General features: G+C 69.4%; 55 protein-coding genes (2 of these 55 cut by a window edge). 34 read left to right on the top strand and 21 right to left on the bottom strand.

The features are described 5' to 3' along the window. The 9 genes from VGJ96_04695 to VGJ96_04655 form a co-directional block, all read left to right on the top strand. Positions 1–46: the 3' end of a hypothetical protein gene (locus VGJ96_04695; GenBank protein HEY3286405.1), read on the top strand. Its footprint begins 236 nt before the window's first position; the window shows 46 of its 282 coding nt (coding positions 237–282); its start codon lies off the left edge, out of view; it ends in the stop codon at positions 44–46. A gap of 7 nt (positions 47–53) precedes the next feature. After that, on the top strand, positions 54–980 hold the full coding sequence (locus VGJ96_04690; protein ID HEY3286404.1) for a histone deacetylase: 927 nt from the start codon (positions 54–56) through the stop codon (positions 978–980). Between the two features lie 99 nt (positions 981–1,079). After that, a complete protein-coding gene (gene corA / locus VGJ96_04685; protein ID HEY3286403.1) occupies positions 1,080–2,126 on the top strand; it encodes a magnesium/cobalt transporter CorA in 1,047 nt (348 codons plus the stop codon). Next, positions 2,127–3,128: a serine/threonine-protein kinase gene (locus VGJ96_04680; GenBank protein HEY3286402.1), complete on the top strand. Its 1,002-nt coding sequence runs from the start codon at positions 2,127–2,129 to the stop codon at positions 3,126–3,128. It abuts the gene before it with no gap. Continuing rightward, positions 3,125–5,383 carry a primosomal protein N' gene (gene priA / locus VGJ96_04675; protein ID HEY3286401.1) on the top strand — a complete coding sequence of 753 codons (2,259 nt, stop codon included), beginning with the start codon at positions 3,125–3,127 and terminating at the stop codon, positions 5,381–5,383. Before VGJ96_04680 ends, priA begins: the two co-directional genes overlap by 4 nt. A 136-nt stretch (positions 5,384–5,519) precedes the next feature. Further along, positions 5,520–6,059 (top strand): hypothetical protein, encoded by a 540-nt coding sequence (locus tag VGJ96_04670; GenBank protein HEY3286400.1) that lies wholly within the window; start codon positions 5,520–5,522, stop codon positions 6,057–6,059. Continuing rightward, complete coding sequence (locus tag VGJ96_04665) at positions 6,041–6,505, top strand: Fur family transcriptional regulator (protein HEY3286399.1); 465 nt, start codon at positions 6,041–6,043, stop codon at positions 6,503–6,505. Before VGJ96_04670 ends, VGJ96_04665 begins: the two co-directional genes overlap by 19 nt. Beyond that, positions 6,502–7,230, top strand: coding sequence for a cytochrome c biogenesis protein CcdA (locus tag VGJ96_04660; GenBank protein ID HEY3286398.1), 729 nt, complete (start codon positions 6,502–6,504; stop codon positions 7,228–7,230). Before VGJ96_04665 ends, VGJ96_04660 begins: the two co-directional genes overlap by 4 nt. Before the next feature lie 72 nt (positions 7,231–7,302). Then, on the top strand, positions 7,303–8,541 hold the full coding sequence (locus VGJ96_04655; protein HEY3286397.1) for a HAMP domain-containing sensor histidine kinase: 1,239 nt from the start codon (positions 7,303–7,305) through the stop codon (positions 8,539–8,541). On the opposite strand, the gene VGJ96_04650 is transcribed toward VGJ96_04655, so the two are convergent. Beyond that, positions 8,538–10,310, bottom strand: coding sequence for an ABC transporter ATP-binding protein (locus VGJ96_04650; GenBank protein ID HEY3286396.1), 1,773 nt, complete (start codon positions 10,308–10,310; stop codon positions 8,538–8,540). The two genes, VGJ96_04655 and VGJ96_04650, sit on opposite strands and share 4 nt — an antisense overlap. Before the next feature lie 81 nt (positions 10,311–10,391). Here VGJ96_04650 and VGJ96_04645 point away from each other — a divergent pair, with 81 nt between their 5' ends. Further along, positions 10,392–11,180 carry a hypothetical protein gene (locus VGJ96_04645; protein HEY3286395.1) on the top strand — a complete coding sequence of 263 codons (789 nt, stop codon included), beginning with the start codon at positions 10,392–10,394 and terminating at the stop codon, positions 11,178–11,180. Between the two features lie 69 nt (positions 11,181–11,249). On the opposite strand, the gene ggt is transcribed toward VGJ96_04645, so the two are convergent. Further along, positions 11,250–12,974, bottom strand: a complete 1,725-nt coding sequence (gene ggt, locus VGJ96_04640) for a gamma-glutamyltransferase (GenBank protein HEY3286394.1) — start codon at positions 12,972–12,974, stop codon at positions 11,250–11,252. Positions 12,975–13,065: 91 nt separating this feature from the next. Between ggt and murQ the strand changes: the two genes are divergently transcribed. The 3 genes from murQ to VGJ96_04625 are packed head-to-tail and all read left to right on the top strand — an operon-like array spanning position 13,066 to position 16,585. Then, positions 13,066–13,980: an N-acetylmuramic acid 6-phosphate etherase gene (gene murQ, locus VGJ96_04635; protein HEY3286393.1), complete on the top strand. Its 915-nt coding sequence runs from the start codon at positions 13,066–13,068 to the stop codon at positions 13,978–13,980. Continuing rightward, positions 13,977–15,128 (top strand): anhydro-N-acetylmuramic acid kinase, encoded by a 1,152-nt coding sequence (locus tag VGJ96_04630; protein ID HEY3286392.1) that lies wholly within the window; start codon positions 13,977–13,979, stop codon positions 15,126–15,128. Before murQ ends, VGJ96_04630 begins: the two co-directional genes overlap by 4 nt. A gap of 8 nt (positions 15,129–15,136) precedes the next feature. Continuing rightward, positions 15,137–16,585, top strand: a complete 1,449-nt coding sequence (locus VGJ96_04625) for a glycoside hydrolase family 3 N-terminal domain-containing protein (protein HEY3286391.1) — start codon at positions 15,137–15,139, stop codon at positions 16,583–16,585. Between the two features lie 3 nt (positions 16,586–16,588). On the opposite strand, the gene VGJ96_04620 is transcribed toward VGJ96_04625, so the two are convergent. Genes VGJ96_04620 through VGJ96_04605 form a run of 4 tightly spaced genes read right to left on the bottom strand, consistent with a single transcriptional unit; the run spans position 16,589 to position 22,029 of the window. Next, entirely contained in the window at positions 16,589–18,040 is a 1,452-nt protein-coding gene (locus VGJ96_04620; GenBank protein ID HEY3286390.1) for a trypsin-like peptidase domain-containing protein, read from the bottom strand. Positions 18,041–18,047: 7 nt separating this feature from the next. After that, the gene (locus tag VGJ96_04615; GenBank protein HEY3286389.1) at positions 18,048–19,211 is read right to left on the bottom strand and encodes a protein phosphatase 2C domain-containing protein; all 1,164 of its coding nucleotides are present in this window, start codon (positions 19,209–19,211) and stop codon (positions 18,048–18,050) included. Beyond that, positions 19,208–20,911, bottom strand: a complete 1,704-nt coding sequence (locus tag VGJ96_04610) for a serine/threonine-protein kinase (protein HEY3286388.1) — start codon at positions 20,909–20,911, stop codon at positions 19,208–19,210. The genes VGJ96_04615 and VGJ96_04610 overlap by 4 nt, the downstream gene beginning before the upstream one ends. Beyond that, positions 20,908–22,029 (bottom strand): FHA domain-containing protein, encoded by a 1,122-nt coding sequence (locus VGJ96_04605; protein ID HEY3286387.1) that lies wholly within the window; start codon positions 22,027–22,029, stop codon positions 20,908–20,910. The genes VGJ96_04610 and VGJ96_04605 overlap by 4 nt, the downstream gene beginning before the upstream one ends. Positions 22,030–22,169: 140 nt before the next feature. Between VGJ96_04605 and VGJ96_04600 the strand changes: the two genes are divergently transcribed. The 3 genes from VGJ96_04600 (at position 22,170) to VGJ96_04590 (ending at position 27,323) form a co-directional block, all read left to right on the top strand. After that, the gene (locus VGJ96_04600) at positions 22,170–23,786 is read left to right on the top strand and encodes an N-acetylmuramoyl-L-alanine amidase (protein HEY3286386.1); all 1,617 of its coding nucleotides are present in this window, start codon (positions 22,170–22,172) and stop codon (positions 23,784–23,786) included. Between the two features lie 150 nt (positions 23,787–23,936). Further along, entirely contained in the window at positions 23,937–26,786 is a 2,850-nt protein-coding gene (locus tag VGJ96_04595; protein ID HEY3286385.1) for a hypothetical protein, read from the top strand. 99 nt (positions 26,787–26,885) lie between these two features. After that, entirely contained in the window at positions 26,886–27,323 is a 438-nt protein-coding gene (locus tag VGJ96_04590) for a gamma carbonic anhydrase family protein (protein HEY3286384.1), read from the top strand. 33 nt (positions 27,324–27,356) lie between these two features. On the opposite strand, the gene VGJ96_04585 is transcribed toward VGJ96_04590, so the two are convergent. Next, the gene (locus VGJ96_04585; protein HEY3286383.1) at positions 27,357–27,881 is read right to left on the bottom strand and encodes a GNAT family N-acetyltransferase; all 525 of its coding nucleotides are present in this window, start codon (positions 27,879–27,881) and stop codon (positions 27,357–27,359) included. A 479-nt stretch (positions 27,882–28,360) separates the two neighbouring features. Here VGJ96_04585 and VGJ96_04580 point away from each other — a divergent pair, with 479 nt between their 5' ends. The 6 genes from VGJ96_04580 (at position 28,361) to VGJ96_04555 (ending at position 33,907) form a co-directional block, all read left to right on the top strand. After that, positions 28,361–30,868 carry a vitamin B12-dependent ribonucleotide reductase gene (locus VGJ96_04580; protein HEY3286382.1) on the top strand — a complete coding sequence of 836 codons (2,508 nt, stop codon included), beginning with the start codon at positions 28,361–28,363 and terminating at the stop codon, positions 30,866–30,868. Between the two features lie 84 nt (positions 30,869–30,952). Beyond that, a complete protein-coding gene (locus tag VGJ96_04575; protein HEY3286381.1) occupies positions 30,953–31,324 on the top strand; it encodes a hypothetical protein in 372 nt (123 codons plus the stop codon). Positions 31,325–31,327: 3 nt separating this feature from the next. After that, a complete protein-coding gene (locus VGJ96_04570) occupies positions 31,328–32,206 on the top strand; it encodes a DUF3883 domain-containing protein (protein ID HEY3286380.1) in 879 nt (292 codons plus the stop codon). Between the two features lie 135 nt (positions 32,207–32,341). After that, on the top strand, positions 32,342–32,662 hold the full coding sequence (locus VGJ96_04565) for a hypothetical protein (protein HEY3286379.1): 321 nt from the start codon (positions 32,342–32,344) through the stop codon (positions 32,660–32,662). Beyond that, entirely contained in the window at positions 32,662–33,054 is a 393-nt protein-coding gene (locus VGJ96_04560) for a type II toxin-antitoxin system PemK/MazF family toxin (protein ID HEY3286378.1), read from the top strand. Before VGJ96_04565 ends, VGJ96_04560 begins: the two co-directional genes overlap by 1 nt. Before the next feature lie 154 nt (positions 33,055–33,208). Continuing rightward, entirely contained in the window at positions 33,209–33,907 is a 699-nt protein-coding gene (locus VGJ96_04555; protein ID HEY3286377.1) for an energy transducer TonB, read from the top strand. A 34-nt stretch (positions 33,908–33,941) separates the two neighbouring features. Here the strand turns inward: VGJ96_04555 and VGJ96_04550 are convergent, their stop codons facing one another. Further along, positions 33,942–34,550: an LOG family protein gene (locus VGJ96_04550; protein HEY3286376.1), complete on the bottom strand. Its 609-nt coding sequence runs from the start codon at positions 34,548–34,550 to the stop codon at positions 33,942–33,944. Further along, positions 34,547–35,488 carry a carbon-nitrogen hydrolase family protein gene (locus VGJ96_04545; GenBank protein ID HEY3286375.1) on the bottom strand — a complete coding sequence of 314 codons (942 nt, stop codon included), beginning with the start codon at positions 35,486–35,488 and terminating at the stop codon, positions 34,547–34,549. Before VGJ96_04545 ends, VGJ96_04550 begins: the two co-directional genes overlap by 4 nt. Positions 35,489–35,532: 44 nt before the next feature. Here VGJ96_04545 and VGJ96_04540 point away from each other — a divergent pair, with 44 nt between their 5' ends. Next, positions 35,533–35,943 (top strand): hypothetical protein, encoded by a 411-nt coding sequence (locus tag VGJ96_04540; protein HEY3286374.1) that lies wholly within the window; start codon positions 35,533–35,535, stop codon positions 35,941–35,943. On the opposite strand, the gene VGJ96_04535 is transcribed toward VGJ96_04540, so the two are convergent. Then, complete coding sequence (locus VGJ96_04535; protein ID HEY3286373.1) at positions 35,930–36,412, bottom strand: hypothetical protein; 483 nt, start codon at positions 36,410–36,412, stop codon at positions 35,930–35,932. The genes VGJ96_04540 and VGJ96_04535 overlap by 14 nt on opposite strands. 150 nt (positions 36,413–36,562) lie before the next feature. On the opposite strand from VGJ96_04535, the gene VGJ96_04530 reads away from it, so the two are divergent. After that, positions 36,563–37,327 carry a methyltransferase domain-containing protein gene (locus VGJ96_04530; GenBank protein HEY3286372.1) on the top strand — a complete coding sequence of 255 codons (765 nt, stop codon included), beginning with the start codon at positions 36,563–36,565 and terminating at the stop codon, positions 37,325–37,327. Between the two features lie 10 nt (positions 37,328–37,337). Here the strand turns inward: VGJ96_04530 and VGJ96_04525 are convergent, their stop codons facing one another. After that, positions 37,338–38,261, bottom strand: coding sequence for a CPBP family intramembrane glutamic endopeptidase (locus VGJ96_04525; GenBank protein HEY3286371.1), 924 nt, complete (start codon positions 38,259–38,261; stop codon positions 37,338–37,340). A 7-nt stretch (positions 38,262–38,268) separates the two neighbouring features. After that, positions 38,269–39,051 (bottom strand): PIG-L family deacetylase, encoded by a 783-nt coding sequence (locus tag VGJ96_04520; protein ID HEY3286370.1) that lies wholly within the window; start codon positions 39,049–39,051, stop codon positions 38,269–38,271. A 92-nt stretch (positions 39,052–39,143) separates the two neighbouring features. Here VGJ96_04520 and VGJ96_04515 point away from each other — a divergent pair, with 92 nt between their 5' ends. The 3 genes from VGJ96_04515 to VGJ96_04505 are packed head-to-tail and all read left to right on the top strand — an operon-like array spanning position 39,144 to position 41,244. Next, entirely contained in the window at positions 39,144–39,536 is a 393-nt protein-coding gene (locus VGJ96_04515; GenBank protein ID HEY3286369.1) for a VOC family protein, read from the top strand. A gap of 18 nt (positions 39,537–39,554) precedes the next feature. After that, entirely contained in the window at positions 39,555–40,070 is a 516-nt protein-coding gene (locus VGJ96_04510) for a DUF1697 domain-containing protein (protein ID HEY3286368.1), read from the top strand. Between the two features lie 40 nt (positions 40,071–40,110). Further along, complete coding sequence (locus VGJ96_04505) at positions 40,111–41,244, top strand: DUF2911 domain-containing protein (protein ID HEY3286367.1); 1,134 nt, start codon at positions 40,111–40,113, stop codon at positions 41,242–41,244. An 8-nt stretch (positions 41,245–41,252) separates the two neighbouring features. On the opposite strand, the gene VGJ96_04500 is transcribed toward VGJ96_04505, so the two are convergent. The 9 genes from VGJ96_04500 to VGJ96_04460 all read right to left on the bottom strand — a co-directional run bounded on the left by VGJ96_04500 (position 41,253) and on the right by VGJ96_04460 (position 49,947). Continuing rightward, positions 41,253–41,663: a hypothetical protein gene (locus VGJ96_04500; GenBank protein HEY3286366.1), complete on the bottom strand. Its 411-nt coding sequence runs from the start codon at positions 41,661–41,663 to the stop codon at positions 41,253–41,255. Positions 41,664–41,744: 81 nt separating this feature from the next. Next, positions 41,745–42,524: an ABC-type transport auxiliary lipoprotein family protein gene (locus VGJ96_04495; GenBank protein HEY3286365.1), complete on the bottom strand. Its 780-nt coding sequence runs from the start codon at positions 42,522–42,524 to the stop codon at positions 41,745–41,747. Beyond that, positions 42,524–43,507, bottom strand: a complete 984-nt coding sequence (locus tag VGJ96_04490) for an MlaD family protein (protein ID HEY3286364.1) — start codon at positions 43,505–43,507, stop codon at positions 42,524–42,526. Before VGJ96_04490 ends, VGJ96_04495 begins: the two co-directional genes overlap by 1 nt. Positions 43,508–43,509: 2 nt before the next feature. Then, positions 43,510–44,355: an ATP-binding cassette domain-containing protein gene (locus tag VGJ96_04485; protein ID HEY3286363.1), complete on the bottom strand. Its 846-nt coding sequence runs from the start codon at positions 44,353–44,355 to the stop codon at positions 43,510–43,512. Then, the gene (locus VGJ96_04480) at positions 44,352–45,503 is read right to left on the bottom strand and encodes an ABC transporter permease (protein HEY3286362.1); all 1,152 of its coding nucleotides are present in this window, start codon (positions 45,501–45,503) and stop codon (positions 44,352–44,354) included. Before VGJ96_04480 ends, VGJ96_04485 begins: the two co-directional genes overlap by 4 nt. A gap of 196 nt (positions 45,504–45,699) precedes the next feature. After that, a complete protein-coding gene (locus VGJ96_04475; protein HEY3286361.1) occupies positions 45,700–46,488 on the bottom strand; it encodes a hypothetical protein in 789 nt (262 codons plus the stop codon). 136 nt (positions 46,489–46,624) lie between these two features. Beyond that, on the bottom strand, positions 46,625–47,896 hold the full coding sequence (locus VGJ96_04470; protein ID HEY3286360.1) for an ABC transporter permease: 1,272 nt from the start codon (positions 47,894–47,896) through the stop codon (positions 46,625–46,627). 5 nt (positions 47,897–47,901) lie between these two features. Then, complete coding sequence (locus VGJ96_04465) at positions 47,902–49,146, bottom strand: ABC transporter permease (protein ID HEY3286359.1); 1,245 nt, start codon at positions 49,144–49,146, stop codon at positions 47,902–47,904. A gap of 63 nt (positions 49,147–49,209) precedes the next feature. Further along, positions 49,210–49,947 (bottom strand): DUF481 domain-containing protein, encoded by a 738-nt coding sequence (locus tag VGJ96_04460; protein HEY3286358.1) that lies wholly within the window; start codon positions 49,945–49,947, stop codon positions 49,210–49,212. 157 nt (positions 49,948–50,104) lie between these two features. On the opposite strand from VGJ96_04460, the gene VGJ96_04455 reads away from it, so the two are divergent. The 7 genes from VGJ96_04455 to VGJ96_04425 all read left to right on the top strand — a co-directional run. Beyond that, positions 50,105–51,226, top strand: a complete 1,122-nt coding sequence (locus VGJ96_04455; protein HEY3286357.1) for a pyridoxal phosphate-dependent aminotransferase — start codon at positions 50,105–50,107, stop codon at positions 51,224–51,226. Continuing rightward, positions 51,223–53,532, top strand: coding sequence for a PAS domain-containing protein (locus tag VGJ96_04450; GenBank protein HEY3286356.1), 2,310 nt, complete (start codon positions 51,223–51,225; stop codon positions 53,530–53,532). The genes VGJ96_04455 and VGJ96_04450 overlap by 4 nt, the downstream gene beginning before the upstream one ends. After that, entirely contained in the window at positions 53,533–54,366 is an 834-nt protein-coding gene (locus VGJ96_04445; protein HEY3286355.1) for an amidohydrolase, read from the top strand. Positions 54,367–54,480: 114 nt separating this feature from the next. Continuing rightward, a complete protein-coding gene (locus VGJ96_04440; protein ID HEY3286354.1) occupies positions 54,481–55,563 on the top strand; it encodes a cobalamin-dependent protein in 1,083 nt (360 codons plus the stop codon). Next, positions 55,563–56,240: a hypothetical protein gene (locus tag VGJ96_04435; GenBank protein HEY3286353.1), complete on the top strand. Its 678-nt coding sequence runs from the start codon at positions 55,563–55,565 to the stop codon at positions 56,238–56,240. The genes VGJ96_04440 and VGJ96_04435 overlap by 1 nt, the downstream gene beginning before the upstream one ends. Before the next feature lie 124 nt (positions 56,241–56,364). Continuing rightward, complete coding sequence (locus tag VGJ96_04430) at positions 56,365–56,535, top strand: hypothetical protein (protein HEY3286352.1); 171 nt, start codon at positions 56,365–56,367, stop codon at positions 56,533–56,535. Between the two features lie 46 nt (positions 56,536–56,581). Continuing rightward, on the top strand, positions 56,582–57,077 hold the beginning of the coding sequence (locus tag VGJ96_04425; GenBank protein HEY3286351.1) for a M1 family metallopeptidase. The gene runs 1,550 nt beyond the window's last position; 496 of the gene's 2,046 nt are visible here — the first part of the coding sequence; it begins with the start codon at positions 56,582–56,584; the stop codon falls past the right edge of the window.

Here is a 57,077-nt window from a genome sequence, read left to right as displayed (position 1 = left end):
CCAGCAGATCGCGCGGTTCTTGACGACGCTGGCGCCCGCGGCCTGAGCGTCGGGTGAGCGTCGCGTTCATCTCGCACTCCGACTGCGGGCGGCACGACACGGGGTGGTCCCACCCCGAGCACGTCGGGCGGCTGCGCGCGGTCACGCGGGCACTGCGCAACGACTGGGAGCTGATGCTCCGGATTGACCACCGCGAGGGGCGCCACGCCACCGTCGAGGAACTCGCGCTGGCGCACGACGCGGCGTACATCGAGGACGTGCGGAGTGCCGCGGCGAACGGGGGCGCGCGCTTCGACGCCGACACCGTCACGAGCGAAGGGTCGTGGGATGCGGCGGCCGCCGCGGCCGGGTGCGTGCTCGACGGCATCGACCTCGCGGTCACCGAGGGTCGGCGGTCGTTCTGCGCCGTGCGTCCGCCGGGACACCACGCGCTGCGCGCCCATGCCATGGGATTTTGCCTCTTTGGCAACGTCGCCGTGGGAGCGCACTATGCGCGCACGCGACATGGCGTGCCGCGGGTGCTCATTGCCGACTTTGACGTGCACCACGGCAACGGCACGCAGGCGCTGGTGCAGGACACGCAGGAGATCCGCTTCGTGTCGATGCACCAGTGGCCGTGGTATCCGGGGACCGGGGCCGCCGATGATCGCGGCCCGAAGGAGACCGTCTGGAACGTGCCGTTGCCGGGCGGGCTCCCCGCCGCACGCTATGTGGACGCCTTTCTGGGCGCGGTGGACGCGGCCACCGCCGCGTGGACGCCCGATCTCGTGCTCGTCTCGGCCGGCTTCGACTCGCTCAAGGGCGACCCGCTGGGCGGGTTCACGCTCGAGATGGAGGACGTCGCGACGCTCACCCGCGAACTGGTCAGCCGGGCCGCCGCCTGGTGCGGCGGACGGCTGGTGAGCGCGCTCGAAGGCGGCTATGCGCCCGATCGCGTGGGCGAGGCGTCGGTCGTGCATATGCGCGCCCTCGAGGGCTGACGCCGCCGCCGGCCGTGGCGCCGCCACCTGGCCGACGCTTGCTCGGCTGAGGGCAGGCGATACCTTTTCCCCCGGGCGCGTCGCCCCGCGGAGGATCCCTTGGCTCGTCGCCAGTCCGGCACGTATCGCATTCGCAAGTCGCAGCGGATCACGGGGACCGAATCCGCCCGCCCGCGCAGCTGGTACCGCCCGTCCGCGGGTGAGCTGCAGCGCGACGTCGATCCGCGCGAGTTCGAGCGCTACCTCGGCGACTCCGGCGGCTTCCTCTGGGTCGACATCGACACCGCGAGCATGTCGCAGGTCGCGCTCCTTGAGAAGGTCTTTCATCTCCACCCACTGCTCATCGAGGACACGCTCAGTCCCAACGGGCGCGTGAAGGTGGAGGAGTATCACGGCTACCTGTTCGTGGTGGTGCGCGCCGTACGCTTCGTGAGCGAGACGGAGGATCCCCACGACATCGAGACCTACAACCTCTGCTGCGTGCTGGGGAGCAACTACCTGATCACGGTGCACGGGTCGCACTCACCCGGCCTGGACGTGGTCTGGGAGCGGGTGCAGCGGTCGCCGGACCTGCTCGACCGCGGACCGGCGCGCACGCTGCACGCCGTGCTCGATGCCACCGTCGACGAGTACTTTCCCATCGTGGACCAGCTCGATGAGTTCATCGACACGGTCGAGGAACGGGTCTTCGCCAAGTTCGACCAGTCGGCGATGCACGACATCTTCAGCGTCAAGCGCCTCGTGTTACAGTTGCGTCGGCATCTCGCGCCGCAGCGCGAGGTCTTCAGCTTCCTCACGAACCGGCCGACCGCGCTCGTGCCGCCGGACGTGCAGGTGTACTTCCGCGACATCTACGACCATGTCATCCGGCTCAACGAATCCATCGATACTTACCGCGACCTGGTGTCGTCGGTGATGGAGTCGTATCTCACGCAGGTGTCCAACCGCCTGAACATCGCGACCAAGAGCCTGACGGTGGTCGCAACGCTAAGCGTGCCGTTCGTGGTGGTGAGCGGAATGTGGGGCATGAACTTCGCCGACATTCCGCTCTCAAACTGGCCGCACGGCTTCTGGGTGATGTTTGCGGGCCAGCTGGCGCTGGGCGGCCTGCTCATACTGGCGCTCTGGCGCCGCGGCGTGCTCTAAGTGTTCTGTCCTGAATGCGGCACCTGGAATCGCGGCGGCGCCGCCGCCTGCGTACGCTGCGCAATCGCGCTGCCGGACGTGCCGGCGCGCCCCGACGCGCCCGATGCGCTCATCACGGCGCTGCGGCAGGCGACGGGAAACCGGTATCGCGTGCTGCGGCGCATCGGCTCGGGCGGAATGGCCGACGTCTATCTGGTGGAGCAGGAGACGCTGGGCCGCCCGCTGGTGCTCAAGGTCATGCACGCGCACCTAGCCCGCGACACGGAGATGCGGGAGCGCTTTCGCCGCGAAGCCGAGGCGGCGGCGCGGCTGGTGCACCCGCTCATCTGCGTGCCGTTCGACTATGGCGAAGTGGGGGAGATGGTCTACCTCATCATGCCGTTCCTCGCCGGCGGCGGGCTGGCCGACCTGCTGGCCAAGTCGCGCACGCTGGCGCCGGCGCGGGTGGCGGAGGTCGCCGCCCAGATTGCGACGGCGCTCGATCATGCGCACCGCCACGGCGTGGTGCACCGCGACGTGAAGCCGGACAACGTGCTGTTCGACGAGGATGGCAACGCCTACCTGACCGACTTCGGCATCGCCACCGCGCAGTTCCACGCGCGGCTGACGGCGAGCGGGCGCGCGATGGGCACGCCGCACTACATGGCGCCGGAGCAGGCGATGGGGAAGACGCTCGACGGTCGCGCCGATCTCTACGCCGTGGGCGTGATGATGTATGAGAGCCTCGTCGGCTTCCCGCCGTTCGACGCGGCCGACGCGTTTGCCGTCGGCTACAAGCAGGTGCACGAGGTGCCGGTCCCCGTGACCGAGGTGAACTCCGACGTGCCGGCCGCGCTCGCGCAGATCGTGATGCGCTGCCTCGAGAAGGCGCCCGAGGCGCGATATCAGCGCGGGGCCGAGCTGGCCGCCGACCTCGAGGGCTGGCTGCACGAAGCGGGCGTGCCCCGCGATGCGGGCGTGCGCGGCCGCACGCCGACGGGCGGTTTGCCGCCGGCGCCATGACCGCCCGGCTCGTCGACGTCGCGCTCCCGCTCCCGCTCTTTCGCGCCTTCACGTACGCCGTTCCGGACGGATTGCGACACCCGGTGACGCCCGGGACCCGCGTGCTGGTCCCGTTCCGCAATCGCACGGCCATCGGCATCGTGCTCGCCGAGAGCGACGGCGCGTCGCTCGGCGGCGCGGAACCCAAGCCCATCCTCGACGCGCCCGACGCATCGCCGGCCTTCTGTCCCGACCTGCTCGCGGTCGGGCGGTGGATGGCCGACTACTACGTGTCGCCGGTCGGCCTCGTGCTGCGCGCGGCGCTGCCGGCCGCGATGGGACGCGCGCGCCGCGCCGATCCGCCGCTGCGCACGCAGCGCGTGCTCCGCATCTCGCAGCGGCTCGATTCACTGCTGCAGCGCGACGAGCTCTTCAAGCGCGCGCCGCAGCAGCGCGCGCTGTACGAACTGCTCGAGTCGCTCGGCGGGCAGTCGCCCGTGGCGCATCTCATCGAGCGGCTGGGCTGCACCGAGAGCGTGGTGCAGGGGCTCGCGAAGCGCGGCGTGGCGGTGGTGGTGCCGGAACCGGTGGACCGCGATCCGTTTCTGGCGCGCGCGGCACCGCCGCCCGCGGCGGTGACGCCGACCGCCGCGCAACGCGCGGCGGTCGCGGCGCTGTGCGCCGGCGCGCCCGGGGCGACGTTCCTCCTGCACGGCATCACCGGGAGCGGCAAGACGCTCGTCTACATCGAGTTCCTGCGCCACGTGCTCGCCGCGCCGAGCAAGAGCGCCATCGTGCTCGTGCCGGAGATCGCGCTCACGCCGCAGACCGTGGACCGCTTTCGCGCCGTCTTCGGCAACCAGGTGGCGGTGCTGCACTCCGGGCTGAGCGACGGCGAGCGCTATGACGCCTGGCGCGCGCTGCAACGCGGCGACAAGCGCATTGCCATCGGGGCGCGCTCCGCCATCTTCGCGCCGCTCGCGAACCTCGGCGCGATCGTCGTGGACGAGGAGCACGAGGCCACGTACAAGCAGGGCGAGGCGCCGCGCTATCACGCGCGCGAGGTGGCCATCGTGCGCGCCCGCGAGGCGGGGGCGGTGGTGGTGCTGGGGAGCGCCACGCCGTCGCTCGAGAGCTGGACCAACGCCCAGTCGGGGAAGTATCAGCTGCTTTCGCTGCCCGATCGCGTGGGGGGCGGGGCGCTCCCCGGGGTGCGCATCGTCGACTTGCGCGACGAAACCGGCCCCGGGGCGCCGGCCGCTTTGCAGGCGCTGCGGCGAATCCTCAGCGCACCGCTCGAGGCGGCGCTGCACGAGCGGCTCGCGCGCGGCGAGCAGAGCCTGCTGCTGCTGAACCGGCGCGGCTTCGCGAACTTCGTCACGTGCCCCGACGGCCACGTGGTCGCCTGTCCCAACTGCGCCATCTCGCTCACCTACCATCGCGCCCCGGAACGGCTCATCTGCCACTACTGCCAGCACGCCGAACCGCTGAGCGCGACGTGCGCCGAGTGCGGGGCGGAGAACATGCGCCAGCGCGGGGTCGGCACGCAGCAGGTGGAGCGCCTGCTCAACGAGCGCTTTCCCTCGGCGCGCGTGGCCCGCATGGACGTCGACACCACGACGGGAAAATGGGCGCACGCCGAGATTCTCGATCGCGTCGGGCGCGGCGAGGTGGACATCCTGCTCGGCACGCAGATGATCGCCAAGGGGCTCGACTTTCCCAACGTGACGCTCGTCGGGGTCATCGACGCCGACATCGGCATCAACCTCCCCGACTTCCGCGCCAGCGAGCGCACCTTCCAGCTGCTCAGCCAGGTGGCGGGACGGGCGGGGCGCGGCCCCAAGGGAGGCGAGGTCTTCATCCAGACGCGCACGCCGGGGCACCACGCGGTGATCTGCGCGGTCGAGCATGACTATCTGCGCTTCGTCGGCGAGGAGATTCCGGCGCGGGTGAGTCCGCCTTATCCGCCCACGCTGCGGCTGGCCAATGTCGTGATCAGCGGGCTGGACGAACTGGCGGTGGCCGCGTGCGCGCAGCAGGCGGCGGACTGGATGGCGCCGCGGCTCGAGGCGCTGGGCGGCGCCGTGTCGCTCGTTGGACCGGCGCCCTGCCCGATCGAGCGCATCAAGGGGCGCTGGCGCTGGCATCTGGTGCTGAAGGCCGCCCGTCCGGCGCCGCTGACGCAGTTGATGCGCGCCTTCCTGACGCGATTCGAGCTCCCCGCAGCGCATGAGATGCGGGTGACCTTCGACCGGGATCCGGTGGCGCTGCTGTAGCGCAACTCCCCCCTTCCGCTGGTGGAGTCATGCCCCGCACGGGGCTAGATTTCCCCAGGTGACTTGCCTCTCGATTGACGCCCCCTTTCCCTCGACGGCGCGCCCCGTGTGTGCCGCCGGCGCCGGAGCGCGCTGAATGGACGATACGCGCGCCCGTTTCCTCACCGAGATCGTCAACCGTCTTGGCGCGGATCGCGTCGTGGAACTGCACCTCTTCAGCCCCATCCGGCAGGGGAGCATGGAGACGGGGGTGGCGGTGGTGGCCGTGACGCCGGGTGCGGAGCACGTTCGCGTCGTCGATGACGCCGCGGTGCAGTCGCTCATCGACGCGGCGGTGCCGCTGGAGGCCGCCGATGCCGTGTCGCCCGAGGCCACAGACGCGGTGCTGCCGGAGGCCGCCGATGCCGCGCCGTCCGTCGCACCCGTTTCACTCGCCTTGAATGGCGAACCGCGCCTCGTCATACACACGGCGCGCTATCGCCTGGTCCGCAAGGGCCCCGATCGCGGCAAGTGGCTCGTCGAAGTGGCGGCCACGGCCGATGCGCCCCTGGCCACGGTGGACGCGGTGGCCCGCGGCGTCACGCAGCGCTCCAAGGATCTCACGGAAACCGAGAGATTCAGCGGCGACCAGCTTCGCGCCCTGTTGGAGGATCCTCTATGGCGGACTCCGACGTAATCGATCGCTTCACCGGCTTCCTGCGCGAGCGGCGTCTGCCGGTCACGCAGCAGCGGCTGGCCATTGCCGACATCCTGCTCCGCGCGAGCGGCCACCTCTCGGCCGATGACGTCGCGGCGACGCTGGTGAAGAATGGGCAGTCGGTTGGCCTCGCGACCATCTATCGGACGCTCGACCTGCTCGTGACGTGCGGGCTCGCCGAGCAGCGCGACTTCGGGGAGGGCTTCAAGCGATACGAGGCCGCGCGCAACCAGCCGAATCACTACCACCTGACGTGCACCATCTGCGGGGCGGTCACCGAGTTCTTCGACGACCGCATCCCGGACATCATTCGGCGCGCCGCCGGCAATCGCGGGTTCGTCCCGTCGCAGCACCGGCTGCTCGTGCGCGGCACCTGCCGCGCCTGCCGCAAGACGCCCACCGTCCTCGACCGGAGACCGTTGTGAACGAACCGGCCACGCTCGGCCTAGCCATCGCCTTCAGCGCGGGGCTGCTCAGCTTCCTCTCCCCCTGCGTGCTCCCGCTGGTGCCGAGCTACGTGACCTTCATCACCGGGCTCAGCCTCGAGGACCTGCAGCGGTCGCGCCGCATCGCCCTGGTGCACGCGCTGCTCTTCATCCTCGGCTTCACGCTGATCTTCCTGGCGCTCGGGGCCAGCGCGACGGTGCTGGGACGCGTGCTGCTCAGCCAGCGTGTCTGGCTCACACGCTTCGGCGGCGCGCTCGTCATCGTCTTCGGCCTCTACCTGCTCGGCGTCCTCAATCTCGGCCTGCTCGCGCGCGACACCCGGGTGCACCTGACCAACAAGCCCGTCGGCTATCTGGGCACCGTGCTCGTAGGCATCGCCTTCGGCGCCGGCTGGTCGCCCTGCATCGGACCCATCCTCGGCGCGATCCTGACCTACACGGCGAGCGAAGCCGACCTCGGGCGCGGCCTCGTGCTGCTGTTCGTCTACTCGATGGGCCTCGCCATTCCGTTCCTGATCGCGGCCGTCGCGGTGGAGCGCTTCCTCGGCTTCTTCCAGAAGATTCGCAAGCAGATGGGATGGATCAACCGGCTGGCGGGCGCGCTGCTGCTGGCCGTGGGCCTGCTGCTGATCTCCGATCAGTTCACGCGGATCGCGAGCTTCATGCAGCAGTACACGCCGGAGTTCATTCGGACGCGCATCTAGGGCGACTTGCCCCATTGTGCGACGGCGGTCCACTCGACGCATATTCAACGATCGCATCCCGGGCGAGGACCCATGAGCGTGCCTCCGAGTTCATCCGACCAGCGCGTCGCACGCCTGCCGACCGCCTTCGCCCCCGCGGAGCGCGCGACGGCGGGCGAGGTGGAGCGCCAGCACCGCACGCTGGCCGCCCTGCCGCTGATCGGTGAGTTCCTCGACGCGATGCCGAACATGGCGGTGGTGCTCAACGCCGACCGGCAGATCGTGCTCACCAACCGGCCGTTCCGGATGTTCCTCGCCGGCGACGACGGGGACAAGCTGCCGGCCGAGCGGCGCGAGGTTGTCGAGGCGCTGATCGAGGCGGTCATCGGCAAGCGCCCGGGCGAGGCGGTGGGTTGCATCCACTCGCACGAAACCGAGGGCGGCTGCGGCACCACCCCCTTCTGCCGGCACTGCGGCGCGGTGCGCGCCATCGTGAACAGCCAGAAGTGGCGCGACCTCGACGTGCAGGAATGCCGGCTGACGGTCGGGGGCGAGGCCGGGCGCGAAATCTCGGTGGACTTCCGGGTGTGGGCGCAGCACATCCCGGTGGAGGGCGAGTCGTTCACCATCTTCTCGCTGCTCGACATCAGCCACGAGAAGCGCCGCGAGGTGCTCGAGCGGATCTTCTTCCACGACGTGATGAACACGGCGGGCGGCGTGAAGGGGCTGGCCGAGCTGCTGGTGCACGATGAACTGCCGCCGAGCGAACTGCACGAGGCGGCGGAAATCATGTCGCAGTCTGCCGACCAGTTGGTCGAGGAACTGAGCGCGCAGCGCGCGCTGGCGGCCGCCGAGTCGGGCGACCTCGAGGTCAGGCCGCGGCCGGTGCGCTCCATGGAGATCGTGCGGCAGGTGCTGAACGCCCTGCGGCCCACGAGCGTGTGCCGCGGCCGGGACCTGCTGGTGGCTGCCGACGCGATGGCCTTCGATTTCTCGTCGGATCCAGTGCTGCTGCGCCGCGTGCTGGTCAACCTGGTGAAGAATGCGCTCGAGGCCACGCCCATCGGCGAGGCCGTCACGATCGGCGCCCGGCGACTGGTCGGCGAGGTCGAGTTCACGGTGCACAACGGCACGGTCATCCCGCCCGACGTGCAGCTGCAGCTCTTCCAGCGGTCGTTCTCCACCAAGGGGGCCGGGCGCGGCCTCGGCACCTACAGCATCAAGCTCCTGACGAACTATTACCTCGGGGGGAGGGTGTCGTTCGTCTCGAATGCCGATGCGGGCACGACCTTCACGGTGCGCCTCCCGCGGGAGCTGACCCCGCTTACCTAGGCGGTGGTCGGCAGTTCGGCGTCGATGCTCTCCTCCAGCAACTGACGCCTCAGCAACGCCCAGTAGCGGCCGCGCCGCTCCACCAGTTCGTCGTGCGTCCCCGCTTCCGCCACCGTGCCGTCGGCGATGACTATGATGTGCGTGGCCTCGCGCAGCGCCGTCACGCGATGCGACGCGATGAGCGTCGTGCGCCCGCTCAGGGCATCGCGCAGGCCGTGGAGAATGGCCGCCTCGGTGTTCGTGTCGACGGCCGACAGCGCGTCGTCGAGAACGACGACGGCGGGCCGGCGGGCCAGCGCGCGCGCGAGGGTGGCGCGCTGTTTCTGGCCGCCGGACAGGTTGATGCCACGCTCGCCGAGCACCGTGCGGTCGCCCGCGGGGAAGCGCGCCACCGATTCGGCGAGCTGGGCCACCTCGGCTCCCCACGCGGCGGTGACGGCGTCGGCGCCGCCGTAGGCCAGGTTGTAGGCGATCGTCTCGCTGAACAGCAGCGCGTCCTGCGGCACGAAGCCGATCTCGGCGCGCAGCGTGGCGAGCGGGAGGTCGCGCACGTCCACGCCGTCGAGGAGAACCTGCCCCTCCTGCGGGTCGAAGAAGCGCGGCAGCAGCTCGAGCAGCGCGCTCTTGCCGGCGCCCGTGGCGCCGACCACGCCCAGCGTGCCGCCTGCGGGAATCGTGAACGACACGTCGCGCAGCACGGTGCGCGGCGCGGCGCCGTCGCGCGCCGGGTACGCGAAGGTGACGTTCCGGAACTCGACCTGCCGCCCGCCGTCCCGTGAGGGCAGGGGACGCGGCGTGTCGGGGTCGCGCACCGCCGGCGTCGCATCGAGGATCTCATTGAGGCGGGCCATCGACGCCGCGCCGCGCTGAAACAGGTTCGTCACCCAGCCGAGGGCGATCAGCGGCCAGGTGAGCGTGGTGAGGTAGATGCCGAACGCCACCAGGGTGCCCACGCTGAGGGTCCCGCGCAGGACCATCGTGCCGCCCACCCCGAGCACCGCCACCGAGCCCAAGCCGGCGAGCAGGGTGAACGACGGGCTCATCAGCGCGTTCAGGCGCGCGAGGGCCAGGTTGCGCCGCACGTACTCCATGCTCAGCTGGCCGAAGCGCTCCGACTCGGCGGGTTCCTGCCGGTAGGCCCGCACGATGCGCGCCCCGCTCAGGTTCTCCTGGACCCGCGTCGTGAGGTCGCTGAAGTGCGCCTGCACGTCCTCGAAGCGGTCGTGAATCGCCCGGCCGAGGCGCAGCATCACCACGGGGAGCAGGAGCAGGGGGAGCAGCGCAATGACGGTCAGCCGCGGCGAGAGCCGCAGCATGAAACCCAGCGCGAACAAACCACCGGCGATGGTGTTAATCAGGTACATGATCGCCGGTCCGGCGGCCATGCGAACGGCGCCGAGGTCGTTCGTCAGGCGCGCCATCACGTCGCCGGTGCGCGTCCGCGCGTACCAGCCGGCGTCCAGCGTCATGAGGTGGGCGAACAGCTGATCGCGCAGGTCGGTCTCGATACGGCGGCTGACGCCGTTGAGCTGCTCGCGCATCTGCCAGCGGAAGAAACCGGTGACCAGCGCGACCGAAACCATCAGCGCGGCGACGCGCCAGAGACGAGCGGCAGGCGCTCCGGCCTGCAGGGCGTCGATGGCCTGGCGAAGAAAGAGCGGTTGCAGGCTGTAGCAGGCGGACGAGATGACGACACACGCCACGCCCCACGCCATGGGGGCGCGGTAGGGTGCCACGAACGGAATCAGTCGCCGCAGGGGATGGATCATGACCGGCGCGGCGGTTGTGCCACACCCGCAGTACAGCGAGTATTGAAGGAGAGACTCCCCACTGGAAGGAAGGAGGATACCATGCCGAAGTTTATCCGGGTTGCTGCCGTGCCGCTGGCGCTCGTGGTTGCATTCGGGGCGTGCAAGAAGGCCGATGACGTGCCGGCCGACAGCCGCCAGGTGGAACTGGCGCCCGCCAACGCGGGCCAGCCACAGCTGGCCGATACCGCGCAGCGCGCGGCGACGAAGGCTCCGGCCAAGCCGGCCGCCACGGCGGCGAAGCCCGCCGCGTCAGCGCCGGCCGCCAGGCCGGCCCCCGCCGCGGCCAAGGCCGCGACGACCGGGACCATCGCCGGTGGCACCTCGATGGAAGCGACGTCGAGCGCCCGCGTCTGCACGAACACCATCAAGGCAGGTGACCACGTGACCGCGGCGCTTGCGGAGCCGGTGGCCGGCACCAACGGCGTGACGGTTCCCGCGGGTTCGGTGGTCACGCTCCGGGTGACGGAAGCGAAGCGCGGTGAGAACGGCAAGGAAGGCGTTCGCCTCGCCTTCGAGCCGGTTTCGGTCGCCGTCGGCACCACCACGTATGACGTCACCGGCAGCGTGAGGGTGGCGAACATCGAGACCGTGCGCGCCCAGAGCACCGGCGATCAGGCCAAGAAGGTGGCGGCGGGTGCCGCGGTGGGCGCCATCGCGGGTCAGTTGCTTGGCAAGAAGACCAAGTCCACGGTCGCCGGCGCCGCGGTGGGCGCGGCCGCGGGCGGCGTGATCGCCGCGGGCACGGCCGACTGGAACGGCTGTGTGGCCAATGGCGGCCGGATGACCATCACGCTCGGTGGTCCGCTGACGATCAGTCTGGCGAAGTAGCGACGCGAGGTCCCCCCAACACAAAGGGCGCCCGACGGGCGCCCTTTGTGCTATTCGGTGCGGTAAGCGTCAGTATCCCACGGCGCCGCCGGTGCTGCGCGGCTCCCGTACGCCGATCCATCCGCCGCTCACGCGCATGATGCCGTTGGCGTTGGCGAGCCCGCCCGTGCGCTGGAGCGCGTGTCCCATCGCGCGCAGCGAGTCGGCCACGGCGTCGCTGAAGGCGCCCGCCTCGTAGCGCAGCGTGTCGGGGAGCGACTGATGATGCAGGCGCGGCGCGCGCATCGCGTCGGCGAGCGACATCTTGTGCTCGATCACGTTGAGAATGACCTCGGTCGTGGTCGTGATGATGCGCGGACCGCCCGCGGCGCCCACCACCAGCAGCACCTGGCCGTCCTTGTCGAGCACGATCGTCGGCGCCATCGCGCTCAGCATCCGCTTGCCGGGCTGGATGGCGTTGGCCTCGCCTTGCACGAGCCCGAACATGTTGGGCGATCCGGGCTGGGCCGCGAAGTCGTCCATCTCGTTGTTCATGAAGAAGCCGGCCTTCGGAATCCAGACGCCCGACCCGTAGCCGCCGTTCAGCGTGGTCGTCGTGGCGACGACGTTGCCCTTGGCGTCCGCGGTCGAGTAATGCGTCGTGTGCTCGGCCTCGCCCGCCCCCCGGAAGGCGGGGGTCCTGGTGGCGTGCGCCCGGTCGATGCCCGCCGCGAGCTCCTTCGCATACGTCTTGCTCGTCAGCTGCTCGAGCGGAACCTTGATGAACGCGGGATCGCCGAGCTTCTCGTTGCGGTCGATGAACGACCGGCGGAAGGCCTCGGTGAGCAGGTGCGTGTAGCCGGCGCTTCCATAGCGCGGCAGCGGCGCGAACTGCTCGAGGATGTTCATCGTCTCGGTCATCGTGATGCCGCCCGACGACGCCGGGGGCATCGTGAGCAGCGTGTAGCCGCGATAGGTGCTGCGGATCGGCGTGCGCCACTCGGCCTTGTATCGCTTCAGGTCGTCGCGCGAGATGATGCCGCCACCGCGCTGCATCTCGTCCACCAGCGCGTCGGCCACCTCGCCCTCGTAGAAGCCGGCGGGCCCCTTGGCGGCGATGATCTCGAGCGTGCGCGCGAGTTCGGCCTGGATGAGTCGCGTCCCCGGCGTGAGCGGCTCGCCATTGGGGTAGAACAGCGCCTTGCCCGCGAACTGCGCAACCGCGCGGTTGCCGCGCAGCGAACGGTAGAGCGAACTGTCGACGAGGAATCCTTCCCTGGCGAGGCGGATGGCTGGCGCCATCACCGTGGCGAGCGGGAGCGTGCCGAAGCGATGCAGCGCCTCCGCCATGCCGGCCACCGCGCCCGGCACGCCGCTGGCGAGATGCCCGATGATGCTCTTGTTCGTGAGCTTGCCGGTGGCCGCGTCCACGTACATGTCGCGCGTGGCCGCCAGCGGTGCAATCTCGCGATAGTCGATGGCGGCGTTGCGGCCGTCGGCCATGTGGATGTTCATGAAGCCGCCGCCGCCGATGTTGCCGGCGAACGGATAGGTCACGGCCAGCGCGAAGCCGGTGGCCACCGCCGCGTCCACCGCGTTCCCGCCCTGCTTCATGATCTCGGCGCCGGCCGCGCTGGCGAGTTCGCTGTTGCTGGCCACCATCCCGTGCGCCGCGAAGACGGGCTGCGCCGTGACGAGCGAGGCCTCCCCGCCGAGATAGGTGCCGATGTCGACCGTCTGTCGTGCAGTGCCATGATGGCAGGCGGCGACGGCGAGAGTGAGGGCGAGCGCGAGGCGAGCGATGGGGCGAGGCATCGGAGGTTCTGTGAGAGTAGACATGGCACGCACGCCCAGTAACTTAGCACCAAGCCCGTTCGCTCCCATAGCGGCCCTCCACACCCCGACCATGCTCGATCCACGCATCACCGAACAGCGCAATCCGCGTACGGCGGAGATTGACCTCGCTTCGCCCGAAGAGATCGTGGCGCTCATCAACGCCGAAGACGCCCGTGTCCCGGCCGCTGTCGCCACGCAGGCGGCGCAGATTGCGCAGGCCATGAAGATGGCCGAAGAGACGTTTCGCGCGGGCGGCCGCCTGTTCTACGTTGGCGCCGGCACCTCGGGGCGGCTGGGCGTGCTCGATGCGTCGGAGTGTCCGCCGACGTTCGGCGTCGATCCCGAGATGGTGCAGGGCATCATCGCCGGCGGGCCGCCGGCGCTGACACGCGCGCAGGAAGGGGCCGAGGACCGGCCGCAAGGGGCGCGTGACGACCTCGACAAGGCGGGTGTTCGCGCCGGCGACTTCGTGATTGGCATCGCCGCCAGCGGCACCACGCCGTATGTGCGCGCCGCGCTCGAGCACGGCCGGAAGATCGGCACGCGCACCGCCATCGTCGCCTGCTCGCCGCCCCCGCCGGAGACGCTCGCGGCGGCCGACGTCGCCATCGTCGTCGTCACCGGCCCCGAAGTGGTCACCGGCTCCACGCGCATGAAGGCGGGGACGGCCACCAAGTTGGTGCTCAACACGATCACCACGGGCGCGATGATCCGCCTCGGCAAGACGTACGGCAACATCATGGTGGACTTGCAGTCCACCAACCAGAAGCTCGAGGATCGGAGCGAGCGGATCCTGCGCGTCGTGTGCGGCGTCGATCGCGACCAGGCGCGCACGCTGCTCGACGCGGCCGGACGCAGCGTCAGGACGGCGATCGTGATGCAGAAGCTCGGCGTGGACAAGGACGAGGCGCTCCGCCGCCTCGCCGCCCACGGCGGCGTCATTCGCCGCGTCATTCCCGACGCGCCGCCCCCGGTGAGCGCGTGAACGCCGGCGCGGCGCGCCCCCTCGTCCTCGTCGGCTTGATGTCGGGGACGTCGCACGACGGCATCAGTGCCGCCGTGGTGCGCTTCGTTCCCGGGGCGCGCGATGACCGGCCGATGCCCGAGCTGCTCGCCTTCGTGCAGCAGGCGTATGACGACGCGTTCCGCGCGCGCCTGCTGAGCGCCATCGCCACGCCCACGCATCCGGGCGACTACACGCGCCTCGACTTCGAACTGGGCGAGCGGCTGGGCGCGGCGGCGGTGGCGGCCATCGCCGAGAGCGGGCTCGCGCGCGACGAGGTGGACGCCATCGCCTCGCACGGACACACGGTCTGGCACGACGCGCCACGCGCCACGTGGCAGTTCGGTCAGCCGGCGGCGATCGCCGAGCGCACGGGTCGCCCGGTGATTGCCGACTTCCGGACGCGCGACGTCGCGGCCGGTGGGCAGGGGGCGCCGCTCGTCCCGATTGCCGACGCGCTCCTCTTTGCAGGGCCCGACTGGCGCGCGCTGCAGAACATCGGGGGAATCGGCAACGTGACGCTCGTGCCGCCGGGTGGCGGCGTGTCGGGCACGCGCGCCTTCGACACGGGTCCGGGGGTTGGCATCATCGACGCGGTCGTGCGCGCCTTGCACCCGGACCTCCCGTATGACGTGGACGGCGCGCTCGCCTTGCGCGGACGCGCCATCGCGAGCGTCGTCGACGAGTCTCTGATGCATCCGTACTTCAGCGCGCCGCCGCCAAAGAGCACGGGGCGCGAATTGTTCACGCCGGCGTATGTCGCCGACTTCATGGCGCGCTGCCGCGCGGCCAGCGCGGACTGTCGCGACGTTGACATCGTGGCGACGGCGGTCGAACTCACCGCGCGGAGCATCGCGCTTGCGTTCGAGCGGTTCATTCCCGAGCCGGTGGCCGAGTTGATCATCTCGGGCGGCGGATCGCGCAATCCCGCGCTCGTGCGACGGCTCGAGGCCCTGATGGCCCCGCGGCCGGTGCGCCAGTTCGACGACGTCTTCTTCGACGGCGACGCCAAGGAAGCGGTGGCGTTTGCGTTCCTTGGGTGGCTGCACCTGTGCGGACTTCCCGGCAACGTTCCCGCCTGCACCGGCGCGCGCGGACCGCGCGTGCTCGGCACGCTCACGCCCGCCTGACGCCGCGGATGAAGGAGCTGGGCCAGCACGTCATCGCCGTCATCGGCTGGGACCGCGACTTCGGATGGGCGGGGACGCGCGAAGCGATCGACCAGGCGCTGGCGCTTGGCGTCGGCGGCTTCCTGATCCGCGGCGGGCCGCGCTACGAGGTGGCGCAGCTCGCGCGCGCCCTCCATGCGCACTCGCCGGTTCCCCTCCTCGTGGGCGCCGACCTCGAGCGCGGGGCGGGGGAGCACTTCCCGGGCGCCGTCTCCCTCCCGCCGGCGGGCGCGCTCGCGGCGCTCGGCGATCCCGACGCGGTGCGCCGCGCGGCGCGCATCACCGCTCGCGACGCGCGCGAGATCGGGCTCAACTGGGCGCTCGGCCCGGTCTGCGACCTCGATCTCGCGAACGGCAATCCGATCATCGGAACGCGCGGCTTCGGCAGCGATCCGGCGCGCGTGGCGGAACTCGCCGCCGAGTGGATCGATGCGTGCCAGGCCGAGAGCGTGCTCGCCTGCGCGAAGCATTTTCCGGGGCACGGGCGCACGGCGGCCGACTCGCACCTCGCGCTCCCCGTGCTCGAGGAGAGCCTCACCGAGCTGATGGCCAGCGACCTCGTCCCATTCCGCGCCGCGATCGACAGCGGCGTCGCCAGCGTGATGACGGCGCACGTCGCGTACACGGCGCTCGACGCGTCCGGTCTGCCGGCGACGCGATCGGCGCCGACGCTTCGCGTGCTGCGCGAGACGCTCGGTTACACGGGGCTCGTCGTCTCGGATGCGCTCGAGATGCGTGGCGTGAGCGCCGGCGACGGCGAGGGCGAGGCCGCGGTCGGCGCGCTCGCCGCCGGCTGCGACCTGCTGCTCGCGCCGACCAATCCCGCGCTCGTCGTGCAGGCCGTCGGCGATGCGCTGGCCAGCGGGCGCCTGAACGGCGATGCGCTGGCCGCGGCGCGCGCGCGGCGCGACTGGTGGGCCACGTGGGGACGTTGGCTCCCAGACCTGCGCGGTCCCACCCTGGACGATCGCACGTGGGCCAAGCAGGTCAGCGACCGTGTGCTGCAGGTGGTGCGCGGCCGTGTGCCGTGGGTGCCGCCGGCGTGCGAGGTCGTGGTGGTGGACGACGACCCGGCGAGCGCGGCGCCGTCGCGCTGGACGTTCATTCAGGCCCTGCAGGCGCTGGGCCGCACGGTGAACGTCGTGCCCGGCGCCACCGAAGCGGGCGAGGGCGTGCTGGTGATTGCCGTCTATGCCGACGTGCTCGCCGGCAAGGGGCACGTGAGCCTCACCCCGCAGTCGCGCCTGACGGTGCGGCTCGCGGTGCAGGCGGCGCGGTCGCTCAAGCGCGACTCGCTGGTGGTGCTGTTCGGCCATCCGCGCCTCGCGGCGGAGCTGCCCGACGCGGCGCACGTCCTCTGCGCCTGGGCCGGCGACAAGGGGATGCAGGAGGCCGCGGCGCGGGCGCTCGTGACCTGACCGCTACTGCCTGACGACCCCCGCCGCCTCGCCCGGCAGCTGCGCAATCAGGCGATCGCTCGGCACGCTGTACACGATGCGACCCGCCGCTTCGGTGGGACCGCCGTAGACGACGCCCACCACGTAGCCGCGCTCGTTGAAGACCGGGCTGCCGCTCGAGCCGTGCGCCACGTACGCGTCCACCTGCAGGATATCGGGGACCGACTTGCTCACCGTGCCCACCGTCAGCGAGGCGCGCGCGGTCATCGTGTCGATGGAGCCGCCCATCCCCGCCGTCTCGTTCCCCAGCGGATACCCGACGATTGCGATCGGCGCCCCTGGGCGCACGCCGCCGCTCGGGGCGACGCCCATCACCGCGGGGAACGACCCGGGCGCGTCCACCTTGAGGAACGCCAGGTCGTCGGAGCTCGACACCTTGACCACGTGCGCCGGCAGCCAGCGCCGGGTGCCGTGGAACTGCACCGCGATGCGCGTGGGCGCCGCGTCGCCCGCACCCTGCACCACGTGCCGATTGGTGACGATGAGTCCGTCGCGCGTGACGCCGAAGCCTGAGCCGCCTTCGACATGGTCATTGCCGTGGTCCACCACGATGAACGCCACGGCGCGCGTGTTCTGGTCGGCGATGCGCTCGTAGTCCACCTTGCTCACGGCGCCGGCCGCCGTCTGCTGCGCACTCAGCTCCGCGATGCGCTGCGTCACGGCCGCCTTGTCGCCACCGGCGCGCAGCACGGTGAGCAGCGAGTCGCGCTCGCGCGAGATGCGCCCGACTTCATTGGTCAGCCCGTTGGCCCCGGCGCTGCCGCGCAGCTGCGCGATGGCCGTGTTCTGGTCCTGCAGCTCGCGAAGCAACTGCTCAATGGTGGCGCGGTCCGCGGCGGCGTTCTGCCGGCTCATCCACGCCAGGCCGAGTCCGATGATGACCACCGCGGCGCCAAACGCGTAGAGCGTGCGGCGCAGCGTGCCCGTCTGCATCTCGACGGCCTCGGCGATGCGCGCGCCCGTGTCACGGCGCGGCGGAACCGGCTTGGCATCAGGCGCTGGTACTGGCGCAGGCGGCTCGGGTCGTGGCGCGGGCCGCTCGCCTCGTGACGCCGGCGCTTCGGCGCGTGGCGCCGCGGCAGCCACCGGTTCCACTGCCGTCTCGGCCATGCGACGAAACTCGATTGCCGCGCCGGCCGCACCGCCCAGCGCGATGACATCGCCGTCGAACAGCGCCCGCTCGCCGACCAGCGGCTGGCCGTTGACCCTGGTGCCGTTGCTGCTCCCCACGTCGCGCAGCGTGGCCGTGCCGCCCACGATGCGGATCTCGGCGTGGCGCGCCGACACGTCGAGATCCTTCTCCGTGTCGAGGCGCAGGTCGCTCATCGGATGACGACCGATGGCGATGATGGACTTGGTGAAGACTTCGCGAGCACCCGCGCGCGCGCCGCTGGTGATGCGGAGCTCGATGGCCATGGCGGCCTCAGCCCTTGAGGAGGTAGACCCAGGCCAGCCAGGCCGCGACGAGCACGGTGAGGCCGCCAAAAATGAGGCGCAGCTGCGCGACGGTGAGCCGCGACGCCGGCGGATCGACCGCGGACGCCATCGGAGTCGTGGCGCGCACCGCGCCCGCGGCATCCGCGGCGGCGGCCGGCACCTCCGTCTCCGCGGTGGTGACGAGCGACGCGTCCAGCAGCTCTGCATCGTCCAGCGATTGCGCGATTGTCGCGGCGCTCACCGGCATCGTGGCCCGCGCTTCCGCGGGCGACACGTACGGCCGGTGGCCGACGAAATCGCTGGCGGCGGCCGGCTGCAGCCCCTCGCCCTCGAACCGCGCCGCGATCACGGTGATGTTGTCGGGGCCGCCGTTCTCGTTCGCCAGGTCGATGAGCGCCTTGCACGTCGCCATCAGGTCGGGCGACTGCTCCGTGACGATGCGCGCGATGTCCACCGTGCGCATCTGCCCCGACATGCCGTCGCTGCAGACCACCAGCGTGTCGCCGCGTCGCAGCTGCTGCACGGTGAGATCCACCTTCACCGCCGGCTCCGGCCCGAGCGCCTGCAGGATGATGTTCCGGCGCTCGCTCACCTCGGCTTCTTCCGCCGTCAGTTCGCCCGCATCGATGAGGCGCTGCACGAGCGACTGATCCTTCGTCACCTGGATCGCGATGCCGTCGCGAATGAGATAGCCGCGGCTGTCGCCCACCTGGCAGAGGTAGAGCTTGTCATCGAGGACCGCGGCGATCGTCGTCGTCGTCCCCATCCCGCGGTTCTCGGGGTGGTCGAGCGCGTAGCGGTGGATGCGCGCGTTGGCGGTCTCCACCGCCTTGCGCAGCGCCGACGCAAACGTGTCCGGGTCGGTGCTCTCCGAGCGACGCCACCAGGTGTCGAGCTCCTCGAGCACGACCTCGGTGGCCATCTGGCTCGCCACTTCACCCGCGGCGGCGCCGCCCATGCCGTCGGCGACCATGAAGAGCGTGCCGCGCGTGCCCAGCCGATGCTCGCGCACCTCGGGCTGCAGCGTGGCGTTCATCGCCGTCAGGTCGGCGACCACGAAGGAATCCTCGTTGTGGTCGCGCGTGCGGCCGACGTCCGTGCGTCCGAAGACGTGGACGATGATATCTCGGGGGGACGAGGAATCGCTCACTTACAGATGGATTCGATGGTGAGATTGACGACTTCCAGCGTGCTGCCCCGGACCAGCGGCTTCGCCTTTTCCATCATGCTGCAGGCGTCGCCCGTGTTGTCGAGTTTGTGGTAGGCCCGGCCGACCAGATAGTACGCGTTGCCCTTGGTTTCGCCAGACAGCGTCGGGATGATGCCTTCCAACTCATTCACGAGTTGCTGCGCCGAGCCCTTAGTGAGATCGTCGTGCTGTGGCATCCACTTCGCCACGAGCGCCGCTCCACCGCCTGCTGCCGGTGCCCCACCCGGCACGGTCGCCGGTGCCGCCGCCCCACCCTGCGTACGACCACTGCCACCGTTCGGATTCACCGGCGTCTTCAACTCGGTCACGCCGCCTGGTTGTGTGGCTGGCGCTGCGGACGGAGCGGCCGACACCCCACTGCCTCCGTTTCCCGATTGCATCGCCGCGCTGTCGGTGGCCGAAGGCGTTTCGGCTCCCTTCGAACTCACCATATAGTATCCGCCCCCACCCAGGACTGCGATCCCGATCACAGCGGCGGCGATCATCATCGTGTTCGATTTCTTGACGGCTGCCGGGGCCGCAGGGGTCGCTGCGGCTGCGGGGGCCTTCGCGGCCGGTGCCGCCGGCGCCGCCACCGTCCTGCCCCCCTCACCGGGCGTCGCCACGCGCGTCTTCGGCAGGTTGGCGGCCGTCGAGGCCGGCGCGCTCAGCACCTGCGTCCCCGCCTCCGCCGCCTGCGACGCGGGCATGCTCTCGCAGGCCGCCCACAGCTCGCGGCCAAACTGCGCCGCGCTCTGGTACCGCTCGTTGGCGTCGCGCGCGAGCGCGCGGTCCATGACCGCCTGCACCTCGGCGGGCCAGGCGACGTCGGGCTTCATCTCGGCCAGCGTCTTCGGCTGCTCGATGAGACGCGCGATCATCGCTTCCTGCGCCGACTCGGCCGGGAAGGGGAGCTTGCCCGTGAGACAGTTGAAGGCGACCAGCGCCAGCGAGTAGATGTCGCTGCGGCCGTCCAGCTTGTCGCCCGACAACTGCTCCGGGCTCATGTACTCGGGCGTCCCCACCACCATCCCCGTCTTCGTCACCTTCTGCGCGTCGCTGCTGTGCGCCTTCGCGATGCCGAAGTCCACGACCTTCGCCAGGTCCGACCCGTCGCGATTCTTCGCGATCATGATGTTGTCGGGCTTCAGGTCGCGGTGCACGATCCCCGCGTCGTGGGCCACCTGCAGCGCGTCGGCGCTCTGATGGATGATCGCGGCGGCGCGCGCCGGCGGCAGCGCCCCGCTCTTCTCCACGAGCGAGGTGAGCGACGTCCCCTCGATGAATTCCATCGCGAGGTAGATCAGGCCGTCCGGCGTCTCGCCGAAGTCGTAGATGGCGCAGATGTTCGGGTGGTTGAGCCGGCTCGCGTTGGACGCCTCGCGGTTGAACCGCGCGATCGCGTCCGCGTCCTGGTTCATCCCCGGGTTCATCACCTTCAGCGCGCTCTTGCGCCCCATCTTCACGTGCTCGGCCAGGTAGACCTGCCCCATGCCGCCTTCGCCGAGCTTCTTGAGGATGTGATACCGGTCGGCCACCACCGTCCCCATCAGGTCGGTGCTCGCGCTCGCGCTGCGCAGGGCCGTGCCATCGCGCGGGCAGAACCGCTCGCTCAGCGGGTACTCCGTGCCGCACGTCGGGCAGATCTTCTGGTCGCTCACATGCTCTCCAGTCGCAGGATCTGGTCGCCCATCAGCACGCGCTGGCCCACGCGCACGGCGCGTTCCCCGCGCACCGACACCGCCACGCCGTTGCGGCTTCCCGCGTCGAGGAGCACGAAGTCCATGTCCTCGTTGCGAACCTCGGCGTGGCTGCCGCTCATCGTCTGGTCGTACGGGAAAACCCAGTCGCCCTTGTCGCGCCCGAGGAAGACGGTGCGCCCGGGGCTCAGGTGCAGCGAATCGCGCACCGAGCCGTCGGCGCGCAGCTGCTGCAGCACGGCGATATCGCCGTGCGGGAGGAGCGAGCCGAGCCGGCGCGTGGCATCGGCCTCGGGCGGATGGGGCCCCGGATAGCCGAGCCGCTTGAAGCGCAGGATCTGCGAACCGACGAGGATGGCGTCGCCGTCGCTGAGCTTCATCGGCGCGTCGAGGAAGACCCACGTGCCGTTGCGCGATCCGAGATCGCGCACGAAGAGTTCGCCGTCGCGCACGGCGAATTGCGCGTGCACAGGGCTCATGAAGACGTCGTCGGGGAACCGAATTTCGCCGTCCACGCGGCCGACGATCCCTTCCGCGGCGCCGAGCGTGAACTGCTGCGTGATCTGCCCCGTGTCACCGAGCAGCGCGAGCTTGGGGCCGCTCTGCGTGGCGCGCGCCGAGAAGACTTGTGTCCCTCCCGGCGGCGTCGGCGGTGTGGCCGCCACGCGCTTTGCCCCGCATCGGGGGCAGAACTGGTCGCCGGCGCGCACCGGCTTGCCGCAGGCGTCGCACGTGAGCGCGGGCGCGGGCGGCGGGGCCGGTTCGTTGCTGAGCCGGCCGCCGCACTGCGGGCAGAACGGAAGCCCCGTGTGCACCGAGGCGCCGCAGAAGGGGCACCCCCGCTTTGTTCCGGGCGCGGGTTTGGCGGCTTCGGAGATGCGCGTGGCCGGTATCCCCGAGGCAGGAGAGGACATCCGGGCGCCGCCGGGATTCATGATCGAGGCAACTTCGATCACCCGCGCCCCCGATGCGACGATGGGCTTCCCGCAATCAATGCAGAAGCGCGACTCCCCCTCGTTTTCCCGCCCGCAAAATCCGCAACGGTTCACGCGTGCCTCGTTCAGGTCGGCGTTCGTCATCGGTCGCCCGACAGCATGGGCATATAATAGGTTTGCGAAGGGGGTGGCGGCTAGGCGGGAAAGCCGGCCCCGGAGGGACCACGGCGGGGGGGATTTTGGTATTATTGCGGACCATGTGCTCGCGCCCCGCCTCCCACCGGGTGATTGTCCTCGGTCTCCTCGCCACGGCCTGCGTCGGCGGCAACCCGCCGCCCACCGCCGCGCCCGTGCCGATCCGCACCGTGGAGACGGCACCGCCGCCGCCCGCGCCGGTCCCGCCGGCTCGTCCGGGCCTGCCGCCCTTCCCCAAGGTCACGGGCCCGCTAGCGCTCGATATGGTCTACCCGCCCGAGGGGTACACCCTGTCCGTGCGTGAGTCGACTTTCGTGTTCGGAAGCGTCGGCAATGGCGACGCGACCCTGACCATCAACGGCGCCCCCGTGAAGGTGAACCCGAACGGGTCGTTCATGGCCTTTCTTCCCGTGCCGGCCGACACGGCGTACGCGATGTCGGCGTCACTGCCCACGGGCGAGACCGCGGCCGCGGTCCGGCGCATCCGCTTCCCGGCGCGGGGCGGCCCGCCGCGTCCAGCGGCGGTGCTCGACACGGTGGGATATCCGCGCGCGGTGACGCTGGCCAATACCAATGAGTACGCCGACTCCGACACCGACCGGGTGACCATCGCCCGCCCCGTGGCGGGCGGCACGTACAAGTACTTCCTGTTGCCGGGCACGGTGGTGCAGTCCACGGGCCGGCTGGGCAACAGCGTGCGCATCCGGCTGGACAGCCAGCTCGAGGCGTGGGTGGACGACGCGGCCGCCGAGTCGGTGCCCGGCGCCGACGCAAACGCGGGCGCCGCGCTGCCCGGCGCATCCGACGCAGCCGCGCGCGTGCGCCGCATCTCGGCCGCGCGCGTGGCGATGGGTGTGGGTTACACCGATGTCGTGATCACGATGGACGCCCGCGCGCCGATCGCCGTCGATGAATCCGGCGAAGGGATGACGCTCACCGTATACAGCGCGCGCGCCAACCTCGACTACTTGCGCTTCGACACGAACGATCCGATGGTGCGCCTGCTGCGCTACGAGCAGGCGACCAACGACCGCGTGCGATTCGAGGTCGACCTGCGGCACCAGCCGGTGGGATATCTCGTGCTCTGGCGCGCGGGTTCGCTGGTGCTGCGCGTGCGGCATCTCCCCGTGGTCGACGCCACGGCCCCGCTGCGCGGTCGCGTGATCGCCGTCGACGCCGGCCATCCCCCCGGCGGCGCGATGGGCCCCACGCGCCTGCGCGAGCCCGAGGCCACGCTCGGCGTTGCGGAACAGTTGAAGGAGCTGCTGGAATCGCGTGGCGCCCGCGTGGTGATGCTCCGCAGCACCGCCGACGCCGTCGCGCTCGGCGCGCGCCCCATCCAGGCGCGGCGCGAGAACGCCGAGGCGTTCGTGAGCATCCACTTGAACGCGTTCGCCGACGGCGCCAATCCGTTCGCCGCGGCGCGCGGGTCGGGGACGTTCTTCTTCCATCCGCAGAGCGAACCGCTGGCGCGCGCCGTGCAGCAGGGGATGGTGCGCACCATGGGCCTGCGCGACGAGGGGATCTTCTTCAACAACCTCGCGGTGGCCCGGGCCACGTGGTTCCCGTCGGTGCTCTGCGAGGGGGCGTGGGTGGTGATGCCCGAGCAGGAAGCCGCGCTGCGCACCCGCGAGTTCCAGCGCGCTTACGCACGGGGCGTCGTCGAGGGCCTGGAGCACTACTTCCGCGGGCTTGTTTCGCCGTGATGCGTTGATACGCACTGCATACCACGGATGACACGGAAAATGCGCCGCATACTGCCGTTCTCTGTCGCACTCTGTCTCACTCTGTCGTTCTCTTTGCCAGCCCAGGCGCCAGACGCCCATTGGCGCACCATCCGCACCTCCCACTTCGACGTGCATTTCCCGGCGGAAATCGAGGCGGTCGCGCGGCGTGGCGCGGCGAGCGCCGAGCGCGCCTACGCGCTGCTGTCGCCGCACCTCAAGCCGCCGCGCGGACGCATTGACCTGGCGATCACCGACCATGCCGACTTCACCAACGGCTATGCGTCGGTCTCGCCGACCCCGCGCATCGTGATCTACGCGCGACCGCCGGTGGATGAGCGCTCGCTGCGCTTCCGGCGTGACTGGCTCGACCTCGTCATTGAGCACGAACTGGTGCACGTCTTCCATCTCGATCGCACGCGCGGCTGGTGGCGCGTGGCGCAGGGGATCTTCGGGCGGCAGCCGATGTTGTTCCCCAATGCCTGGGCTCCGTCGTGGCTGCTCGAGGGACTGGCCGTGCACTACGAGTCGGCATTTGGCGCGGGCGGACGCATCGAGGGGCGCATGCTGGTGCCGACGGTGAACGGCAAGGCGGCCGACGATCGGCTGCCGCGCTTTGGCGCCTGGCCCACCTCGGTGCTTGAGTTTCCCGGCGGCGCCAGCGCCTACGCGTTCGGATCGCTGCTGGTGAACGACATGGAGGGAACGGGCGGCCCCGGGAGCGTGGAGCGGTTTGTCGAGCAGTCGTCGGGCCGGCGCGTGCCGTGGAGCTTCGAGCGCACCGCGCGCCACGCGTTTGGCACCACCTTCGCGGCGCAGTGGCGGCGGTTCGCCGACTCCGTCACGCGCGCGGTGCGCGCCACGCCGCCGCTCATTCCCGCCCGCGCGCTGACCGTCGCGTCTTGGGTGACGCGGCATCCGCGCGCCGCCGCCGACGGCCGCCTGCTCTTTACCGCGTCCAACGGCCGCGACGAAACCGCGCTGTACGAACTGCCGGCCACGCTCGACGCCCCGCCGCGCCGCATCGCGCGGCGCAACTCGCTCGACGCCAATGTGGCGTTGGCCGATGGGCGCATCGTCTTCGCGCAGTCGGAGTGGATGGACCCGTGGCGACTGCGCTCCGATCTCTGGGTGCGCGAGACGAACGGACGGGAGCACAAGCTCACGCACGGCGCGCGCCTGATCGCCCCCGACGCGCGAGCGCGCGACGGCGCCATCGTGGCCGTGCAGGTGGTGGCGGGAACCACGCGCCTCGTGCGCGTGGGCGCGGACGGCGCGCTGACGCCCCTCACCACCGCGAACCTCGACACCAACTGGAGCGCCCCGCGCTGGTCGCACGATGGCACGCGACTGGCGGCGACGCGCTGGGTGCGTGGCGGCGTGATGAGCATTGTCGTGCTCGACTCCCTGGGGCGGTTGGTGCGGGAGCTTGCCGCCGCGGCCGCGGTGCTGGATGAACCCGCGTGGGCCACCGACGATCGGTCGCTGCTGTTCAGCGTCAATGCCAGCGGCACGGCCGAAGTATGGAGCGTGAATGTCGACGGCGGAGAGGCGCGACGCGTGTCGGGAGGCGCGACCTCGCTCGACACGCCGACGCCGGTGGCCGGCGGCTATGTTGCCATCGAAACACGCGCGCGCGGCGAACGTCTGGTGCTCGCCCAGCTCTCGGCGAGACGCGGCGCGTCGCGCGCGGCGGCCGACACGTCGCGCCCGGAGATCGCGAAAGACTCGGGCGCGATTGCCGCGTCGGCGTCCCTCACTGGCGCCTCGATGGCGCCCGCCGCCGTTGATAGCGGCGCGGTGCGGCCGTATCGCCCCCTCCGCCAGCTCGTGCCGCGCTTCTGGCTGCCGATGGTGGAAACCAGCGACGAGAACCGCACGCGCTACGGCGCGTGGACGGGCAGCGGCGACATCACGGGGCGTCATGCGTACGCCGCCATGCTGCTGCACGAACCGCGTCGCAACGAAAATGTTGGCAGCTTCGCGTATCGCTTCGCCGGCCTCGGCATGCCGCTGGTGGACCTTGCCGTGAAGCAGAGCTGGGACCATACGCCGCTGGCGGACAGCACGCACGCGCAAGTTGGCGTGCTCGCGCGCCGCCGACGCCACGCCGGCGCCGCGCTCACGGTCATCCGGCAGCGCTCGCGCACCGTGGCGCTGCTGAGTGGCGGCGCCGAGATGGAGTGGCGCGACTTCGTCACCGATCCCGCGCCGCTCATCACCCACCTGGGGAGCCCGCTGTTCCTGCAGACGCTCAAGTATCCGACCTTCACCGCCGTCGCCGCGTGGGCCAACACGCGCTCGCCGATCCTCGCTTTCGGTCCGGAAGACGGCGTGGCGCTGTCGGCGGGCGGCCGCTGGCGCTGGCGCACCGACGACCGCGCGGCGACGCAATCGGCGACGTACACCGGCACGGCGGCCGTATACAAGTCACTCGGGTTCCTGCCGGGAGCGTGGCACCACGTCATTGCGGTGCGCGCCGCAGCAGCGACGGCCGACGACAAGACCAACACGGAACTCGAAGCCGGCGGCGTCAGCGGGTCGTCCGCCGAGGTTGCGCCGGGCGTCGTGATTGGCGACGCGCAGCGCACCTTCTTCGTGCGCGGCTTCGCCCCCGGCGTGCAGCGGGGCATCCGCGCGCTCGGCGCGACCGCCGAATGGCGCGCGCCGCTGGCGCTCACGAACTGGGGCACAGGGTTCATGCCGTTCTTCGCGCAGCGACTGAGTGCCATCGCATACACCGACGTCGGCGCGGCGTGGTGCCCGGCCGGCTCGCGCCAGGGAACCATCGGCTGCCCGCGCGGCGAAACGCCGCGCGCGTGGATGCGTTCGGTAGGCGGCGAACTCACGCTCGACGCCGCAGTGCTCAACTACGACATCCCCTACCGCCTGCGCGTCGGCTACGCCAAGCCCGTGCAGGGGCGCGCGTACGCCAGTTCCCCCAACGGCAGTGCCTATTTCAGCCTGGGCCTCAGTTTCTAGTCACCCCCGCCTCCGCCCCTTGTCTGTTGTTTCTCTGTTGTCTCTCTGTTTTCTCTCTGTTGTTTCTCTGCCACTATGCCCTACGTCCACCCCGCCGCCGTGCTAATCGGCTCCGTCACCCTCGGCCGCGACGCCTCGGTCTGGCCCACGGCGGTGCTGCGCGGCGACAGCGATACGATTGTCATCGGCGACGAGACCAACGTGCAGGATGGGACCATCATCCACGTCGATCCCGGCAAGCCGGTGCGGGTGGGTAATCGCGTGACCATCGGGCACCGCGCGGTGATCCACGGCTGCACCATCGAGGATGATTGTCTCATCGGCATCGGCGCCATCATCCTGAACGGTGCGGTCATCGGCACCGGGTCGATGGTCGGCGCCGGCGCGGTGGTGGCCGAAGGAATGAAAGTGCCGCCGGGCTCGCTGGTGCTCGGCGTGCCCGGCAAGGTGGTGCGACCAGTGGACGCCGAGCTGCGCGCGCGGATAGAGCGCGGCGCGAAGTCCTACGTGGAGAAGATCCGAGCGCTCGGCGCTTAATCGCGCGGCGCGCGCCGCCCGCGCCTTCGCCGCCTAGGTGAGCGCCGCGAGCACGCGCTCGTACACCGTGAAGTGCCACCCCGAATGGAAACGCTGGCCGCGCTCAGCGAATCCGTTCCGTTCGTAGAAACGGCGCAGGGGGATGTTGGCCTGCAGCACATCGCAGCGCACCGCCGAGGCGCCGTCGCTGGCGCACTGCTCGGCAACGTGCTGCAGGCACCAGCTGCCGATGCCGCGGCCCTGGTGTCGCGGATCGACGGCCAGGCGGTTCAGGTAGCGCGCGATCGCGTTCGGGGCGTGCCAGTCGATGCCCGCGTATGGATGCGTGGGAATGGGGCGCAATACGTACGTTGCAACAATCTCCCCTGCACCCTGCACACCGTCGCGCACCAGCCACACAATCCCGTCGCTCACATTCTCGGCCACGCGTTCGCGCGGATAGGGCGGAATCCAGTTGGGGAAGCCGCGCGCCGCCAGCCGGGCGCCGGCGGCGGCGAGCAGGGTGTGCACCGCGTCGATATCGTCAGCAGTGGCGGGAAGCGCGACGAGGGTTGTCACAGGACTGAGAAATTACCCTGGTCACGCGGTGACGTAACCTCGCGGGCGCATCGTTCGTCGCTAATACGGCCCGTGCTTGCAGGCAAGATCTAGCGGGTGATGAAAGCAACTGATACTATGAGCGCCCACCCTCGGGGCGCTTCGTTTTCGGTCCTGGTCGGTCGGCTTGAAACTGTAACTATCCAGTGTTGCTGTAAGAAGTTACGACAGCTCATACATATGCCGTTTTCGATGTCTTTCTGCTGTCGTTTCAATTCCTCGGTAGTGTCGCTGTGGGAAAAGGCGTTTATCCACAGCGCCGTTACACGAAAGTGACTCTGGTTTGCAAAGTTGCTATTTCACAAGGGGTTAGAGTGTTCTTGCGCGGACTCACGATCCGCGTAGCTTGACGCCCCTGCGCTTGATCGGTTCGGTTCGCCCCCCGGCACCATTCCGAACAAGAAGTTCAGGACTGCTTTCATACTGCGGAGAAGTAGAAGATGCCACTGCCCGTCAATCCTCCGGCCTCCCCGGACACGCTGTCCGCGAATGCGCGTACCGTCCTCGAGAAGCGTTATCTCGTCAAGGACAAGTCGGGGAAGCCGGTGGAGACACCGGAAGACATGTTCTGGCGTGTGGCAACTGTGGTGGCCGATGCCGACCGTCGCTACGGTGCATCGGACCAGGCCGTCTACGACACCGCGAAGGCGTTCTATGAATTGATGACCCAGCGCCGGTTCGAGCCGAACTCGCCGACGCTGATGAACGCCGGCCGTCCGCTGGGGCAGCTTTCCGCCTGCTTTGTGCTCCCCGTGGCCGATGCGCTGAGCAACGGGCACGACGGCATCTACGACACGCTGCGCTCGATGGCGCTCATTCATCAGAGCGGCGGCGGCACGGGCTTCTCGTTCTCTCGCCTGCGGCCGAGCGGCTCGATGGTGCGCAGCACGACGGGCGTGGCCAGCGGTCCTGTTTCGTTCATGAAGCTCTACGACGCCTCCACCGAGGCGGTCAAGCAGGGCGGCACGCGCCGCGGCGCCAACATGGGCATCCTGCGCGTCGATCATCCCGACGTGCTCGACTTCATCTCCTGCAAGGAAGACCTGACGCAGGTGGTGAACTTCAACATCTCCGTGGGCATCACGCGCAAGTTCATGGACGCGCTCAAGGCCGACGGCGAGTACGAACTGATCCATCCGTCCACCCAGCAGGCGGTCGGGACGCTCAAGGCCCGTGACGTCTGGGACAAGATGATCCTGGGGGCGTGGCGCACCGGCGAGCCCGGCGTCTTCTTCATCGACGAAGCCAACAAGTACAACCCGGTGCCGCACCTCGGTGCCTACGAGGCCACCAACCCGTGCGGCGAGCAGCCCCTGCTGCCGTACGACGTGTGCAACCTCGGCTCGGTGAACATCGGCATCTACGCCGAGGGCGGGTCGATGAACTGGGAAGCGCTGCGCGCCGACATCCGGCTGGCGACGCACTTCCTCGACAACATCATCGACGTCAACAAGTATCCGCTCCCCGAGATCGACCAGCTCAGCAAGCGCATCCGTCGCATCGGCCTGGGCGTGATGGGCTTTGCCGACGCGCTCATCAAGCTGGGCATCCGCTACGACTCGCCCGAGGGCGTGGAGTTCGGCCGGCGCGTGATGGAGTTCCTCGATGTCGAGGGGAAGGCGCAGAGCGAGGCGATGGCCAAGCAGCGCGGGGCGTTCCCCGAGTGGGCGCAGAGCATCTGGGGCCCCGACGAGACGTGCGCGCGCGACGCCGACGGAAACCGCATCCGGCCGATGCAGCTGCTGCGCAACTGCAACGTGACGACGGTCGCGCCCACCGGCACCATCTCCATCATCGCCGGCTGCTCGTCGGGGCTCGAGCCGCTCTTTGCCGTGGCCTTCATGCGCAACCAGGCCGGCGTGATGATGCCCGATGTGAACGAAGATTTCGTGGCGATGGCCAAGGCCGGTGGCTGGTACAGCGACGAACTGATGGAGCGCATCGCGAAGACCGGCACCATCAACCATCCCGAAGTGCCCGTGAAGGTCAAGGAGATCTTCCGCACGGCCAACGAGATCCCGGCCGAATGGCACATCCGGATGCAGGCCGCGTTCCAGTTGCATTGCGACAGTGCCATCAGCAAGACGACCAACTTCGCGCACACCGCGACGGTGGACGACGTGCGCACCATCTACGAGCTGGCGTACGAGCTCAACTGCAAGGGTGTGACGGTGTACCGCGACGGGTCGCGCGACGGGCAGGTGCTCTCTACCGGGGCGACTGCCGATGCGGCGGCTAAGCGGAAGGCGGATGGCAGTGGGCTGACCGCGGACGCGTCTGACGCACTCGAACTCAAGGAGCACATCGCCGAGGTCGAGATGGAGAACGAGCGGCTCAAGAAGCTGCTGTTCGACGCGGAAGCCGAGAATCTCAACCGGCGGATGAAGCGGGCGCGCCCGGGCAAGCTGCGCGGGACGACGATTCGCAAGGAGACGCCGCTGGGCGTGATGTTCGTGAACATCACGGAAGACGAGAAGAGCCAGCCGTTCGAGGTGTTCATCAACCTCGGCAAGGCCGGCGGGAGCGCGATGGCGGACGCCGAGGCGCTCGGCCGCATGCTGAGCCTGGCGCTGCGCAGCGGGATCCCGCTGATGGAGATCCACAAGCAGCTGCGCGGCATCTCGAGCGATCGCGTGGTGGGGCTTGGCCCCAACAAGGTGATGTCGATGCCCGACGCGGTGGGCCAGGCGCTGTACGAGTGGTGGCAGGACAAGCAGGGGGTGCAACAGGACCTGCTCGCCACGCCGGTAGCCACCACCCCGTCAATGCCGCAGGCGCAGGTGCCGGTGTACGTGCCCGTTTCAGCGGGCGGCGGGCAGCAGCAGATGGAGCAGAACGCGCACGATCAGGGCGCATTCATCGGCTCGTGCCCGGACTGCGGGTCGCAGCTCGAATACGCGGAGGGGTGTGTGAAGTGTCACACTTGTGGGTTCTCGGAGTGCGGGTGAGGGCAGCTGTACTAACTCTTTCCCGAGACTAGTCTACGCCCCTCCTGATCCTGCGATTGGGAGGGGCATGGTGTGGAGGCGGCAATGAGCTACCACACAAACTTCTGGGGCCATTTCACCATCACGCCGCCGCTCGACGCGGCGGCGCTCGAAGTACTGCGCGGGCGTCTCTCTGATGACTGGAGTAAGTCCGCCGTCTTCGCCGACCGCTCTCGGCCGGTCGCTGCCTGTCACTGGGAGCCAACCCCGGACGGCGCGTCCCTCGTGTGGAACGAGGTCCAGAACTTCCGCGACTACGACGTCTGGCTGCGGTACCTCGTCGAGCAGTTCTTCGCGCCGCACGGACACGTGCTCGACGGCGAGATGCGCTTCTCGGGGGAGGATGACGCGGACGAAGGTGTTATCAGCATCACGCGGAGTCGGGTGATGGTGGAACCGATCGAGCCGGCCTTCTAGCCGATGGCGTCGCGCCGCCCTTCCGCCCCGGAACCGGGAAGTCCGTGGACGCGTGCCGAGGTGGACGCGCTCGTCGCCGACTACCTCGACATGTTCGCCCGTGAGCTGGCCGGCGAGCGCTTCAACAAAGCGGCACATAACCGGGAACTGCATAGCCTGCTCCCGGCACGGCGCAAGCAGGCCATCGAGTTCAAGCATGCCAACGTCAGCGCTGTACTCGTTGACCTCGGCTTTCGGTACATCGACGGGTACAAGCCGCGCGCCAACATCCAGGGCATCCTGCGCGACGTCGTTCAGCAGCGCCTGGCCGAGCGTCCTGATATCGTACGACTGATGTCGGAAGCAGCGGACATGGCCGAGCCGCTGCCAGTGCCCGACGAGGATCGACTCCTGACCCTCGTACCCACGCCCCACGCCGAGCCGACGCTGCGGAAGATCGGCGAGACATTCGTCCGAGCGCCCACCATCGGTCACCCGGATTTCTTGCGTCGGGAAGCCGCCAACAGTTCGCTGGGACTTGCCGGTGAGCTGGCGGTGCTGCGCTTCGAGCACCATCGCCTGTGGACCGCCGGCAAGCGTCGGCTCGCCGACGCCATTGACCACGTCTCCCAAACGAAGGGCGACGGACTCGGCTACGACATCCACTCCTTCGAAGCCAGCGGCGCTGACCGCCTGATCGAAGTGAAGACTACGCGCGGCGGTGTCGCGATCCCGTTCTTCGTCTCCCGGAACGAAGTTATTGTCTCCCAGGCGCGCGAGCAGGAGTACCACCTGTATCGCGCCTTCGACTTCAATCGTTCGCGACAGCTCTTCACGGTGCGCGGCGCGTTGCCCGAGACCTGCGTGCTTGAACCCACGGCCTATCGCGCAGTGCCGCGCTGAACTAAGAAGCGCTCTGCCAACGACGATGTCTCAAACCGAAGGCGGACGCGGCCACTCATCAAGCGCCGCGCTCGCTGGTGTTGCGTGTAGTACGGCAATAGGTAATACTTACTACCGTATCTATCGGAACCCACCATGCCCCGCAGCGCTTCGCGCCCCAAGAAGGCCCATATCATTCCCCGACGCCGCCGTGCCGACTCCAAGACGGTGAAGAAGACCTTCACCCTCGCCGAGGAGACCGTCCGCCGCCTCGGCGCAGCGGTGCGCGAGGGTGACGCCGCGAACCTCAGCGCGTACGTCGAGGCGGCCATCGAGGAGAAGCTGCGCCGCTCGACGCGCGAGGAGCTGTACGGCGCGTATCAGGTGGCCGCGCGTGACGCGACCTTCATGGCCGATATGCGCGGCGTGGCCAGGGATTTCAAGCGCGCGGCCGCCGACGGCCTGCGCGACGACTGATGGCGTTCAAGGGGCCCGTCCACCAGTGGGACACGTTCGTTGCCGACCTGGAGTATCCCGTCGGCAGCGAGCAGGGCGGCGCGCGCCGGCCGGTGATCGTCGTCTCCAACGACGGCTTCAACAGCGCCTTTCCCGTGGTCACCGTCGTGCCGCTCACCAAGCGGGAAGGGAAGAAGCGCCGCGTCTATCCGTTCGAGGTGGTCATTCCGGCCAGGCTTGCCGGCAATCGGGTGGAGAGCATCGTGATGCCCTACCAGATTCGCACCATAGACAAGGCACGGCTGCTCGAGCCGCTCGGTCGCGTCGCCGACGCCGCGGTCCGACGCGCGATCGAGGACCGGCTCATCGAGCACCTGGGCATCGCGTTCGATGATCCTGCAGGAGACGAGTAGGTACTGAGGCGTCGCTCCACCCGCGCAAGCGAACCCTAACCCCGCCTTAAGCCGATCCTAATCTCTCTCCCGCAGTGGCCTTCATCTTGGCGCGCTATGCTGGGCCCGACGGACGGAGTTGCCAGTGGCACCGCAACCACCATCGGGAGGCCTCATGTTCAGCAACCTGCTTGCCTCGCGGGCGCCGAAACCGGGCGTGCTTGGCGGGAACTTCCTCAGCGGCTCGCTGCACGTGCTGCTCATCTGGGGGGCGGTCGTCGCCACCGCCAACGCCGGGGAGAAGGTGCGCCAACGGCGCGAGGAGAAGGCGCGGTACCTCGACGTGCGCAAGGAGCCGGTCCCTGATCAGCACAAGAAGCAGCCCACGGACGCCGGGCTGGCGAACGTCGTGAAGGGTCATCAGGTGCTGATACCACCGATCGACGTCCCGGACGCGATTCCCGCCATCGACCTCTCGCGCCCGCCCACGCGGGAGGGTGATTTCACCGGGATGGGCTTGCCGGGGGGATTCGGTACCGGGGAAGTTCCGCTCGTGGTCGCCGAGCCGAAGCAGACGTATTTCGACTTCGAGGTGCAGAAGCCGGTGGTCCAGGCGCCGGGATCGGCTGCGCCGCGCTATCCGGAGCTCCTCAAGTCGAGCGGCGTGGAAGGCGAAGTGCTCGTGGAGTTCGTCGTGGACAGCACGGGGCGCGCCGAACCGGCGTCGCTGAAGGTGCTCAGCAGCTCGCACGAACTCTTCGCGCTCGCCGTCAGGAACGCCCTCCCGGGCATGCGCTTCCTCCCGGCCGAGATCAACGGCCGCAAGGTGAAGCAGCTGGTGCGGCAGCCGTTCATGTTTGCCCTGCAGCGGTAGTGCGGGCCGGGGACCGCGGCCCGATGCGCATCGATCAAGTGACGCCGAATGCCCGGCGCGACGTGCCGTCGCGCTTGGCCTGCGCGGCGACGAGCAGGCGTTCTACGAGCGCCTGCGGCCGAGCCTCGACGATCAACGCCGCTCGCGTGGCGGGGTTCACGAGTCCGGCGCGCTCGCCCATCTCGAGCTGGCGAAGCACGGGCGCGTAGTAGCGCCCGGCGTTCAGCACGCCAACGGGGAGCGCCAGCGCGCCCGTCTCGATGAGGGCGAGCGCCTCGAACAGTTCGTCGAGCGTTCCCACACCGCCCGGGAGCACCGCCGCGAAGTCGGCGTGCTTCAGGATGGCGGCCTTGCGCGCGCTCAGCGACGGGGCCACGTGCAGGCGCGTCAGCCCCGCCGGCGTGAGGCCCTTGCCGTGGAAGAGGCGCGTCGTGTATCCAATCACTCGTCCACCCGCGTCGCTCGCGGCGCGCGCCACGAGGTCCATCACGCCGCTCTCGACGGCGCCATACAGCACGTCAACCTGGTGCGCGGCGAGCGCTGCGCCAAACGCGCTGGCGCTCCGGCGGAGCAGGGCGGACCTGGGCGTGCGACTCGCGCAGAAGACGGCGCACGCCCAGTTGGCCGGGCGGCGCGCCGTCACCGGCGCACGCGCGTCACGCGCAGCTCGAGACAATCGGGCCGGCTGTAGTGGCCCGCCACGTCGAGGGTCATCGACTCCTCGCGCACGCGGCTCAGGTCGGCGTCGGCAAAGAGGATGACGGGTTCATCGTACACCGGTGCGGCGAGATACGCGCCGTCGGGCCCGATGATGGCGCTGCCGCCACGCAGTACCCACTGGTCGGGCGACGTGACGCGGTCGGCGTGCGGCGAGAGTTCTGCCGGCAGGCTGCTGGCGCGCATCAACGACCCGGCGGCCAGCACGAAGCAGCGTCCTTCGAACGCGTACTGCCGGCTCGCCACCTGATGCATCTCGTGCACGGTCGGCCACGCGGCAACGTGCAGGTCCTCGCCCGACTCATGGAGCGCCTGCCGGGCGAGCGGCATCCAGTGCTCCCAGCAGACGAGTCCGCCCACGCGACCGGCCGGCGTGTCCACCGCTTGCAGGCCGGCGGCGTCGCCCGCCCCCCACACGAGCCGCTCGGTATACGTCGGCATCAGCTTGCGGTGATGGTTCAGCAACTGGCCCGTCGGCCCATACGTCAGCAGCGAGTTGAAGAGCGTGCCGCGCGCCGGCCCTTCCGCGATGCGCTCGACGACGCCGACCACGAGGGTGATGCCGCACTCGGCCGCGATGCGCGCCAGCGCCGCGCCGCTGTCGCCCGCGACGTCAACGCTCTCGGCCGCCATACGGCCGAACACGGCCTTGGTGGGCGCGTGGTTCCACAACGCGGCATCGCGGCACACATCCAGCCACGCCGGGTACCCCGGCAACCAGGTCTCGGGAAAGACGACGAGCGCGGCGCCGCCGGACGCGGCGTCGCGCGCCAGCGCCGTCGTGCGCGCGAGGCCCTCGGCCAGGGTGGGCGAGACCTCGGCTTGCACGACGGCCACGCGCACGGGAGCGCTCGACGAATTCATGGAGAGAATCTGACCGATCGCGTCGAACGCGGGTAGTATCGGGTATGACCTCGCGCCTCTTCCTTGTCGCCTCCGCCGCCCTCCTCGGCGCGGCCTGCGGCGACTCACGCATTGGGCCACCCGCGGTAATTACTGGCGACTGGGGTGGCGTGCACGCGGGGCTCGTTGCGACACCGGACAGCGGGACACTCGAATACGACTGCGCCGCGGGGCGCATCACCGAGCCGCTGCGCCCGCGCAGCGACGGCAGCTTCACGGCGTACGGCACGCACACGCCGGGGCACGGCGGCCCGATCCGCATCGACGAAGTGATGCCGAAACGCCCGGCGCGATACACGGGGCGCGTGGACGGCGATCACCTGACGCTCACCGTCGTGATGACTGATTCGGCGATGATGGTGGGAACCTTCGACCTCTATCGCGGCCGGTCGCCGCACGTCTTCAAGTGCCTGTAGGCACTCCGGGCGCCGGCGCGGCGCTACGCCTCGGCCACAGGGAGAGCGCCAGGCCCGCGACCATCATCGCGAACAGCACGCGGTTCACCACCAGCCCGCCGGCCGCTCCCGTCCGCTCGATCGGCACGTAGAACAGGGCGAGCGAGCGTGCCAAATACTCGAGCGCCAACAGCGCCAGCATCAGCGGCACCGCGCTGCGGTAGCGCGCCAGCGCCAGCAGGCAGAGCGCGTAGAAGGGGAGGCGCGCGACCCCGATGAGCGCGAACATCGCCACGACCGTCTGGGCTGCGGCCGGCGAGTACGCGTCCAGCGGCACACCGTCGGCCGACGACGCCACGAAGCGTCCCAGAAAAATTGACACGAAGCTCTGCAGCAGCTTGACGGTGACGACCGCGCCGAGCAGCCACAGCGCGATGCGCGAGCCCCGGTACGTGTTGTCGAGGCGAGACGGGAAAAGCTGGCTGAGCATTGCGGGATCTCCGGCGGTCGGGAGGACGGCGCGCTCTCTCGGGTGGCCTACGACGCCGCTGCCCGTGGAGTTTCTGAACTTGCATCGCGGCGACGCCCTGAAGAGCTTAACGCCGGGCAGATCGCGACGACGCCGTCCCCGGAGTGAGTGGTGACCGAACAAGACTTTGCCAACGTCTACGCCGACACCGCGCGGGCCGAAGCCTACGCCAACCTGGAGTATCCGGGCACCTACTACCTGGCGTTTCGCGACATTCCCGCGTTGCTCGGCGCGCACGTTCGCGGAACGCGGGCCCTCGACTTCGGCTGCGGGACGGGGCGTTCCACGCGATTCCTTCGCGATCTCGGATTCCACACGGTCGGCATCGATATCGCCGAGCCGATGCTCGCGCTGGCGCGCGAGCGGGACCCGCAGGGCGATTACCGGCTCGTGCCGGCCGACGCGCCGCCGGCGCTGGAGCGCGGCGGCTACGACCTGGTCTTCGCCGCCTTCACGTTCGACAACGTGCCGACGACGGCCAGGAAGATCGAGATCTTCGACACACTCGCCGCGTCACTCGCCGCGCGCGGTTGCATCGTGATCATCGTCTCCGACCCGGCCATCTACCGGCACGAGTGGGCGTCGTTCTCCACCCGCGATTTCCCCGAGAACCACCGCGCCCGGGACGGCGAGCTGGTCCGCTGCGTGATGCTCGACGTGCCGGATCGCCGCCCGGTGGATGACATCCTGTGCACGCCCGAGACGTACCGCGCGATCTTCGCGCGCTGCGGCCTGCGCGTGGTCGAGGAGCATCGCCCGCTGGGGCGCGCCGATGAGCCGTACGCCTGGGTGAGCGAGACCGCGGTGCCGCCGTGGACCATCTATGTGCTGGCGCGCGCCGAGACCAATGAGGGCGCAGCGGCAGCTGAGGCGTGAGGTGGCTGTCCTACGATTGAGCGTGGGAAGGGCGCGGCACTCGCGATCGCCGTGAAGTTCGGACGATTCCGATAAGCAGCGCGGCGATCACGGCGAGCAACGCCAGGCTCCACGTCGTGTTGAGCGCGCCGCTGTGGGCGATGAGCCAGGGGACCTCACCCTTGGGGGCGTTCTTCATCGTGCCGAGCGAAATCACCATCATCGCATCGACGACGTAGTGCACCACGAGCGGCGCGAAGAAGCTGAACCGCAGCGCCAGCCAGGCAAACCCGACGCCGATAAGGAACGTGTCGACCAGGCGCGACGGGCCGTGGCCGGGCAGGTGGTAGATGGCGAAGAGCAGTGAAGGGAGCAGCAGGTACGTCCACTGCGCCCAGCGGCGCGCCGCCGGAAATCGCGTGTTACACCAGAGCAGGGCGAGGAGCGGCAGTCCGCGCGCCGTGACTTCCTCCCACGCCGGGTTGTGCCAGAGCGCGAAGATGACGCGGTCGACGCGGCCGGCGAAGACCATCGTGCGCGCCGTTTGCAGCTCGCGCCACCCGGTGAGCGCGTTCACCGCCGAGCCGGCGGCCACCGCGATTGTGACGATCGCGACGCCCGCGAGCACGGCCGGGCCGAGCGTGCGACGTCGCCCCAGCCAGACGATGCCGGCGACGTACGAGACGATCATCGCGCCAACGCTCAGCCACGCGGGCATCGTCACCGACCACGACCACTCGCTGCCGGGCCAATAGAGCAGGCGGACCGCCGAATCGCGAGAGAGGAAGCCCGACTCGTCCAGTTGGCCGACCGTGGCGACCGCCGGCACCAGCAGGGCCACGATGAGCGCGGCTTGCACGGGCCAGAACGACGCCGCCTCGCGAAGCGCCACGATGCGGCTGGCGCTGCGGCGGAAGTTCGAGGTGCGACCTTCAGGCGCGGCGACGGTTTGCATGACGCGTCTACGGTGCGAAGAGGCGCGGGTCACGCAGCGTGCCGTTCCACGGCCGCAGCCAGACGAATCCGTTGAACGCGTGCGCGAGATACTTGTTGACGGAGTCCATCTCCGTCGGCGTGTACTGCGTCTTGTGGCACGCATACTCGTCGCGCTGTGCCTCGAGGTCGCGCGCCTCGAACGGTACGCGCAGGGTGAGCAGCGACTCGGCCATGCCGTTCACGCCGGGGCGCGCGGCGGGGGCGGTGCGCAGGCGCTCGGTGGGGAGGGACGCGTAGAGCAGGTCGAGGTGCGCGTGCCGCCCGTCGCGCTGCACGAGCTCGGTCACCACATCGCCCACCAGCCGGTGATCGGGGTGTCCGGTGCCGCCCTCGGGGCCGAAGGTGATGATCACGGCGGGTGAAAGCGAGTCGATGACCGCCACGAGGGCGGCGCGCAACTTGCCCAGCGCGTCGAATGAAGCGAGCCCGCCGTCCGGCAGGCCGAGCAGGTGCAGCTGGCGTACGCCGAGCCGGTCGGCCGCGCATTGCGCCTCTTTCACGCGCGCGGCGGCCAGCTCCGCGCCGGCCGGGATTTTGGCGAAATCGCGGATCCCCTTGGCCCCGTCGGTGGCGATGACGAGATGCGTCTCGCGCCCCGACCGCGCGAGTTTCGCCAGCAGCGGCGCGATGACGCGCTCGTCGTCGGCGTGGGCGAAGATGGCGACCACGGGTTGGGCGGCCTGCGCGGCGAGGGCGCGCGGGGCAATGGCGGCGAGGGCCGCGGCGAGCAGCGGAGGTGCGATGCGCATCTCCTAAGGTGCCACCGCGCCCGATGGCACGCGAGTTCGCGCTGCCGTATGATTCCGCCGCAGGTCTCGCGGCATCCAAACGGGAGCGACGCATGCAGCTCAAGTTCATCAGCCTCCTGGTGGCCGATCAGGAGCGCGCCCTCGACTTCTATACCCGCGTGCTCGGCTTTCAGAAGATGGCCGACCTTCCAATGGGCGAGTATCGCTGGCTCACCGTGACGTCGCCCGACGGGATTGACGGGGTGGAGCTGGTGCTCGAGCCGATGGCCTTTCCGCCGTCGCAGGTCTATCAGCGCGCGCTGTTCGAGGCGGGCATTCCGGCGACGGCGGTCACCACGCCAGACATCGCGGCCGAGTTCGCGCGCTTGTCGGCGCGCGGCGTCGTCTTTCGCGGCACACCGACCGAGATGGGGCCGGTGACGGTCGTGATGTTCGAGGACACCTGCGGCAACCTCATCAACCTCGTCCAGCCGCCCGCGGCGTAATCAGCGAGCGTCCCCCCGATGCCCCGTTATGTTGCGTTCCTCCGCGGCGTGATGCCGACGAACTGCAAGATGCCGGCGCTCAAGCGCTGCTTCGAGCGCGCCGGCTTCACGGACGTGAAGACGGTGCTGGCGAGCGGCAACGTGGTGTTCGACGCGCGGTCGAGATCAGAGGCCGCGCTGGCGCGCGCCTGCGAGGCGGCCATGCAACAGGACCTCGGCCGCGTCTTCGCCACCATCGTGCGGCCGGCGCCGTATCTGCGCGAGCTCGTCGACTCGGACGCCTGGGCGCGGGCGGGGGTCCCCGCGCACGCCAAACGGGTGATCACATTTCTGCGCGACCCGCTCGATGCGCCGCCCGCGTTGCCCATCGAGCGCGACGGCGCGCGCATCGTGGCGACGAATGGACGGGAGGTCTTCAGCGCTTATCTTCCCACCCCACGCGGGCCGGTCTTCATGACGCTGCTCGAGCAGACCTTCGGCGACCGCGTGACGACGCGCACCGTGGATACGGTGCGGCGGTGCGCCAACGCGTGAGCTGGTGATGCGCCAACACTTTGCCTGTGAGGTCCCCCCGATGCGCCCGTGCCTGCTGCTGTTGCTCCTCGTTCCCGCCGTCGCGTCTTCGCAGTCCGCGTCACTCACCTATCGGCTGGGCAAGGACACGCTCGCCGTCGAGCAGTACACCCGCGGCGCCACCGGCATCACCGGCGAAGTGGTGCAGCGCAGCGGCCCCGCGGTCGTGCGCCTGGCGTACACGATGACGCTAGGCAAGGATGGCCGCCCGACGGCCGCCTCGCTCAAGCGCATGCAGGCCGACGGCACGCCCATCACCGCGGGGGCGGGCGAGTACCGCTTCCTCTTCGGGAGAGACTCGGTGATTCGCGAGTCGGTCTTTGCCGACAGCGTGCAGCGCCGTGCCTTCGCCGCGAAGGGCGCCCTGATCAGCTGGCCCACGTTCATCTACGGCCCCACCGAGGTGCTGGCCGCGCTTCGCCGGAACACCGCCGTCGATTCGGTGCCCGCCGTCGGCGCAGCGGGCAACCTGAGTTTCATTGGACTGATGCCGCTCAGCGGCGATTCGGTGCGGCTGAAGGGCCCGGGATATCCGATGGTCCTGCGATTTGACGCGAGCTATCGCCTGGAGTCGGTGGATGGCAGCGGAACCACCAACAAGGTGGTGGCCACGCGCGGCCCGGGCGGCGTGGACGTGGCGGCGCTGGCGCGCGCGATGAAACCCACTGGAACGCTGTCGTTGCGCGACGACGTGCGCGCCGCCTTCGGTCCGGGCGGGATGGTGGTGGTGGATTATGGCCGGCCGCAGGTGCGCGAGCGCAGCGTGTGGGGCGGCACGCTCGTGCCGTTCGATTCCATCTGGCGCGCCGGCGCCAACGATGCCACGCATCTCTTCACCACGCGGACGCTCACCTTTGGCGCGACGACCATCGCGCCGGGGATGTACACGCTGTGGGTACAGCACACGCGCGGCGGCACCTTCCTGATCATCAACCGGCAGACGGGGCAGTGGGGCACCGTCTACGACGCGGCCCAGGACGTGGGACGTGTCGAAATGCAGTCGGCGCCGGCGCCGTCGTTTGTCGAGACGCTCACCATTGCGGTGCGCGCGTTGGGCGGCACGCGCGGCGCCCTCGAACTGGCGTGGGGTGACCGCGTCGTGTCCGTTCCGTTTACCGTCAGCGCGGCGCGCTAGCGACGCCGCTAAAGCTTCTGCGCCCGGAAGTTGAGCGTGCCGGAGTAGCCCGTCAGCACGAGCTGGATGGTCCACGTGCCGGCCTGCCCCGCGAGCGTGGGCTCGTTCAGGCTGGCGCTCAGCGCCTTGCTGTACACCGTGAGGCCGGCCGCGTCCCTGATGACGAGCAGCGTCGAGCCCATCGACGTCGTCGTCGAATGATTGATGGTGGCGCGCGTCCCCGTGTTCACCCAGGTGTAATTCCGCGTCGACGTCACGCTCGTGACATTCGTCGCCTGCAACTGGAAGTTGTCGGACGCGTTGCCGATCTGCGGCTGGAACGGCGCGAGCGAGTCGCTGCCGCAGGCGCCCGTCGCGACCAGCAATGCGGCTGGCAGCGCGAGTCGACCCAGGTGTGATACGGCGGTGAGCGAGGACACTGGAACCTCCGGTGGAACAGGTGGGGAGCAAAATAGTACACACAATACCACTTTATACACGCGGTGTGAACTCACGTCCCGTCATCGCGCTCGGCACACGGTAGGACGCACGACGGCAGACGTGTCAGACACCGGCACCGCGGGCGCTACCGGCGTTGCGGACGCTCCGGACCCCGCGGGTGCAGCGGGCGCAGCGGGTGTTGCTGGCATTGCGGGCTTGAGTCGCACGAGGCAGGCCGCAAGGTCACCGGCCAGTCCCGTCAGTCCCTTGTCAATGCGGGTCACGAGACCGAGGTAGTCGCCCACCGGCCACTCTGCTTCGCGTCGATCGGTGTCGCCGCGGGCCACGAGCGCGCCGTCCTCCGCCCGGACGATCTCCCACGACGCCATTACCTGCACCTCGCCCGCGGTCGCTGCCAATCCTTCAGCGACGACGCCTTCGAGGTGCGAGATGTGCAGCTGGATGAGGTAATCGTGCGGCGCTCGCACCTGCCACGGGGCAACGTCGACCGCCAGAATGCCCGGTTCGGCGCGGAGCGCCACCGCGACGGCGCGCATGATGCCGGCACTGGGCTCTTCGCCCCAACGGCGAAACTCGGACGTGGCGATGCGGGACCCATGTCGCACGACAATCGCCGTGGAGGCGAGATACGGCGCGAGGTCAAGGCGTCGCAACCCGACGGTCACCGCCCCGGTGTCGCGAGCTCGCGCGGCGGCCTCCGCTCGCGCGCTGCCGCCGAGCACGTACTCCTCGAGTGGCGGCGTCGGGCGCGCGAGGGAGAAGCACCCGGCCACACTGATCAGGGCGCCGATGCCGATCAGGCGCAGCGTGCCCGTGGCCGGTCCAGTGGTTCGCGTCATCATCTTCCCCCTGTCGGTTTCTTGCCACGCAGCAGCATGTCGGGATTCTGCTCGAGCGCGTTCATGAGCTGGCGCAGCGCATTGGTCGCGTTCTTCAGGTTCACGAGCGACGCCTCCAGCTCGAATCCGAGGCCGGAGTCGGTGGAGAGCAGGCCCTGCGTCTCGTCGATCGACCGGCGCAGCGACTGCAGTGTGGCGTGCATCTCCCTGGTCGCGCCCTTGAGGTCGGTGGCCATGGGGTCGATGGCCGCATTGGCCGTGGCCGCGAGCGTGTCCACCCGCGCCATGGTGCGCGTGAGCTGGGCGGTCATGCCGGGCATCTCCTTGAGCGCCGCGCGGAGTTCCGGCGCATCCACCAGCCGTTGCACGGAATGGGCCGACGCGACGACCGCGGCGTTGATCTCGGGCATGTCGATGGCGGCGAGCATCTGGTTGACCTTGAACAGCACGCTCACGACGTCGGCCACCACGCTCCCCGCGCCCGTGCCGAGGGCGGCCATCAGCGACGGGGTGGTGGGAATCTCGGGCCATTTGGTGGCGCGCGACTCGAGCTCCGGCGGCTTCGCATCCTTCTTGTACGTGAGCTCGACGTAGAGCATGCCGGTCACGATGCTCTCCATCTGGAGCTGCGCCCGCAGGCCGTCGGTGATCTGCGCCTCGAGCACGGGCTGCTGCGACAGGTCCACATAGGTGCCGAGCTGCGTGCGGAGGCTCGTGACGTCGATCTCGTACTCCACCGGCACCTGGAACGTCTTGTCGCGCTCGTCGATCTGGATGAGGATCTTGGTCACGCGGCCCACGGGTGCCCCCTGGAACTTCACCGGCGCGCCTTCCTCGAGGCCGTTCACCGTCTCGCGGAAGTAGCTGACGAAGGTGGTCCGGTGCGTGAACCAGGTGTTGCCCGCCAGAATCGCGGTGCCGGCGACGGCGATGAGGATCGCGCCGATCAGGAACGACCCGATGGCGGTGGGATTTGCGCGCATGCTCACGTGACGCCTTCGCTGCTGCGGGTGAGGAACCGGTGGACCGCGACATTGGGCGGCTGGTCGCGCAACGCGGCGGGAGTGCCCAGCGCCGTCATCGTCTTGGCGTCGATGTCGAGAAAGAGCGCGCGGTCGGCGATGCGGTAGATGCTGGCCAGGTCGTGGGTCACCACGACGATGGTCGTGCCGAAGCTCGCCTTGATCTCGAGCATCAGGTCGTCGAGTCGGCTGGCGCTGACGGGGTCGAGGCCCGACGACGGCTCGTCGAAGAACAGCACGTCCGGATCGAGCGCGATGGCGCGGGCCAGCGCGGCGCGCTTGCGCATCCCGCCGCTGATCGCGGCCGGATAGAACTGGCCGAAGCCGCGCAGGCCGACCAGCGCGAGCTTGAGTTCCACCACGTCGCCAATAGCCGCGGCGCCGAGTGTCGTGAACTCCGTCAGCGGCAGCGCCACGTTCTCGGCCAGTGTCATCCCGCTCCAGAGCGCGCCATTCTGGTAGAGCACGCCCATGCGGCGCAGGATGGTCTTGCGCGCGCTGGCATCGGCCGCGCCGAAGTCGTCGCCGTCCCTCAGAATGGTGCCCTCAGCGGGCGCCTTGAGGCCGATCAGGTGCTTGAGCAGTGTGCTCTTGCCGCTGCCGCTGCCGCCCATGATCACGAACACCTCGCCACGCTGCACCGTGAAGTTGATGTCGTGCATCACGACCCGGGGGCCGTAGGTCATGGTCAGCGCGCGCACGTCGATGGGCGGGGCGACGTCGGGGCCGCGTCCGTCGAGGGGCGGGCCGCGCAGCTCGGTGGGCGGGCCGCTCTCGGAGCGGCGGCGGGCAGACGTGGCGTGCGTCATATCACGAGGAGCGCCGCGAGCCAGTCCACCACGGCGTTGGCGAGAATGATGAGCGTGATGCCGAGGACGACCGCGGACGTCGCGGCGCGACCCACGGCGCCGGCATCGGACCCGGCCTGCAGGCCTTTCAGGCACCCGGCCAGGCCGATGATCGCGCCGAAGATGGTGGCCTTGAAGACGCCGAGCGCCGCATCGGTGAAGACCACCGCGGTCAGCAGGCCGCTCACGAACTGCGTCGGCGTGAGATCGAGCATCGCGACGGCGACCCCCAGCCCGCCGGCGATGCCGACGAGATCGGCATACACCACGAGCAGGGGCATCATCACGAACAGGCCGAGCACGCGCGGCAGTACGAGGTGGTCGACGGGCGAGATGCCGAGCGTGCTGAGCGCGTCGATCTCCTCGGTGATCTTCATGCTTCCCAGCTCGGCGGCAAACGCGGCGCCGGTGCGTCCGGCCATGATGATGCCCGTCATCAGGGCGGCCATCTCGCGCAGGATGCCGAAGCCGACGAGGTACGACACGTAGTAGCCCGCGCCGAACCGCTTGAGCACGACGACGCCGAGGAAGGCGATGATCACGCCGACCAGCAGCGCGATGAGAGTCACGATGGGGAGCGCGCCGGAACTGTTGGACTGCACCACCACCCAGAACTCGCGCCAGCGCATGCGCCCGCGTCCGCGCAGCAGTTGGGCTCCGTGCTGCGCTACCTCTCCCAGGAATGTCGCCGCGATCTTCCCCTCGTCCCAGGCGGCGATGCCGGCGATCCCAACCCTCTGCACGAGCGAAGGCGCCGGCTCCGCGCGCTCCGCGGCGCGCTCCGGCACGGCGCGGGAGAGGGCCAGCAGGGAGGTGATCCGGCCAGGGAGACCTTCGGTGACGAACGAGAGCTGGTGAGCCTCGCAGTACTCCTGGCCCTGACGAAGGAAGACCAGCAGACTGCTGTCCCAGGGGCCGAGCGCGACGGCGTCGACGACCACGGCGCGTATGGAGTGAGCGCCATTCGCGCCGGCGGCGAGCGCCGTCTGCAGCAGGGTCGCGAACCGCGGCGTGGGGCGCTCAAGCTGCCACACTCCAGACACCGCGGTCACGAGCGCGTCACCCTGGCGCGTGACGGCCGCAAGGTTCGCCGCGGCGTGCGCGGTCACGAACGCCGCGCCGCGCACACCGCCGCCTTGCCCTGCAGTCTTTGCTCCGCGCCCATGCACTCCCCGGGTCCGCCGCCGGTGCGCGGCCCACGTGGGCGCGACCGGCGGATCTATCGAAGGGTGCGCCGATGCAGGCGCGGTTGCTATCGCATAAAAGAAGTACGCCGCATCCGTCTGGCGAGGGATGCGGCAGCGCTCAGCTCGCCGTGACGAATCCCGAGAACGTGAAGCGGTACTCCTGCTTGGCCTCGTCGAACGCCGCGTGGAACTTGCTCGGGTGGGTCCCGATGCCCGGGATCGACGGAATGGGCAGGTCGAACGACTTCCGCTCCATCAACATCGCCTTGGTGATCATCGGCTCGATGAAGATGGGCTTGGCATGGTAGTAGCCGATCACCATGCTGCCACGGAACAGCTCCTTGCTCTCCATCTCCGAGCGCAGCAGCGAGTGCATCCCCATCTGCGGGACGCAGATCCCGATGAGGGCCGGCACGCCCGTCATTTTCGACATCATGGGCGGCAGCGGGATGTCGGGAAGGGCGTAGGCGTCGGGGATCGACGCGGGGCGCGCCTCATCCTTGCAGTCGATGGCCAGGCGATCGGCATTGGCCACGGTATAGAAATGGAAGTCGAAGTGCGGCGTGAGGTACGGTCCGGGCGGATGACCGGTGGCTTCCCAGTACATGGTGAAGTGCGTAAACCCGGACGACTTCTGGGCGGCGGCGGGAACGTCCAGCGTCGCGATGGCGGCCGGCGGCCAGACCATGGGCGCGCTGGCGGGCGCATTCTCGATGCTGGCCAGCGGCACCGTCGCGCCGACCTCGATGAGACTGTCGCCTTGGGACTTGGACCAGGTGCAGACCTGGGCGCTGTGCGCGTCGGCGCACCCGCCGCTGGCTTCCACGACGGGCGCCGGTTGCTTGGCGCAGGCGAGCACCATCAACGAAAGGACAAACGCTGGAACAGCGGAGAGACGGGGGGGCATACGGTTCTCCAGTCTGGGGGGGCCAGCTTCACAAGCTCCCAGTATGTGGGTCGGAGCCGACCCGCGCCACACCCTTGTGGGGGAGTTCGACCCCCCGTGCGCGGTCGCGCTGCCCGGTCACCAGGCCCCGCGTGCGCTACTCGTGCCGGAGCGCCACCACCGGATCGAGCCGCGCCGCCTTGAGCGCGGGCAGCATGCCAAAGACGATGCCGGTAAAGGCGCTCGTGGCCAGCGCCGCGACCACCGCCAGCGGCGGCACCGACGAGGCGATGGGCGTATACGACCGGATGATGAACGAGCCGCCCCAGCCAACGATCAGGCCGATGGCGGCCCCGGTGGCGGTGAGCGTGACGGCCTCCACCAGGAACTGCCACAGGATCACGCCGCTCGTCGCGCCGAGGGCCTTGCGCACCCCGATCTCGCGGGTGCGCTCGGTGACCGAGATCATCATGATGGCGATCACGCCCACGCCGCCCACCAGCAGCCCCACGCTGCTGAGCGCGATCATCACCAGGAAGAACATCCCGAACACCTTGTTGTACACGTCGAACAGCTTGTCCTGCGTGATGATGGCGAAGTTCGACTCGCGGCTCGGCCGCAGGCCGCGCATCCCGCGCAGCGCCGCCGTCACCTCGTCGATGGTCACGTCCTGCCGCGCCGACTCGAGCGGCTTCACCACGAACGCCATCCAGCGCGTGTTGGCCCCGAGGCGGCGGTTGAGCGCGTAGATGGACGTGATGATCCGCGGCCGCTCGCCGCCGGAGAGGAAGCTTGCCTGGTCCTTGAAGACGCCCACCACCATGAACGGCCCGCCCCGATTGGCGCCCTGCAGCGACGTCAGCGTGATCTCCTTGCCGAGGGCGTCCTCCTCACCGAACAGGCGCTCCTTGGCCGTCGTGTTGATCACCACCACGCGCGTGGCCGACCGCGATTCCTGCTCGGTGAACACGCGCCCGTCCACCATGTTGGGCGGGTTCACCTGCGGCCAGTTGGCGGAGACACCGGCCACCTGCACGTTGGCCAGCTGCTTGTCGCGATACTTGGCCGATGCGCCCCATCCCTGTTGCAGCAGCACTTCGCCCACCGTCTCCACGCGCTTCAGCGCCTCGGCTTCGCCGAAGGTGAGACTGGGGTTCGAGCGCCACTTGCAGGTGTCGCCGCTGTCGTCGCACGCCTCGAAGACGATGGGATAGCGCTGCACGAAGAAGGTCGTGGGCCCGGCCGACTCGAACTGCTTGGCCACGCTCTGGTTGATGCCGTGCACCATGGCCGAGATGAGCACGACCACGAAGACACCGACGGCGACGCCGAGAATGGTGAGCGCCGCGCGCACGCGGTTGGCCTTCATCGCGTCGAGGGCGATGGTCACGCCCTCCAGGGACATCCGCAGCCGGTCGAGGAGGCGCATGCGGGTCACTCCTGCCGCAGCGCGGCCACGGGGTCGAGCAGCGACGCGCGGCTCGCCGGGTAGACGCCCGAGATGATGCCGACGCCCGCGCCAATCAGCACGCCGACGGCGATGGACCACGGCGCGACGTAGGTGGGCATCGGGGTGGTCGTGCGGATGAGCACGGCGGCGGCGGCGCCGAGCGCGATGCCCATCGCGGCGCCGAAGGTGCTCAGCGTCGCCGACTCGATGAGGAACTGGATGAGGATGTCGCGCCGCTTGGCGCCCAGCGCCTTCCGGATGCCAATCTCGTGGGTGCGCTCGGCGACGGCCACCAGCATGATGTTCATGATGACGATGGCGCCCACGACCAGCCCCACCGCGGGGAGCGCGACGCCGGCGAGCACCAGGTACTGCTTGATCTTGTTCCAGAACTCGAGCGCGGTGTCCGACGTCTCGAGCACGAAGTTGTCCTTCTGCGTCGGCCGCAGCTGGTGCCGGGCGCGCATCACCGACCGCACCGCCTCCTGCGCGTCGATCAGCGCCTCGGCGATGGGCGTCTGCACGATCACCGCGTCGATGACGTGCGGCTGCCGGTTGAGCAGGCGGTGCACGGGCGACCGGAACGGCGCGAAGACGTAGTTGTCGAACGACATGCCGAAGGCGCTGCCGCGCGACTCGCCCACGCCGACCACGGTGTACAGCCGGCCGCCCATCTTCACCTGGCGGTCAATCGGGTTGACGGTCGGGAAGAGGCGCTTCACGAGGTCCGGTCCGATGATCACCACTTCGGCGCCGGTGGTGATTTCACTCGGCGAGAAGCTGCGGCCGTCGGTGACGTCCAGCCGCTTGATCTGGAAGTACTGGCCGTCGATGGCGGTGACGTCGGCCGCGCGGGGACGCGAGTACGGTGACTCGACGCGCACGCTCCCCTCGGAGTACATCGCCCAGAGGGCGCCGTCGGGCAGCGCCTCGACGACCGGTTCCACGTCGCTTTCGAGGATCCGCGGACGGCGGTTGTACTCCATCCACGTCTCGCGGTCCACGTCGCCGATGTTGATGTTCGGGCGATGGCGCAGCTCGAAGGAGTTGATGGCGATGAGCTTGCCGACGAGCTGCGTCTCCATGTACCGCCCCATCCCGTCGACGATGGAGACGACGGTGATGAGGAACATCACGCCAATGCAGACGCCAAGCGCGGTGAAGAAGCTCTTGAGCTTCTGCACGCGAATGGTCTGGAGGGCGAGGCGAATGGCCTCGAAGAGGGGCATCTCCAAACCTAACGGACGGGGGGCGGCATTTGTTGCCGGGGCGGTGCCGGGGGGAGGTGCGCCCTAGAACTTGACGACGAACGACATCACGGTGGAGACGTCGCTCTTGTCGATGGTGGCGAGCGGCGGCGTGGTGCGGTACGTATCGAGCACCTCGACCTTCATCTGCGTCCGCGTCGTCACCGACGCCGCCAGGCCGACGCTCGCCGTGTACAGCCCGTTGTTCATGTCGTTCGCCACGACGTTGCCCGCGAAGCCGTGCGTGACGGCGGCGTTCTTGGACAGCGCGCGGGTGAACTTCTCGCCGAACGCCATTGCCGAGCGGCTTTTCACCGGCTTCTCGGGGTTCTTCTCCCACGATGCGCCGACGCTGGCGTCCACGGAGAAGGTGCCGGTGGCCTCGTTGTAGAACTTGTAGCTCAGCCCGGCGGTCGGTGCGAAGAAGTAGTCGATGGACTTGAAGGTGTCGCGCAGGTACGCCGTCTGGGCAAAGACGTACGACTTGTTGGCGAACCGCAGTTCCGTCCGCGAGTTGAGCAGGCTCTTGTCCGTGCTCAGCTCGCCGTCCTTCGTCCCGCGGATCAGCAGACCGTCGGCGGAGAGGATCAACCCGGTGGCGGGCTCGCGCTTCGCCTTGAACGAGATGTTCCAGTTTGACGTGTTGCTGTTGCCGCTCGTGATAGCGAGACCGGCGCCGAACGAGCCGGCCCAGATGGGCGGGATCGAGGCGGGCTTTTCCTGGGCGGGTGCGGTTCCGGCCCAGAGCAAGGCAACCACGGCGATGGCGGAGGGGGTGCGCAACGGCGGAGTCCTGTTTCTCTGATGAAAGGCGACGCCCAATTATAATCCGCACGACGCGCAAATGGGCCGGTGTGTGGCTGCGGCGCGATTTATGCTGCATACTGGTCGCGCCCCTATCTTTCCTCGCATGCCAGTGCGTTCCTCCCGCTTACCCGCCGTGGGCACCACGATCTTCACCGTGATGTCGCAACTGGCCGCGGAGACCGGCGCGGTCAACCTGGGACAGGGGTTCCCGGACTTCGACATCCCCGAGTCGCTCGCGGAGCTGCTGGCGCGTGCCGTTCGAGACGGCAACAACCAGTACGCGCCGATGACCGGGCTCCCGACGCTGCGCGAGGCAATCGCGGACAAGACCGAGGCCATCTACGGATGTCGCGTCGATCCCGGCACCGAGGTGACGGTCACGAGCGGCGCCACGGAAGCGATCTTCAACGCTATCCTTGCCGTGATCCACCCCGGAGACGAGGCCATCGTCCTCGATCCGAGCTACGACAGCTACGAACCGGGCGTCGTGCTGGCCGGCGGCCGCTGCGTGCACGTCCCGCTGCGCGGCACCGACTTCGCGCCGGACTGGGACGCGATCGCCGCCGCCGTGACGCCGCGTACGCGCCTGGTCATCGTCAACTCGCCGCACAATCCGTCCGGGGCCGTCTGGTCGAACGACGACGTGCGCCAGTTGGCGGAGCTCGCCGACCGGCACGACCTCGTGGTCATCTCCGACGAGGTGTATGAGCACATCGTCTTCGATGACCGGCGTCACGAGAGCGTGCTGCGCACGCCGGAGCTGGCCGCGCGCGCCTTCGTCGTCTCCTCGTTCGGCAAGACGTATCACTGCACGGGGTGGAAGGTGGGGTATTGCGTCGCCCCGCCGGCGCTCACCACCGAGTTTCGGAAGGTGCACCAGTACAACACGTTTGCCACGTCCACGCCGGCGCAGTGGGCCTTCGCGGGGATGCTGCGCGAGCATCCCGAGCATCACGCGTCACTAAGCGCGTTCTACCAGGCCAAGCGCGACCGCTTCCGCGCCCAGCTGGGACGCACCCGGCTGCGCGCGCTGCCGGTGGGCGGCAGCTACTTTCAACTCGTGGACTATTCGGCCGTCTCGGACCTGGGCGACGCGGCGTTTGCGCATTGGCTGTGCACCACGCACGGCGTCACGTCCATCCCGCTCTCGCCCTTCTATGCCGCGTCTCCGCCGGCGCAGCGCATCGTGCGGCTCTGTTTCGCGAAGCACGCGTCGACGCTCGACGCCGCCATCGAGCGACTGGAGCGCATATGACCCCTGCGGATCGTCTGGACGAGGTGATCCTCGACAGCCTGATGGGCATGAGTCCGCTGGGCATCGCCGTGCTCGATCGCGACCTCCGCTACGTGCGCATCAATGCCCCGGCCGCCGCGGCCAACGGGCTGCCGTCCGACGCCCATCTCGGCCGATCCGTGCGCGAGATCGTGCGCCCCGACGTCTGGGCGATTATCGAGCCGCTCCTGCGCCGCGTCACCGAGCAGGGCGAGAGCTTCAGCGACCTTGAGCTGCCGGTGGCGGTGGATCCCGAGCGGGTGATGCTCTCCAGCGCGTGGCCGCTCCGCGGCACGGACGGGGAGATACTGGGCGTCGTGGTGACGCGCCGCGACATCACCGCGATGCGGCGCATCACGGAGAACCTGCGGGAAAGCGAGGAGCGCTTTCGGGCCGTCGTCGAACTGGCCCCGAATTGTGTGTTCATCGTGGACGAGGGGGAGGTCACCTACGCGAACGCGATGGCCCTGCGGATGTCTGGGGCGGCGGGCAAGGCCGAGCTGATCGGTCATCCGCTGCGCGATCGCTTTGTCCCGGAGTCGTGGGACGACGTGCAGGCGTTGATGCGCAGCCCGTCCGCTGAGGATGGACCGGCCGCACCGCGGCCGCTCACCCTGCGGCGGCTCGACGGCGGCAGCACCGCCGTGGACGTGAGCGTGGTCCCGACCACGCTCGGCGGCCGGCCCGTGCAGTTCCTGGTGATCCGCGACGTCAGCCGGCAACGGCGGGCCGAGGAGGAGTTGCGCCGGCGCAGCCGCTTCGTGGAGACGCTGCTGGAGCACCTGCCGCTCGGACTCGCCGTCAATGAGATCTCCACGGGGCGGCAGCTCTACATCGGCACGAAGTTCGAGCGCACCTACGGGGTGGAGCCGGGGAGCATCGAAGGCGTCGACGACTTCTTCGAGAAGGTCTACCGCGATCCGATCTTCCGCGAGCAGATGCGGACGCGGATCATGGCAGACCTCATGTCCGGGGACATCGACCGGATGCACTGGGAGGACATCCCGATCACGACCGCCAGTGGCGAGCAGCGCGTGATCTCGGCGAGCAACATCCCGCTGCCGGAGCAGGACCTGATGATCTCGACCGTGCAGGATGTCACCGACCGCAAGCGCGAGGAGGATGCGCGGCTCCGGCTGCAGGCCCAGGTGGAGCAGATCCAGAGAATGGAGTCGGTGGGCCGCCTGGCGGGCGGCGTCGCACACGACTTCAACAACATGCTCGGCGTGATCCTCGCGTCGGCGGAGCTGGCGCTGATGAAGGTGGCCCCCAGCGATCCCCTCTACGAAGAACTCGTCGAAATCCGGAAGTCGGCGGAGCGGTCGGCCGCGCTGACGCGCCAGTTGCTGGCGTTTGCACGGCGGCAGCACGCCGACCCGGTGGTGCTCGACCTCAACGATACCGTTGCCGGCGAGATGCGCATGCTGCAGCGGCTGCTGGGGGAGAGCGTCGACGTCACGTTCGAGCCAGCGGACTCCGTCTGGCCGGTGAAGGTGGATCCGACGCAAGTGGCCAGCATCCTGACCAACCTCGCCCTGAACGCGCGCCACGCAATCGCCGACGTGGGCCACGTGACGATTGCCACCGGCAATTGTTCGGTGGATGCCGCGTTCTGCGAGGCGCACGTGGACGCGGCGCCCGGTGAGTACGTCTGCCTCTCCGTCCGCGATACGGGCCGCGGAATGGATGAGGCGACGCGCGCGCGCATCTTCGAGCCGTTCTTCACGACCAAGGCGCTCGGCGAAGGAACCGGGCTCGGGCTGGCCTCGGTCTACGGCGCCGTGCGGCAGAACGAGGGCTTCATCACCGTCGAGAGCGAGCCGGGCGCGGGGGCGGTGTTTGCCATCTACCTGCCGCGCTTTGAAGGTGAAGTGCCGCCCAGGCGGCCCGTCGAGCCCGCGGTCCCGGTGTCACGCGGTCACGAGACCATCCTCGTGGTCGAGGACGAGCCCGCGCTGCTTCGGCTGGCCCAGCGCGTGCTCCAGAACGAGGGCTACGAGGTGCTCGCCGCGAGCGGACCGGTGGAGGCGCTGCGGATTGCCAGTGAACATCCGGGGGCGGTGCACCTGTTGCTCGCCGACTTGGTGATGCCGGTCATGAATGGACGCGACCTGGCGGCGGCGTTGCTGGAACTGCTCCCCACCCTTCGACCCGTCTTCATGTCGGGACACGCGGCGGACGTCTTTGCCAGCCGTGGCGCGTTTCAGCACGGGGCGAAATTCCTGCAGAAACCGTTCGACACCCGCACGCTGCTCGCGACCGTACGCAGCGCGCTGGACGGAGTCTAGATGAGCGAGCCCGATCTGCGCGTGACGCTGGTGCAACCCGACACGCGCTGGCACGATCCAGCGGCAAACCGCGCGCAAGTGGAGCGGATGCTCGGCGCGGCGGGGGCCGCGGCTGCTACGGATGTCGGCAACGATCCACAGCTGATCGTGCTGCCGGAGACCTTCACCACCGGTTTCTCCAACGACGCCGTGTCGCGGGCCGAAACGATGGAGGGTGAGACGGTCGCCTGGATGCGGGATTTGGCGCGCGCGCGTGACGCGGCCGTGACCGCGAGCGTGCAGATCCGCGACGGCGAGGCCGTTTTCAACCGCCTGCTGTTCGCGACACCAGACGGCGCGGTGCGCCACTACGACAAGCGGCACCTGTTCCGCATGGCGCGCGAGCAGCAGTGGTACGCGGCGGGCCGCGGGCGGCTCATCGTGGAATTTCACGGCTGGCGCATCTGCCCAATGGTCTGCTACGACCTGCGCTTCCCGGTCTTTGCGCGCAACCGCCCCGACCCAACGCGGGGCGACGAACTCGAATATGATCTTCTGCTCTACGTCGCCAATTGGCCGGCGGCGCGCCACGAGGCGTGGCGCACGTTGCTGCGCGCGCGGGCGATGGAAAACCTCTGCTACGTGGTGGGCGTGAACCGCACCGGCACGGACGGCAATGGCCATCCGTACCAAGGGGGATCGATTGCCGCCGATCCGGTGGGGCAAACCCTCGTGGAATGCGACGCGACGGCGCAGACCGCGAAGGCGGTGCTGTCGCTGGAGCGGCTGCGGGAGCACCGGCGGCGGTTCCCGGCGCATCTCGACGCGGACGGGTTCTTCCTGGACGATCGATAGAACGCGCCAGCGGGTCTCTCCCCGGGTGCGCGGCATTGCGGGCGCGCACACCGCCGCCGAGATTCCCTGCGCAGGACCGTAGTGCAGCATGCCTCTCCCACTGTGAGACGCTCCGTGTCCACCGGCTCCGAACGGCGGTTGCTTGACCAGTCGGGTCTCGAGCGCTTCCATGCGCTGAGGTCCGACGCGGTGAACGCCGTCGCGGAGCGGTTCTATGCGACCTTCCCGAAGGCGCTCGAGCGCTTCGGCGCGCGCGGCCGGGAGGCGACGCGCGAGGACCTGGCTTTCCACCTGGAGTTCCTGCGCCCCGTCCTCGAGTTCGGGCTGCTGCAACCGATGGTGGACTACCTGCGCTGGCTGGCCAGCGTGCTGGCGGCGCGCGGCGTCCCCGCCGAGCATCTGCCGCTGTCGCTCGAGTGGCTGGCCGAGTTCTTTGCGGAACGGTTGAACGCAGCCGATGCCGCGGTGGTCGTCACGGCGCTGCGGGCGGCGCGCGGAGAATTTATGGATGCCGGCGCCGCGCCACCGGCGCCGCGCATGACGCGGGAGGCGTGGCCTGAAGCGCGGGAATTCGAGGCCGCCCTCCTGGCCGGCAGCCAGCAGGACGCGCTCGCGGTCGTGCTACGCTGCATGAATGACGGGCGTTCGCTGGTCGACGTCGAGCTCCACGTCATCCAGTCGGCGCTGTATCGCATCGGGGAGCGCTGGCAGGCAAACGAAGTGTCCGTCGCTCAGGAGCACATGGCGAGCGCCATCGTGCAGTCGGTGATGACCATCGCCCTGCTGCAGGCGTCGCCGCGTGCCGCGAACGGCAAGAAGGTGCTGCTGGCCTGCGTCGCGGGCAACGACCACGCCATCGGACTGCGCATTGTCGCGGATGCCTTTCTGCTGGGCGGATGGGACGTGCGCTATCTCGGGCCAAACGTGCCGACGCCGGCGCTCATCGGCCAGGTCATCGAATGGCAGCCCCACCTGCTCGGCCTGTCGGTCTCGTTTGCGCAACAGCTGCCGGTGGTTCGCGACGTCATCGCGCAGCTCGACGCGCGCCTTGGCCTGCGGCGTCCCGGCGTGATCGTGGGCGGGCTTGCGATCAACAACTTCGCACCTATTGCCGAGCGAGTGCACGCGGATGCGGTCGGCGTTGACGCCCGGGCGGCGCTCGAGCGCGCCGAGGCAATGGTGGGTGGCGTATCGTGATGGATCACCCTTTTCCTGAGCTGGAGTCGCTGACCGCGGTCGCGGTGGCGAACGTCGACGAAGACGGCACGCTGCGGTGGGCGAAAGCGGGCTTCCGGCGATTGATCGAGCCGGCGTCGGACGGCCATCCCGGCGCCAACGTCGCCCACTGCTTTCTGCAGCCGACGTTCGAGACGCTCGCCGGGACGGCCGCGGGGACGGCCGCCAGTGATGCTGGCGACGTCTATCGCGGCCTGTTGACCATCGGCGATTTCCAGGGGCGCACCTGTTCACTGCGCGGCGTGGTCACTCGCGCGGGACGGGAGCTGCGCATCATCGCGGAGCATGACATCGAGGAGCTCACGCGGCTCAATGAGGTCGTGCTGATGCTCAACCGGGACTACGCGGGCGCGCAGCGCGACCTCGCGCAAGCCAACCTCGTGCTGCAGCAGCTCAACCAGACACTCACGCTCCAGAAGGCGGAACTGCAGGCGACGCTCGACCGCGTCTCACGGCTCGAAGGGATCCTCTCGATCTGCTCGTACTGCAAGAAGGTAAGAACGAGCGACGACGCCTGGCAGCAGGTCGAGCATTACGTCACCGACCATTCGGACGTGGTGTTCAGCCACGGGATCTGCCCGGCGTGCTACGAGGATCAGATGCGGCACCTGGACACGGTGTTCCCCAGGCAACCGTAGAGCGACGGGGTTCGTACGACTCCGCGGCATTGCGCACCTGTGTGATGCGCGAGAGAATCATACAGGACGATGCGGCGCTCGCTCCGAGCGACTTCCCCGCCCAGAGGACACGGAGGGCCTCTCTATGTCAAAGAAGCACAACACCAAGGTTCCCGATTTCGCGTCGCACAAGACGCAGACGCGACTCCCCAAGGCGGACAAGGACCAGCCGCCGCCGCCGCTGGCCGCGCATCCGGCGCCGCCGCCCGTGCCGAAGGCACACCTGCCCAAAACGTCGGGGCACCGCGGCGCGTAACAGAAGTGCCGCGTGATCGCGGCGCCACCTTCAACAGGATCTCCGCATGCGCGCAACCCGGCTGCTCGCGTTCACCGCGCTCGTCCTCCCGCTGGCCGCCACCGCGCAGGCGCCGACGCGCGCCATCCGGCGCGACATTCCGCTGACCAACATGATCCGACGCGCCTTCGCCGCCGGAACGCGTGATTCCACGGGCCGGCCCGGAAAGAGCTACTGGCAGACGCGCGTGGACTACACCATTCAGGCGCGGTTGGATGTGCCCGCCATGCGGATCAGCGGCCGCGAGACGGTGGTCATCCACAACAACAGCGACTCGGCGATGCGCAGCATCCAGCTGCGCCTCGACCAGAACATCTACGCCGCCAACGTCGCGCGGGCGCAGACGGTCCCCGAGATCACCGACGGCATGCGCGTCACGCGCATCACCTTCAACGGCGAGACGGTGGATCTCAACCCGCCGGCGCCGCAGCGGCGTCCAGGCGGGCCGGGCGCGCAGGGGGCGCCGCCGCCGGTGCGGCTCGCGGCCACGGGAATGAACACGA

It is taken from the genome of Gemmatimonadaceae bacterium, from assembly GCA_036504815.1.
Classification (GTDB): domain Bacteria; phylum Gemmatimonadota; class Gemmatimonadetes; order Gemmatimonadales; family Gemmatimonadaceae; genus PNKL01.
The sequence above is the reverse complement of the archived record's forward strand: the minus strand, read 5'-3'. Positions and strand labels throughout refer to the sequence as shown.

What these genes read in the sequence shown, in the direction of transcription:
- VGJ96_04605 (HEY3286387.1), bottom strand. Translation starts at nt 22,029, where the DNA reads ATGACGAACGCCGACCTGAACGAGGCACGCGTGAACCGTTGCGGATTT.
- VGJ96_04435 (HEY3286353.1), top strand. Translation starts at nt 55,563, where the DNA reads ATGGATCACCCTTTTCCTGAGCTGGAGTCGCTGACCGCGGTCGCGGTG.
- VGJ96_04465 (HEY3286359.1), bottom strand. Translation starts at nt 49,146, where the DNA reads ATGCCCCTCTTCGAGGCCATTCGCCTCGCCCTCCAGACCATTCGCGTG.
- VGJ96_04450 (HEY3286356.1), top strand. Translation starts at nt 51,223, where the DNA reads ATGACCCCTGCGGATCGTCTGGACGAGGTGATCCTCGACAGCCTGATG.
- VGJ96_04670 (HEY3286400.1), top strand. Translation starts at nt 5,520, where the DNA reads ATGGACGATACGCGCGCCCGTTTCCTCACCGAGATCGTCAACCGTCTT.
- VGJ96_04620 (HEY3286390.1), bottom strand. Translation starts at nt 18,040, where the DNA reads ATGGCCATCGAGCTCCGCATCACCAGCGGCGCGCGCGCGGGTGCTCGC.
- VGJ96_04625 (HEY3286391.1), top strand. Translation starts at nt 15,137, where the DNA reads ATGAAGGAGCTGGGCCAGCACGTCATCGCCGTCATCGGCTGGGACCGC.
- VGJ96_04490 (HEY3286364.1), bottom strand. Translation starts at nt 43,507, where the DNA reads ATGCGCGCAAATCCCACCGCCATCGGGTCGTTCCTGATCGGCGCGATC.
- VGJ96_04555 (HEY3286377.1), top strand. Translation starts at nt 33,209, where the DNA reads ATGTTCAGCAACCTGCTTGCCTCGCGGGCGCCGAAACCGGGCGTGCTT.
- VGJ96_04445 (HEY3286355.1), top strand. Translation starts at nt 53,533, where the DNA reads ATGAGCGAGCCCGATCTGCGCGTGACGCTGGTGCAACCCGACACGCGC.
- VGJ96_04430 (HEY3286352.1), top strand. Translation starts at nt 56,365, where the DNA reads ATGTCAAAGAAGCACAACACCAAGGTTCCCGATTTCGCGTCGCACAAG.
- VGJ96_04515 (HEY3286369.1), top strand. Translation starts at nt 39,144, where the DNA reads ATGCAGCTCAAGTTCATCAGCCTCCTGGTGGCCGATCAGGAGCGCGCC.
- VGJ96_04650 (HEY3286396.1), bottom strand. Translation starts at nt 10,310, where the DNA reads ATGATCCATCCCCTGCGGCGACTGATTCCGTTCGTGGCACCCTACCGC.
- VGJ96_04560 (HEY3286378.1), top strand. Translation starts at nt 32,662, where the DNA reads ATGGCGTTCAAGGGGCCCGTCCACCAGTGGGACACGTTCGTTGCCGAC.
- VGJ96_04470 (HEY3286360.1), bottom strand. Translation starts at nt 47,896, where the DNA reads ATGCGCCTCCTCGACCGGCTGCGGATGTCCCTGGAGGGCGTGACCATC.
- VGJ96_04540 (HEY3286374.1), top strand. Translation starts at nt 35,533, where the DNA reads ATGACCTCGCGCCTCTTCCTTGTCGCCTCCGCCGCCCTCCTCGGCGCG.
- VGJ96_04535 (HEY3286373.1), bottom strand. Translation starts at nt 36,412, where the DNA reads ATGCTCAGCCAGCTTTTCCCGTCTCGCCTCGACAACACGTACCGGGGC.
- VGJ96_04665 (HEY3286399.1), top strand. Translation starts at nt 6,041, where the DNA reads ATGGCGGACTCCGACGTAATCGATCGCTTCACCGGCTTCCTGCGCGAG.
- VGJ96_04580 (HEY3286382.1), top strand. Translation starts at nt 28,361, where the DNA reads ATGCCACTGCCCGTCAATCCTCCGGCCTCCCCGGACACGCTGTCCGCG.
- VGJ96_04570 (HEY3286380.1), top strand. Translation starts at nt 31,328, where the DNA reads ATGGCGTCGCGCCGCCCTTCCGCCCCGGAACCGGGAAGTCCGTGGACG.
- VGJ96_04520 (HEY3286370.1), bottom strand. Translation starts at nt 39,051, where the DNA reads ATGCGCATCGCACCTCCGCTGCTCGCCGCGGCCCTCGCCGCCATTGCC.
- VGJ96_04495 (HEY3286365.1), bottom strand. Translation starts at nt 42,524, where the DNA reads ATGACGCGAACCACTGGACCGGCCACGGGCACGCTGCGCCTGATCGGC.
- murQ (HEY3286393.1), top strand. Translation starts at nt 13,066, where the DNA reads ATGCTCGATCCACGCATCACCGAACAGCGCAATCCGCGTACGGCGGAG.
- VGJ96_04575 (HEY3286381.1), top strand. Translation starts at nt 30,953, where the DNA reads ATGAGCTACCACACAAACTTCTGGGGCCATTTCACCATCACGCCGCCG.
- VGJ96_04655 (HEY3286397.1), top strand. Translation starts at nt 7,303, where the DNA reads ATGAGCGTGCCTCCGAGTTCATCCGACCAGCGCGTCGCACGCCTGCCG.
- VGJ96_04565 (HEY3286379.1), top strand. Translation starts at nt 32,342, where the DNA reads ATGCCCCGCAGCGCTTCGCGCCCCAAGAAGGCCCATATCATTCCCCGA.
- ggt (HEY3286394.1), bottom strand. Translation starts at nt 12,974, where the DNA reads ATGCCTCGCCCCATCGCTCGCCTCGCGCTCGCCCTCACTCTCGCCGTC.
- VGJ96_04525 (HEY3286371.1), bottom strand. Translation starts at nt 38,261, where the DNA reads ATGCAAACCGTCGCCGCGCCTGAAGGTCGCACCTCGAACTTCCGCCGC.
- VGJ96_04645 (HEY3286395.1), top strand. Translation starts at nt 10,392, where the DNA reads ATGCCGAAGTTTATCCGGGTTGCTGCCGTGCCGCTGGCGCTCGTGGTT.
- VGJ96_04545 (HEY3286375.1), bottom strand. Translation starts at nt 35,488, where the DNA reads ATGAATTCGTCGAGCGCTCCCGTGCGCGTGGCCGTCGTGCAAGCCGAG.
- VGJ96_04475 (HEY3286361.1), bottom strand. Translation starts at nt 46,488, where the DNA reads ATGCCCCCCCGTCTCTCCGCTGTTCCAGCGTTTGTCCTTTCGTTGATG.
- priA (HEY3286401.1), top strand. Translation starts at nt 3,125, where the DNA reads ATGACCGCCCGGCTCGTCGACGTCGCGCTCCCGCTCCCGCTCTTTCGC.
- VGJ96_04485 (HEY3286363.1), bottom strand. Translation starts at nt 44,355, where the DNA reads ATGACGCACGCCACGTCTGCCCGCCGCCGCTCCGAGAGCGGCCCGCCC.
- VGJ96_04505 (HEY3286367.1), top strand. Translation starts at nt 40,111, where the DNA reads ATGCGCCCGTGCCTGCTGCTGTTGCTCCTCGTTCCCGCCGTCGCGTCT.
- VGJ96_04510 (HEY3286368.1), top strand. Translation starts at nt 39,555, where the DNA reads ATGCCCCGTTATGTTGCGTTCCTCCGCGGCGTGATGCCGACGAACTGC.